The sequence below is a fragment of the Hymenobacter sedentarius genome, from assembly GCF_001507645.1.
Lineage (GTDB): Bacteria > Bacteroidota > Bacteroidia > Cytophagales > Hymenobacteraceae > Hymenobacter > Hymenobacter sedentarius.
This window is the reverse complement of the sequence record NZ_CP013909.1, coordinates 571396-629066: the sequence shown is the minus strand read 5'-3', so window position 1 is coordinate 629066 and position 57671 is coordinate 571396. Positions and strand designations below refer to the sequence as shown.

The 57671-nt window shown below is 62.1% G+C and carries 44 protein-coding genes and 2 tRNA genes (2 of these 46 only partly in view); 18 read left to right on the top strand and 28 right to left on the bottom strand.

Annotated elements, in window-relative coordinates; all coding sequences use genetic code 11:
• The 6 genes from AUC43_RS20775 to msrA form a co-directional block, all read right to left on the bottom strand.
• Positions 1 to 249, bottom strand: the 5' end (the start) of a protein-coding gene (locus AUC43_RS20775) for a hypothetical protein (protein WP_157780897.1). Its footprint begins 324 nt before the window's first position; 249 of the gene's 573 nt are visible here — the first part of the coding sequence; it begins with the start codon at positions 247 to 249; its stop codon lies beyond the left edge, outside the window.
• A gap of 133 nt (positions 250 to 382) precedes the next feature.
• Positions 383 to 1168: an amidohydrolase gene (locus tag AUC43_RS02650; protein WP_068189600.1), complete on the bottom strand. Its 786-nt coding sequence runs from the start codon at positions 1166 to 1168 to the stop codon at positions 383 to 385.
• 33 nt (positions 1169 to 1201) lie between these two features.
• Entirely contained in the window at positions 1202 to 2359 is a 1158-nt protein-coding gene (locus AUC43_RS02645; protein ID WP_233254091.1) for a methionine aminotransferase, read from the bottom strand.
• Between the two features lie 241 nt (positions 2360 to 2600).
• Complete coding sequence (locus AUC43_RS02640; protein ID WP_068189593.1) at positions 2601 to 6245, bottom strand: PAS domain-containing protein; 3645 nt, start codon at positions 6243 to 6245, stop codon at positions 2601 to 2603.
• Entirely contained in the window at positions 6149 to 7285 is a 1137-nt protein-coding gene (locus AUC43_RS21400) for a PAS domain-containing protein (RefSeq protein ID WP_068189590.1), read from the bottom strand. Before AUC43_RS21400 ends, AUC43_RS02640 begins: the two co-directional genes overlap by 97 nt.
• Before the next feature lie 152 nt (positions 7286 to 7437).
• Positions 7438 to 8112, bottom strand: coding sequence for a peptide-methionine (S)-S-oxide reductase MsrA (msrA, locus tag AUC43_RS02630; RefSeq protein WP_068189587.1), 675 nt, complete (start codon positions 8110 to 8112; stop codon positions 7438 to 7440).
• A 361-nt stretch (positions 8113 to 8473) separates the two neighbouring features.
• On the opposite strand from msrA, the gene AUC43_RS02625 reads away from it, so the two are divergent.
• Entirely contained in the window at positions 8474 to 8872 is a 399-nt protein-coding gene (locus AUC43_RS02625; protein WP_068189585.1) for a hypothetical protein, read from the top strand.
• 99 nt (positions 8873 to 8971) lie between these two features.
• Complete coding sequence (locus tag AUC43_RS02620) at positions 8972 to 9976, top strand: fatty acid desaturase (protein ID WP_068198117.1); 1005 nt, start codon at positions 8972 to 8974, stop codon at positions 9974 to 9976.
• A gap of 162 nt (positions 9977 to 10138) precedes the next feature.
• On the opposite strand, the gene AUC43_RS02615 is transcribed toward AUC43_RS02620, so the two are convergent.
• Entirely contained in the window at positions 10139 to 10690 is a 552-nt protein-coding gene (locus AUC43_RS02615; RefSeq protein WP_068189580.1) for a YceI family protein, read from the bottom strand.
• A 112-nt stretch (positions 10691 to 10802) separates the two neighbouring features.
• Complete coding sequence (locus AUC43_RS02610; RefSeq protein WP_068189577.1) at positions 10803 to 12140, bottom strand: Gfo/Idh/MocA family protein; 1338 nt, start codon at positions 12138 to 12140, stop codon at positions 10803 to 10805.
• Between the two features lie 353 nt (positions 12141 to 12493).
• Here AUC43_RS02610 and AUC43_RS02605 point away from each other — a divergent pair, with 353 nt between their 5' ends.
• A complete protein-coding gene (locus AUC43_RS02605) occupies positions 12494 to 15364 on the top strand; it encodes a TolB family protein (protein ID WP_068189573.1) in 2871 nt (956 codons plus the stop codon).
• Between the two features lie 77 nt (positions 15365 to 15441).
• Here AUC43_RS02605 and AUC43_RS02600 read toward each other — a convergent pair whose 3' ends face one another.
• Both AUC43_RS02600 and AUC43_RS02595 read right to left on the bottom strand, forming a co-directional pair.
• Entirely contained in the window at positions 15442 to 15822 is a 381-nt protein-coding gene (locus AUC43_RS02600) for a hypothetical protein (RefSeq protein WP_068189565.1), read from the bottom strand.
• A gap of 240 nt (positions 15823 to 16062) precedes the next feature.
• Entirely contained in the window at positions 16063 to 17394 is a 1332-nt protein-coding gene (locus tag AUC43_RS02595) for an NAD(P)/FAD-dependent oxidoreductase (protein ID WP_068189562.1), read from the bottom strand.
• 351 nt (positions 17395 to 17745) lie between these two features.
• Here AUC43_RS02595 and AUC43_RS02590 point away from each other — a divergent pair, with 351 nt between their 5' ends.
• On the top strand, positions 17746 to 18183 hold the full coding sequence (locus AUC43_RS02590) for a DUF2141 domain-containing protein (RefSeq protein ID WP_068189559.1): 438 nt from the start codon (positions 17746 to 17748) through the stop codon (positions 18181 to 18183).
• A gap of 48 nt (positions 18184 to 18231) precedes the next feature.
• On the opposite strand, the gene AUC43_RS02585 is transcribed toward AUC43_RS02590, so the two are convergent.
• The 4 genes from AUC43_RS02585 to AUC43_RS02570 all read right to left on the bottom strand — a co-directional run bounded on the left by AUC43_RS02585 (position 18232) and on the right by AUC43_RS02570 (position 22183).
• The gene (locus AUC43_RS02585) at positions 18232 to 18717 is read right to left on the bottom strand and encodes a YdeI/OmpD-associated family protein (RefSeq protein ID WP_068189555.1); all 486 of its coding nucleotides are present in this window, start codon (positions 18715 to 18717) and stop codon (positions 18232 to 18234) included.
• Positions 18718 to 18719: 2 nt separating this feature from the next.
• Positions 18720 to 19970, bottom strand: a complete 1251-nt coding sequence (locus AUC43_RS02580) for a glutamate-5-semialdehyde dehydrogenase (protein ID WP_068189551.1) — start codon at positions 19968 to 19970, stop codon at positions 18720 to 18722.
• A 2-nt stretch (positions 19971 to 19972) separates the two neighbouring features.
• Complete coding sequence (gene proB / locus AUC43_RS02575) at positions 19973 to 21064, bottom strand: glutamate 5-kinase (RefSeq protein ID WP_068189542.1); 1092 nt, start codon at positions 21062 to 21064, stop codon at positions 19973 to 19975.
• A 126-nt stretch (positions 21065 to 21190) separates the two neighbouring features.
• The gene (locus AUC43_RS02570; RefSeq protein ID WP_068189540.1) at positions 21191 to 22183 is read right to left on the bottom strand and encodes an aldo/keto reductase; all 993 of its coding nucleotides are present in this window, start codon (positions 22181 to 22183) and stop codon (positions 21191 to 21193) included.
• A 405-nt stretch (positions 22184 to 22588) separates the two neighbouring features.
• On the opposite strand from AUC43_RS02570, the gene AUC43_RS02565 reads away from it, so the two are divergent.
• A complete protein-coding gene (locus AUC43_RS02565; protein WP_157780895.1) occupies positions 22589 to 23086 on the top strand; it encodes a YciE/YciF ferroxidase family protein in 498 nt (165 codons plus the stop codon).
• A 101-nt stretch (positions 23087 to 23187) separates the two neighbouring features.
• Positions 23188 to 23892, top strand: a complete 705-nt coding sequence (locus AUC43_RS02560) for a DsbA family oxidoreductase (protein WP_068189535.1) — start codon at positions 23188 to 23190, stop codon at positions 23890 to 23892.
• A 172-nt stretch (positions 23893 to 24064) separates the two neighbouring features.
• Here AUC43_RS02560 and AUC43_RS02555 read toward each other — a convergent pair whose 3' ends face one another.
• The 4 genes from AUC43_RS02555 to mfd all read right to left on the bottom strand — a co-directional run bounded on the left by AUC43_RS02555 (position 24065) and on the right by mfd (position 29154).
• On the bottom strand, positions 24065 to 24514 hold the full coding sequence (locus AUC43_RS02555) for a GNAT family N-acetyltransferase (protein WP_068189532.1): 450 nt from the start codon (positions 24512 to 24514) through the stop codon (positions 24065 to 24067).
• Between the two features lie 8 nt (positions 24515 to 24522).
• A complete protein-coding gene (locus AUC43_RS02550; protein WP_068189529.1) occupies positions 24523 to 25209 on the bottom strand; it encodes a DUF6624 domain-containing protein in 687 nt (228 codons plus the stop codon).
• A gap of 100 nt (positions 25210 to 25309) precedes the next feature.
• Positions 25310 to 25651, bottom strand: coding sequence for a hypothetical protein (locus AUC43_RS02545; RefSeq protein ID WP_068189526.1), 342 nt, complete (start codon positions 25649 to 25651; stop codon positions 25310 to 25312).
• An 89-nt stretch (positions 25652 to 25740) separates the two neighbouring features.
• On the bottom strand, positions 25741 to 29154 hold the full coding sequence (gene mfd / locus AUC43_RS02540) for a transcription-repair coupling factor (RefSeq protein ID WP_068189523.1): 3414 nt from the start codon (positions 29152 to 29154) through the stop codon (positions 25741 to 25743).
• Positions 29155 to 29399: 245 nt separating this feature from the next.
• On the opposite strand from mfd, the gene AUC43_RS02535 reads away from it, so the two are divergent.
• The gene (locus AUC43_RS02535; protein ID WP_068189516.1) at positions 29400 to 30140 is read left to right on the top strand and encodes a metal-dependent hydrolase; all 741 of its coding nucleotides are present in this window, start codon (positions 29400 to 29402) and stop codon (positions 30138 to 30140) included.
• 388 nt (positions 30141 to 30528) lie between these two features.
• Positions 30529 to 31530 carry an NYN domain-containing protein gene (locus AUC43_RS02530; RefSeq protein WP_317206792.1) on the top strand — a complete coding sequence of 334 codons (1002 nt, stop codon included), beginning with the start codon at positions 30529 to 30531 and terminating at the stop codon, positions 31528 to 31530.
• 289 nt (positions 31531 to 31819) lie between these two features.
• Here the strand turns inward: AUC43_RS02530 and AUC43_RS02525 are convergent, their stop codons facing one another.
• A complete protein-coding gene (locus tag AUC43_RS02525) occupies positions 31820 to 32308 on the bottom strand; it encodes a PaaI family thioesterase (protein WP_233254090.1) in 489 nt (162 codons plus the stop codon).
• Between the two features lie 131 nt (positions 32309 to 32439).
• Here AUC43_RS02525 and AUC43_RS02520 point away from each other — a divergent pair, with 131 nt between their 5' ends.
• Positions 32440 to 32682, top strand: a complete 243-nt coding sequence (locus AUC43_RS02520) for an Mpo1-like protein (protein WP_071885799.1) — start codon at positions 32440 to 32442, stop codon at positions 32680 to 32682.
• A gap of 59 nt (positions 32683 to 32741) precedes the next feature.
• On the opposite strand, the gene AUC43_RS02515 is transcribed toward AUC43_RS02520, so the two are convergent.
• Positions 32742 to 33203 carry a GNAT family N-acetyltransferase gene (locus tag AUC43_RS02515; protein ID WP_068189503.1) on the bottom strand — a complete coding sequence of 154 codons (462 nt, stop codon included), beginning with the start codon at positions 33201 to 33203 and terminating at the stop codon, positions 32742 to 32744.
• A gap of 105 nt (positions 33204 to 33308) precedes the next feature.
• On the opposite strand from AUC43_RS02515, the gene AUC43_RS02510 reads away from it, so the two are divergent.
• Both AUC43_RS02510 and AUC43_RS02505 read left to right on the top strand, forming a co-directional pair.
• The gene (locus tag AUC43_RS02510; RefSeq protein WP_068189500.1) at positions 33309 to 33800 is read left to right on the top strand and encodes a YajQ family cyclic di-GMP-binding protein; all 492 of its coding nucleotides are present in this window, start codon (positions 33309 to 33311) and stop codon (positions 33798 to 33800) included.
• 111 nt (positions 33801 to 33911) lie between these two features.
• On the top strand, positions 33912 to 34682 hold the full coding sequence (locus tag AUC43_RS02505; protein ID WP_227786014.1) for a TerC family protein: 771 nt from the start codon (positions 33912 to 33914) through the stop codon (positions 34680 to 34682).
• On the opposite strand, the gene AUC43_RS19940 is transcribed toward AUC43_RS02505, so the two are convergent.
• Genes AUC43_RS19940 through AUC43_RS02490 form a run of 3 tightly spaced genes read right to left on the bottom strand, consistent with a single transcriptional unit; the run spans position 34679 to position 36502 of the window.
• Positions 34679 to 35455, bottom strand: a complete 777-nt coding sequence (locus AUC43_RS19940; RefSeq protein ID WP_071885798.1) for a J domain-containing protein — start codon at positions 35453 to 35455, stop codon at positions 34679 to 34681. The genes AUC43_RS02505 and AUC43_RS19940 overlap by 4 nt on opposite strands.
• Before the next feature lie 14 nt (positions 35456 to 35469).
• Entirely contained in the window at positions 35470 to 35919 is a 450-nt protein-coding gene (locus AUC43_RS02495) for a hypothetical protein (protein ID WP_068189490.1), read from the bottom strand.
• A gap of 49 nt (positions 35920 to 35968) precedes the next feature.
• A complete protein-coding gene (locus AUC43_RS02490) occupies positions 35969 to 36502 on the bottom strand; it encodes an RNA methyltransferase (protein WP_068189487.1) in 534 nt (177 codons plus the stop codon).
• A gap of 279 nt (positions 36503 to 36781) precedes the next feature.
• On the opposite strand from AUC43_RS02490, the gene mutS reads away from it, so the two are divergent.
• The 4 genes from mutS (at position 36782) to AUC43_RS02470 (ending at position 42798) form a co-directional block, all read left to right on the top strand.
• The gene (mutS, locus tag AUC43_RS02485) at positions 36782 to 39496 is read left to right on the top strand and encodes a DNA mismatch repair protein MutS (protein WP_068198104.1); all 2715 of its coding nucleotides are present in this window, start codon (positions 36782 to 36784) and stop codon (positions 39494 to 39496) included.
• A gap of 131 nt (positions 39497 to 39627) precedes the next feature.
• Positions 39628 to 39703, top strand: a tRNA-Gly gene (locus AUC43_RS02480).
• Positions 39704 to 39770: 67 nt separating this feature from the next.
• Positions 39771 to 39853 (top strand) — tRNA-Leu (locus tag AUC43_RS02475).
• Positions 39854 to 40464: 611 nt separating this feature from the next.
• Positions 40465 to 42798 (top strand): M20/M25/M40 family metallo-hydrolase, encoded by a 2334-nt coding sequence (locus AUC43_RS02470; RefSeq protein WP_099092867.1) that lies wholly within the window; start codon positions 40465 to 40467, stop codon positions 42796 to 42798.
• A gap of 131 nt (positions 42799 to 42929) precedes the next feature.
• On the opposite strand, the gene AUC43_RS02465 is transcribed toward AUC43_RS02470, so the two are convergent.
• The gene (locus AUC43_RS02465; protein ID WP_068189481.1) at positions 42930 to 44606 is read right to left on the bottom strand and encodes an N-acyl-D-amino-acid deacylase family protein; all 1677 of its coding nucleotides are present in this window, start codon (positions 44604 to 44606) and stop codon (positions 42930 to 42932) included.
• 637 nt (positions 44607 to 45243) lie between these two features.
• On the opposite strand from AUC43_RS02465, the gene AUC43_RS02460 reads away from it, so the two are divergent.
• From AUC43_RS02460 to AUC43_RS02450, 3 genes are all read left to right on the top strand, one after another.
• Positions 45244 to 47610 carry a tetratricopeptide repeat-containing sensor histidine kinase gene (locus AUC43_RS02460; RefSeq protein ID WP_233254089.1) on the top strand — a complete coding sequence of 789 codons (2367 nt, stop codon included), beginning with the start codon at positions 45244 to 45246 and terminating at the stop codon, positions 47608 to 47610.
• Between the two features lie 217 nt (positions 47611 to 47827).
• Entirely contained in the window at positions 47828 to 50158 is a 2331-nt protein-coding gene (locus AUC43_RS20300; protein ID WP_233254088.1) for an ATP-binding protein, read from the top strand.
• A gap of 332 nt (positions 50159 to 50490) precedes the next feature.
• Positions 50491 to 51729, top strand: coding sequence for an alpha/beta hydrolase-fold protein (locus AUC43_RS02450; RefSeq protein WP_071886012.1), 1239 nt, complete (start codon positions 50491 to 50493; stop codon positions 51727 to 51729).
• Between the two features lie 242 nt (positions 51730 to 51971).
• Here AUC43_RS02450 and AUC43_RS02445 read toward each other — a convergent pair whose 3' ends face one another.
• From AUC43_RS02445 to AUC43_RS02430, 4 genes are all read right to left on the bottom strand, one after another.
• The gene (locus AUC43_RS02445) at positions 51972 to 52997 is read right to left on the bottom strand and encodes an alpha/beta fold hydrolase (protein ID WP_068189469.1); all 1026 of its coding nucleotides are present in this window, start codon (positions 52995 to 52997) and stop codon (positions 51972 to 51974) included.
• Between the two features lie 307 nt (positions 52998 to 53304).
• The gene (locus AUC43_RS02440) at positions 53305 to 53871 is read right to left on the bottom strand and encodes a hypothetical protein (RefSeq protein ID WP_068189466.1); all 567 of its coding nucleotides are present in this window, start codon (positions 53869 to 53871) and stop codon (positions 53305 to 53307) included.
• A 137-nt stretch (positions 53872 to 54008) separates the two neighbouring features.
• On the bottom strand, positions 54009 to 55217 hold the full coding sequence (locus AUC43_RS02435; RefSeq protein WP_082684856.1) for an aminopeptidase: 1209 nt from the start codon (positions 55215 to 55217) through the stop codon (positions 54009 to 54011).
• Positions 55218 to 55415: 198 nt separating this feature from the next.
• On the bottom strand, positions 55416 to 57671 hold the 3' portion of the coding sequence (locus tag AUC43_RS02430; RefSeq protein WP_157780894.1) for an FG-GAP-like repeat-containing protein. The gene runs 3303 nt beyond the window's last position; only the last 2256 of its 5559 coding nucleotides appear in the window; the start codon falls outside the window, past its right edge; the stop codon is at positions 55416 to 55418.

The following is a 57671-nucleotide window of genomic DNA, read 5'->3' as shown; positions in this document are numbered from 1 at the left end:
TCTGAACCCGAGACGAGACAAGTTCAAGCTCGGCACACCCTGTGGCGATGCGCCTTCTACACTGAATACATAGCGGACTGGGGTGTAAGCATAAGAGTCGACCACAGAGGTGTACGGAGAACTTTTAGGGTCTGCCTCCCAATTCTGTCCGTTGATTTGAGCCGCCAACACGAGCGGGGGAGCCGACTCATCTTTCTTGCAACCAGCTAAACCTGATAACAGCAGCGCGCTGAGTAGTAAACGTTTCATAGGACTGCAAAACTACCGGGTGGGAGTTTATTTGAACGGTGATTTACGTAAGATTGCAAACCACTTTACATGCTACAACGACGACCGTTTAAACGTGTGAGAAGCCATTTGCCCCTCTGGCGGGTTGAGTACGCTACCTGCCGCGCAGCTCAAAAGCATCGCCGTCATTCAAAGCGGCGAACTTGGTGCGGAAATCTTCCAACTCGTTGCGGCGTAGCGTGTGGGTGAAAACGCCGGCCTGCTCGTTGGCTTCCACCAGGTAATTGCCGCGCGCATCGATTAGGGCCGAATCGCCGGCGTACTCGTGGTTCAGGCCATCGTGCCCAATGCGGTTCACGCCCAGCGCGCAGGCCACGTTCTCGATGGCGCGGGCCCGGAGCAGGGTCATCCAGGCCATGCGGCGCACGGCCGGCCAGTTGGCCACGTACAGCAGCAGGTCGTAGGGCTCGGTGGGCTGGTTGCGGCTCCACACGGGAAAGCGCAGGTCGTAGCACACCAGCGGGCAGATGCGCCAGCCGCGCCATTCCTCCACCAGGCGGGTGCGGCCGGGGGTGTACACGTGCTGCTCGCCGGCCAGCGTAAACAGGTGGCGCTTGTCGTAGGTGCTCAGGCTGCCGTCGGGCCGCACCCAGAGCAAGCGGTTAAAGTAGGCGCCGTCTTCCTGGATGATGACGCTGCCGGTGACCACCGCGTTGTGGGCGGCGGCGTGGGCGCGCATCCACGCCACGGTGGGGCCGTCCATGGGCTCGGCCAGGTCCGGGGCCTCCATGCTGAAGCCGGTGGTGAACATCTCGGGCAGCACGATGAGGTCGGTGGGGGTGGCCAGCCGGGCCAGGGCAATGTCCAGCGTGGCGCGGTTGGCGATGGCATCGTGCCAGTGCAGCTTCGTTTGGACGAAGGAAACGGTGAGGTCGGACATGGCAGGCAATTAACAAGTAACCGAGTGGGGGCGCTAGTCGCGCTGCAGGCGCGTGGCGGCGGCATCCAGCGTGTTTCGCTCTTTGGCAAAGCAAAATCGAATCAGCCCGTCGTCAAAGCCGTCGTGGTAAAAGGTGGACACTGGCACCACGGCCACGCCTTTGTCGCGGGCCAGGTGCTGCGCAAAAGCCAGGTCATTATCCGAGGAGAACGCCCCGTAGCGGGCCAGCTGGAAGTAGCCGCCGGGCACGGGTAGCAAGTCCCAGCCGGCGCCCACCAGCAGGGCGCGGAACTCGTCGCGCTTCTGCTGGTAAAAATGGGCCAGGCCGCGGGCGTGCGCATCCGTGGTATCGGCGGCCAGCACATCGGCCAGGGCATGCTGGGTGGGCGTGTTCACGGCAAACGTGACGAACTGGTGCACCCGGCGCACCTCGGCGGTGAGGGCGGGCGGGGCAATGCAGTAGCCCACTTTCCAGCCGGTGGCGTGGTAGGTCTTGCCAAAGGACGAGAGTACAAAGCTGCGCTCGCGCAGCTCTGGGTGCTGGCGGGCGCTCATACGCGGGGCCCCGTCGAACACGAGGTGCTCGTACACTTCGTCGCTCAGCACGAGGGCATCGGTGCCGGCCAGCAGGCGGGCGAGCTCGTGCCAATCCTCGGCCGTGAAAATGGCGCCGCTGGGGTTGTGGGGCGTGTTTACCATCACCAGCCGGGTGCGGGGCGACACCACCCGGCGCACGGCCTCCCAGTCGGGGCGGAAGTGCGGGGCGGGCAGGCGCACGTAGCGCGGCACCCCGCCCTGCAGCCGGATGGCCGGCCCGTAGAGGTCGTAGGCCGGCTCAAATACCAGCACCTCATCGCCAGGCCGCACCACGGCGGCCAGCACTGCATACAGAGCCTCGGTGGCGCCGGCCGTGACGGTGATTTCCGTGGCCGGGTCGGGCTCCGGGGCATCGGCCTGCAGGCGGGCCACCTGGGCGGCAATGGCGTCGCGCAGCCGGGGCAGGCCGGGCATGGGGGCGTACTGGTGGTGGCCCGGCGTGCGGGCGTGGCGCGCCAGGGCTTCCATGAGCTCCCGGGGCGGGTCGTAGTCCGGAAAGCCCTGGGCAAGGTTGATGGCACCGGTTTCCTGGGCCAGCAGGGTCATCTGGGTGAAAATGCTGACGCCAACGTCCGGAAGTTTGGATTGGAGCACGGGGAGGGGTGGTATGAGGAGTCCAAAGAACGGAAAACTCCCCTCCTTAGAAAGGAGGGGACGCTGGCGCGACGCGCCAGCTGGGGTGGTTGAATCGTTGCACGATACCCGAACGATTCCAGTACGAGTCGTTCTTTAATCGTTCAACGAATCCAACCACCCCAGCTCAACTTGGCAGTTGAGCATCCCCTCCTTATCCAAGGAGGGGAGTTTATTGTTCGTGTCTGATTATTGAGCTGAATTACAAATAAATATGGAACGTCGTGCCTTCGTCCACGGCGCTGGTGACTTCCAGCCGGCCGCCGTGGTTTTGCACGATGCGATTGACCAGGTACAGGCCCATGCCGGTGCCTTCGATATGGGTGTGAAACCGGCGGAAAAGCTGAAAGAGCTGCGGTCCAAAACGCTCCATGTCAATGCCAATGCCGTTGTCCTGCACCGTGAGGATGGGGCGGCCGGTCACGGCATCGGGGGTGCTGCTGAGGCGGATGAGGGGCGGGCGGCCGGGCGCGGAGTACTTGAGCGAGTTGCTGATGAGGTTGAAGAGCAGGCTTTGCAAGTTGGGCCGCACGAAGGTGACCACCGGGAAGGTGGCAAAATCGAGGGCAAACGTGGCGCCGGTCTGCCGCACCAGGTCTTGCAGGCTGCCAATGACTTCATCGACCAGCGGCGCCAGCACCACCGGTTCGGGGGGCAGTTCCTGCTGCTGGCGCTGGCCCCGCACAATGGCGCTTAGGTCGTCGATGGTGCCAAAAATCTGAGCCAGGGCCCGCTCAAAATAGGCGATGAGCTTGATGGAATCGGGGTCGCGGAAATACGCTGTGCGGGTCAGCTCCTCAAAGATGCCCGCCATGTTGTTGATGGGCTGCTTGAGGTCGTGCGAGGCGGTGTACACGAAGTTGTCCAGGTCCTCGTTGGTGCGCACCAGGCGCGCATTCTGGGCTTCGAGCTGCTGCTGCACCTGCTTCTGGTCGTCGATGTCGGTGCAGGTGCCAAACCACTTGATGATGTGGCCATCGGCGCTGCGCTGGGCCCGGCCCTGGCCCAAAAACCAGCGATAAACGCCGTCGTGGCGCCGGAAGCGGTACTCTATCTCGAAGAACTCGCCGGTTTCCACGCAGTGCTTCCAGCGCTGGTTGGTCGGGTTCAGGTCGTCGGGGTGAATCACGGCGGGCCAGTCGGCGCGGTCGCCGGTGGTTTGGCTCGGCACCAATCCGGTGTAGTCGTACCAACGCTGGTTGATGTAGTCGTTGCCGCCCACGCCGGTGCTGGTCCACACAATCTGGGGCACGCTTTCGGCCAGGAAGCGGAACTGCTCTTCGCGCCGCACCAGCTCTTCCTGCAGCACGCGCTGCTGGTGCACGTCGGTGTTGGTGCCGTACCATTTCAGCACTTGGCCGCCGGGGGCGCGGCGGGCCTGGGCCTGGCCCAGGAACCAGCGGTACTGACCATCGTAGCGGCGCAGGCGGAACTCGGCTTCGAAGTAGCGCTGGCTGGCAATGGCTTGGTCCCAGCGGCTCTGCATGGGGCCGCGGTCGTCGGGGTGCACAAAGTTGAGCCAGTGGGCGGCCCCGCAGCGCTCCATCGACTCGCCCACGTAAGCGGCCGTGCGGTGGTTGAAAAAATCCACGGTGCCGTCGGGCTGGGCCGTCCACACCTGCTGTGGAATGCTCTCGGCCTGAATGCGCAGTTCCTCTTCGCTGTCGCTGAGCTGGTCCTGGAGCTGGCGCAGCTCCGTCACGTCGGTGTTGGTGCCAAACCAGCGCACCACCTCCCCGGTGGCGGGGTCCCGGATGGGCCGGGCCCGGCTCAGGAACCAGCGCTGCTCGCCGTCGTGGCGGCGCAGCGGGAACGTGTCTTCCCACGGCTTACCGGCCTGAATGCACGCGACGTAGCGGTCCCGAATGCCGTCTGCCAGCGCCGGGTCGTGCACCTGTTGCCAGCCCCAGCCCTGCATGCTGTCGAAGGTGGTGCCGGTGTAGTCGTACCACTGCTGGTTGTACCAGAAAATGGCGCCCTGCGCATCGGCCATCCAAGCCAGCTGGGCAATGTTGTCGGCCAGGGCCGCAAAATCGGCGCGGCTGCGGGCCAGCTCCTCGGTGCGCTCGTGCAGCTCGTGGATTTTGATGATGGCGGCGCTGAACCCCGCCACCTGGCCGTTGGCGTCGGTGTAGGGCTGGGCCTTGGCCTGAAACCAGCGCAGCTCGCCATCCTGCCGCCGGCACCGGAAGGTGGCCTGCCAGGGCTCGCCCGCGGCCATGGCCGTTTGGGCCAGGGCTCTCACGGTGGCCCGGTCGTCGGGGGGCAGCACCCCCCATATCTCGTCCGACGAAGCGCTGGGGTCCAGGCCCGTGTATTCGAAGAAGTAAGGGTTGGTGTACGTGATTTGCCCGTTGGGGCTGAAGTTGAAAATAAACACCGGCACCGACGCCGTGATGGTGCGCACCTGCTCGTCGCGGCGGTTTATCTCGGCGGCCAGCTCCTCGGCCTGCTGGCGGCTGCGCACCCGTTCGGTTACGTCCAGCGCAAAGGCCAAAATGCCGGTGATATGGCCTTGCCCGTCGCGCAGGGCCACGTAGCTGAAGTCAAAGTATTGCGTGAGCTCAGCGGGCGTGGCCGCCGCCCCGAGCCGAGTCGGCATTTCCTTGCCCACGAAGGTTTCGCCGGTGCGGTACACGCGGTCGAGCAGCTCCACAAAGCCCTGCGCCGCCAGCTCCGGCATGAGCTCGGCCACCGGCCGCCCCAGCTGGATGCGGTGGCCCAGCAGCTGGCCGTAGGTGGAGTTGAAAAAGGTGAAGCGGTGCTCGGGGCCTTCCATGGTGGCCAGCATGGCGGGCGCCTGGTCCAGAATCTGGCTCAACTGCCGGTCTTTTTCTTCTAGGCGGCGCTGGGTGTCGCGCAGCTCGTGCACGTCCAGCAGGTAGCCGTAGCGCTGCCGGAGGCGGCCGGCGGCGTCCAGCTCCGGCACGGCCTCCGTCATAAACCAGCGGTACTGGCCGTTGGCCCCGCGCAGGCGCACTTCGATGCGGCCCAGCCGGGCAAAATTGATGCTTTGCCGAATCTCAAACCGGGTTTTTTCCTGGTCGTCGGGGTGCAGGCGCTCGGCCCACACCATGTCCACCTCGTCCCAGTCGCCGCCGGGCTTCTGGCCCGTGAAGGCGTACCACTGCGGGCTCATGTAGGTGGTGCGGCCGGTGGCGTCGGTGGTGAAGGTGATGATGGGCAGTACTTCGGCCTGGCGGCGCAGGTGGCGGTCGGCGGCGCGCAGGTCGGCCTGCAGCCGCTCGGCCTCCTGGCGGGCCAGCACCTGCTCGGTCACGTCGACCCCAAAGGCCAGGATGCCGGTGGCCGCGCCGTGCCCGTCGCGCAGCAGCTGGTACGTGAAGTCGAGGTACACCTGCCGGAGCTCGCCGCTGGCTGCGTCCAGCACCTGCAGGGGCATGGCCCGGCCCTCAAACGTTTTGCCGGACTCGTACACCGTGTCGAGCAGCTTCACAAAGCCCTGTTCGGCCACTTCGGGCAGGCACTGGGCGGCGGGCGCGCACACGCGCGGCCGGTGCCCCATCAGCGCATCGTAGGCGGCGTTGGTAAAGGTGAAGCGGTGGTCGGGGCCGGCCACGGTCGCAATCATGGCCGGGCTTTGGCTCAGAATCTGGCTGAGCTGTTGGTCTTTGGCCTGGAGCTGGAGCTGGGTTTCGTGCAGGTCGTGAATGTCGAGGTCCGAGCCGAACCACTGCCGCGAGCGGCCGGCGGCTTGCGCCTCTTCCAGTGGCTCGGGCACGCCCTGGCTCATAAACCAGCGGTACTCGCCGTCGTGCCGGCGCAGGCGCAGCTTGTAGCGCCAGGGCGTGCCGGCGGCCAAGGCGGCCTCGTACTTCTCCAGCACATTGGGGATGTCGTCGGGGTGCAGCCGCGCCATCCACTCCCGGTCGAGGTCCTCGGGGCGGTGCCGGTGTAGGCAAACCACTGGGGGCTCACGTAGAGTACCTGCCGGTCCTGGTTGGTGATGAAGGTGATGGTGGGCAGGCTCTCGGTCACGCGGCGCAGGCGCTGGTCGGCGGCCCGGGCATCGGCCATCAGGGCCTCGTTGCGCTGGCGGGCCTGTACTTGCTCGGTCACGTCGAGGCCATAGGCCAGCACCCCCGTGCCCCGCTCGCCGTGTAAGGGCAGGTAGCCAAAGTTGTGGTAGTACTCCTGCAGCTGGCCGGTGGCCGGGTCCAGCAGCTCGGTGCGCTCTTCGTGGCCGAACAACGGCTGACCGCTGTCGCGCACCTGCTGGAGCATCTGCAGGTAGCCTTGGGCCGTTATTTCGGGCATGCTCTCGGCCACGGTGCGGCCCAGGGCCGCGCGCGCGCCCATGGTGGCCCGGGCCTGGGCCGAAAGAAACGTAAACGCCAGGTCGGGCCCCTCCATCGTGCTGATGGTGAGGGGAATCTGGTCCAGGATGCGCTGGATGCGCAGCCGCTGGTCTTGCAGCTGCGCCTGACTGTGGGCCGTGCGCAGCTGCGTCGTGACGTCCAGCAGGCGCAGCAGGAGGTAGCGCAACTCGCCCAGGGCCTGGCCGTCGGCCGCTGGGGCGTGCACCGGCTGCAGGGTGGCTTCCCAGTACGAGGGGGCGGCCGCTGCGGCTTTCGATGGTATTTCGCCCGCCCATTCCGGCGTGAGGACTTGGGCGGCGCCCGAGGCCTGGGCCGCCCGCAGGCCCGCGTCCCAGGCCTCGGGCGGCATTAGGATGCTGCCGGTGGCCTGCAGCGCCGCGGGCAAGGCGGCCAAGGGCTGGCCCACCAGGTCCGCTGCGCCGAGCAGGGCGGCCAGGGCCGTATTCTGCGCCAGAATGGTGCCGTCGGGTGCCAGCGCCGCAAACGGGGTGGGCAGCGCGGCAAACAGCAGCTCAAAGTCTAGGGCACGGGGCGCGGAAGGGGACATACGGGGCGAGGGCAGCGAAACGCCGCAAGCGGTGAGCGGCTTCTGTTTTCAAAGATACTCGCCGGCTTGGGTGCGTGGGGGATTAGCCCAAAAAAGCCCCGGCCAGGGCGGCCGGGGCTTTCGGATTCTGGGCTGCACGGGCAGGCTGGCGCTTACAGCGGGTTCTTCAAATCTTTGGGGAAGGCCTTCTGCACGTGCTCGACTTTGGGAGCCGATACGTGGGCGATGTAGGGGTTTTCGGGGTGCAGGCGGTAGTAGCCCTGGTGGTAGGCCTCGGCCGGCCAGAACTTCTGGAACGGCACCACCTGGGTCACTATTTTGCCGCTGTATTCTTTCGATGCATTGACCCGGGCAATGGTGGCCTCCAGAATTTGCTTTTCTTCCGGCGTGCGGTAAAACGCCACGGAGCGGTACTCGGGACCCGCGTCGGGGCCCTGGCGGTTGAGCTGCGTGGGGTCGTGCGAGGCCGTGAAGAAGATGTCAGCCAGCTTTTGGTAGCTCACCAGTTTGGGGTCGTAGTAAATCTGCACGGTTTCGGTGTGGCCGGTGGTTTTGTCGGCTACTTCCTCGTAGGTGGGGTTGGCTTTGGTGCCGCCGGCGTAGCCGCTCACCACCTGCTTCACGCCCTTTATCTGCTCAAAAGCCTCCTCCTGGGCCCAAAAGCACCCCCCGGCAAAGGTGGCTATGGCCAAGCCTTTCAGGTTGGCCGGGGCAAAGCCGGCGGTGGAGCGCGGCGGGTTCTGAGCATCGGCTGGCTGCTGCGAGCCGCACGCAACGGTGAGCGCCAGCAGGCATGCGCTGGCCAAGGATTTCAATCGATTTTTCATGGAAAAGAGAAGACAGAAATAGTGCCGAAACCGGCGGTTTTGCGGAGGTAGACGCCCGCCGGAAGTAAACCTTTCACCGCAGCCAGCGCCTCAGTAATTCTATACGAAGTAGGCCGCTGTCTGGCTTGCGTTACAGGTAGCGACACAAAAAAGTAGCCGTTAATAATGTTCAGCTTTAGGAGGCCCTAACCTGTTTATTTGGATAGCTTTTTGGGTTATGCTTTTTGCTTTGTACGTATAAATGCGTATCGAAAACTGCCTTTGTAAGTATTGAGTGGTATATTAGGCAAGTATCTCGGGCTTTTCTGTATCCTTTGCTACGTATTAGCCGTAGCAGGCCGCACTGCCCTAATCCGATGCTATGTCTTTGCAAACGCTACACGAATCCCCTCATCTCACCATTGCCTACGACCACCTGAATGAATGGCTGCATGCCGACTGGACGGGCGACCAGAACCTGATGAGCGTGCAGGACGGATGCCAGGAAATGCTGCAGTTTATGGTGGAGCATCGGAGCAGCAAAGTGCTAAACGACAACACGCGCGTGACCAGCATGTGGAGCGATGCCTCGGAGTGGGGCGGGCGCGAGTGGTTTCCGGCCATGACGGCCGCCGGGCTTAAGTACTTTGCCTGGGTATACTCGCCCAATGTTTACAGCCGCCTCAGCACCGACCTCATGCTGCAGTTCACGGCCGAAGGGCCGGTGGTGGCCACGTTCGACGACATGGAGACCGCCCAGGAGTGGCTGAAGCAGATGTAGGTAACCATCCCTCCCGGGCCTGAACCTATTTGCTGTATTTTTGTCTGAAAGCCTACCTGCGTGCGGCTGCTCTCTGCCGCGCCCGTTTTTCAGCACTTTATGGCCCCAGCTCCTACCGCTTTCACCGTTGCCACGGCCCCCGAGCCCCACCGCGGGCGCACCCGCCAAATCATCCGGGCCCACCCCGAGGTGAAGCAGCTCATGGCGCGCAACCCCGCTACCTTTCTCATTGGGTTGGGCTGCGTGGCCGCCCAGGTGGCCTTGGCCTACCTGCTCCGCCACCAGGCCTGGTACTGGACCATCCCGGTGGCTTATTTGGTGGGGGCATTTTTCTCGCACACGCTCTTCGTGGTCATACACGAAGCGGCCCACAACTTGGTGTTCAAAAGGCTGTGGCAAAACGTGGCTACTGGTATTGTGGCCAATTTCCCGTCGATTTTCCCGACGGCCATCAGCTTCAAGAATTTCCACATCAAGCACCACGTCTTTCAGGGCGTGCACGAACTTGACGCCGACCTGCCCGACTGGTATGAGGCCAAGCTGATTCACAACTACAGCATCGGCAAGGCCATCTGGCTGTTTTTCTTCCCGTTGTTTCAGGTCATTCGCACGGCGCGCTGCCGCGAGGTGGCCACCATCGACCGGTACGTGGCCGCCAATATTGTAGCCCAACTGGCCTTCGACGTGGCCGTGGTATACTTCTTGGGCTGGACGGCGCTGCTCTACCTGTTCCTGAGCTTCTGGTTTTCGGTGGGGCTGCACCCGCTCGGGGCCCGCTGGATTCAGGAGCACTACCTTACCCTCAGCCCCGAGCAGGAAACCTATTCGTACTACGGCCGGCTCAACGGCATCAACCTCAACGTGGGCTACCACAACGAGCACCACGACATGCCCAGCATTCCGTGGAACAACCTGCCCAAGCTCAAGCGCGTGGCCCCCGAGTTCTACGAGCCGCTGCTGGCCCACACCAGCTACACCAAGCTGTTTTTCATGTTCTTGTTCGACCAGGAAATCAGCCTTTACTCCCGCATCATGCGCAAGGAGCGCGGCACGGCCACACTCAAGGACCAGAGCGTGCCGGACCAGGAGCTGCTGTCGGCATAGCCAGAGTTACCAGTAACAAAAAAGCGGCTGCCCGAATGGAGCAGCCGCTTTTTTGTTTTGTAATGCTGACGAAGGAAGCATCTTCTCACGTCCGGACGAATCGTTCAGCGGGGATAAGATGCTTCCTTCGTCAGCATGACAGACGTTAGCTAAAAGCTATAATTACGCCTGCTTCACGAACTGTACGTTGATAATCAGCTTCACGTCGTCGCCGAGCACGATGGAGCCGGCTTCGGTCACGGCGCCCCAGGTCAGGCCGAACTCTTTGCGGTTGAGTTTGCCGGTTACCTCGAAGCCGGCCTTGTGGTTGCCGTAGAAATCGACGGCTTCGCCGCCAAATTCGGCCTCAAGGGTCACGGGCTTGGTCACGTCTTTCATCGTGAGGTTGCCGTTGAGCTTGTAGGTGTCGCCGCTTTCTTTTACGAACGAAGTCGACTCGAACTTGATGTGCGGGAACTTGGTGGCGTCGAAGAATTCATCGCTCTTCAGGTGGGCATCGCGCTGCTCCTGGTTGGTGTCGACGCTGGCCACGTCGAGCGTGAACTCAATTTTGGCGTTTTCAAACGAGTCGCCTTCGGTCTGCATCGAGCCCTGGAAGGTTTTAAACGAACCCGTAACGGTGGAAATAACCAAGTGCTTGATTTTGAACTGCACTTCGGAATGGGTGGGGTCAAGTACCCATTTGGTGGCGGTGGTGGTTGCGGTCTCGGACATGGGGTGAAGCTTGAAAAGGTGAATGTTGGGTGCAAAGATAACAAATGTTGCTACATAAAATGTTGGTACATCAATTATCGTTGCTGCGTAAACGCCGCCCGTCTCAGAAAGTTCAAACGCCCCGCGTGCCCGAGGGTTTTAAGGTAGTTAAGTCGCCGATTTTTATGGGTTTGCCGCTGTCGATGCTGTGGCGGGCGCCGATGCCGATGAGGCAGGCCATGGCCCCATCGCGGGTGCCGGCGGCCTGGCGGTAGGGGTCGTGGCCATCGGGGGCGAAGATTTGCTTGCGCAGGCGCACGTCGCCGCCGCCGTGGCCTTCCTCGTTGTTGGGAATGCGAATCAGCTCGCGCTTGCCGAAGCTGGTGGTGAGCTGAATTTCGTCGAAGGGCTCTTCCTCCCACGGCTGCTTTTCCTTAATCCAGGCTTCGAGGCGGCCCTTGGTGCCGTTGAAGGCAATGCGGTAGCCCTCGTAGGGCGAGTAGGTGGTGAGCGAGTAGCTCACTTGCACCTGGTTGGCATACTTGATTTGCACGGCCATCTTGTCGAAAATGTCGATGTCTTCGCGCCACACGCAGCCGTCGCGGTGGTAGCCGTCGTACTGCTCGTTGTCGGCGTAAATGGCCATCAGGCGCTTGTCCTTGGTCATGTCGAAATAGAAGGCACACTTGTCTTTGTGGGGGCAGGGGCGGCAGTGGGTGTGCCGGAAGGCGTTGTTCTTGCCGTAGAAATTGAGCTGGCCGTAGGCGAATACCTCCTCCGGGTCCGATTCGAGCCACCAGTTCAGCAGGTCGAAGTGGTGGGTGGCTTTGTGCACCAGCAATGAGCCGCTGTTTTGGCGCAGGCGGTGCCAGCGGCGGAAGTAGTCGGCGCCGTGGTGCACGTCGAGGTACCAGTGGAAATCGGCCGATTCAATCTTGCCAATCACGCCCGAGCGCAACAACTCGTAGAGCTTCTGGCGGTGCGGCGAGTAGCGGTAGTTGAAGGTCACTTTCACCTTCTTGCCGGTGCGCTTTTCGGCGTCGAGAATCTGCTGGCACTTCTTCTCGTCGGTGGTCATCGGCTTCTCGGTCACGATGTCGGCCCCGTACTCCATACCCTTCACAATGAATTCGTTGTGGGTGGCATCTACGGTGGTTACGATGAGGACATCGGGCTTGGTTTCCCGCATCATCTTGTCGAAGTCGGTATAGGTGGGGCAGCTCACGCCCAGCATCTTTTTGCCGGTGGCCACGCGGCCGGGGTTGATGTCGCAGAGGCCCACAAACTCCATGCTGTGGCCGTGTTCGGCCAGTACGGGCGTGCCCCACATGCCCAGGCCGCGGTGGCCGGTGCCCACCATGGCCACCCGTTTCTTTTTGGCCGGGGCCAGCGCCGAGGCCAGCGCGTGGTTGGTGAGCAGCGAGCCGGCCAGCGCCGTGCCGGTAAGCTGCGTAAATAAGCGGCGTTCCATAGGATGGGAATTGGGATGGTTTCGGCCCGTAAGTTGGTCGCATCCTGGGAGAAAATTGGCAGGTTGGGCTGACTATAATTGCGCAATCGATGCCGGAACCTGGGGTAGGAGAGGGAAAAGCAGAACCTTATGCTCCTGCGCCGCTAGTCGTGTTCCCACTCGTCTGTCATGCTTCACGCCGGTTGTCATGCAGAGCGCAGCGAAGCATCCTATCCCCGCTGAACGAATTGTTCGAACGTGATAAGATGCTTCGCTGCGCTCTGCATGACAGACGTCGGGATTAGTTGCAAGGTAGAGATGCTTCGACAAGCTCAACATGACGTTCTTTAGGGCGTGATATTCTTGTAGCTGTTATGGGTCGTTTGTTGCTAGGCGGGCTGCTAGGCCTGTCGGGGTTGAGCCAGATTCAAGCCCAAAGCCTTCCTGTATTGAGTCAAAATCCGCCTTCCCTGCGCTGGCAGGAGGTGCGCACGCCCCACTTCCGAGTGCTGTATGCGGGCGGTATCGACACGGCGGCCCAACGCACGGCCGCGCGGCTCGAGCAGTTGCACGGCCCCGACGTGGCCACGCTCGGGGTGAGCCCGCGGCCAATCAGCGTGGTGCTGCAAAACCAGACCACGGTCAGCAACGGCTTTGTGACGTTTTTGCCCCGGCATGCGGAGTTTTTCACCACGCCGCAGCAGGGCCTGGACCTGGGCACCCTGGACTGGCTCGACGGCCTGGCCGTGCACGAATACCGGCACGTGGGCCAGTTTGAGAAAGCCCGGCAGGGGATAGGCCGGGTGCTGGGCCCGCTGCTGGGCGATGGCGCGCTGGGCGTGGCGGCCGTGGGCGTGCCGCAGTGGTTTTTTGAAGGCGACGCCGTGGGCACCGAAACGGCCCTCACGCGCAGCGGGCGCGGCCGCATCCCCAGCTTCGACGTGGGGCTGCGGGCCAACCTGCTGGCCGGCCGCCGCTACTCCTACCAGAAGGCCGTGAATGGCTCCCTGCGCGACAACGTGCCCAACTGGTACGTGCTGGGCTATTTTATGACGTCGTACCTGAAAACGCATTACGGCCCGGCCGTGTGGTCCTCGGTGCTCGACCGCTACTACCGGTTTCCGTTTTATCCGTTCTCGTTTTCCGATGGCATCCGGCACAGCACCGGCCTGCGGGTCGAGCAGCTCTACGACCGCACCATGGCGGAAATTGACTCGACCTGGCGGGCGCAGCAGGCAGCCCAACCCGTCCGCACGCCGGTGCGGGCGCTGGTTGCTAATTCGTCCGAGAAAGTATTCACGCGCTACCAGTACCCGCAGTACGTGACTGACAGCACCGTGCTGGCCCTGAAGTCGGGCCTCGACGATGTGCCGCAACTGGTGGTGCTGAGCCGGCACGCGGCCGAGCGGCGCGTGTTTGTGCCGGGCCAGCTCAACATTCCCGAAATGCTGTCGGTGAACGGGGGCAAGGTGGTATGGCCCGAATTTCAGCAGGACGCCCGCTGGGGCCAGCGCATCGCCTCGGAGCTGAAGGTGCTGAACCTGGCCACCGGGCAGCTTACCCGCCTGGGCAAAGGCGCGCGCTACACCGCTGCCGCCCTCTCGCCCGATGGCCGACGCCTGGTGGCCACGCGCACCGATGCCGGCTACCACCACGCCCTGGTTGTCCTCGACGCCCAAACCGGCGCCGAAATTCAAACCCTGCCCAACCCCACCAACGACTTCTACCAGCAGCCCCGCTGGCACCCCGACGGCCGCCACGTGGTGGCCGTGACGCTGAGTGCCGCCGGCAAAACCATCGTGGTGCTCGACCCCGCGACTGGCACCACGAAGGCACTACTGCCCGTAGCCAATGTGAACCTGGCCAACCCCCAGCCCTGGCGCGATTTCGTGCTGTATAATTCCTCGCAGTCGGGCATCGACAACCTGTATGCCGTGAGCGCGCGCACCGGCCAGACCTACCGGGTGACGTCCCGGCCGCTGGGGGCCTATCACGCGGCGGTGTCGCCCGATGGCCGCTCGCTGGCTTTTCACGACTATCAGGCCACGGGGGTGCGGGTGGTCGAAATGCCGCTCGATTCCACAGCCTGGGTGCCAGTGCCTACCGCCAAGGCCGATAAAGTCGGCCCCTACGCCGAGGCCCTCACGGCCCAGGAGCCGGCCGGCCAACTCGTGCCGCGCCTGCTGAGCCAGCCCAATTCGGAGGCGCCGCACTACGGCGTGCAGCGGTATTCGCCGCTGCGGCATGCGTTCAACCTGTTCAGCTACGGGGTGGTGCAAAGCCCCACGGGCAACGCCGTGAGCCTGGGCGTCCGGTCGCAGGATTTGCTCAACACCACCCAGGTCTTTGCCGGCGTGGGCTACGACCAGGTAGAGCGCACCGCCAGCGTGGTGGGGGCCGTGAGCTACCAGGCCCTCTACCCCGTGGTGGACGTGGACGTGACCTACGGCGGGCGCGATGCCGCCGTGCTCTACCGGGGCAGCACCGTCCGCGACCAATGGCGCTATACCCGGCTCACGGCGGGCCTGCGCCTGCCGCTCAACCTCACGCATTCTAAGTTTTTCCAGGCGCTGTCGGTGGGCACCTACTTCCTGCACGAGCAGGTGTACGACTACGACCTGCCCACCCGCAAATACTACGAAACCGGCCCCAATCAGCCCCTGAACGCCATCCAGACCACCGTGAGCTATGTCAATCAGCTCAAGCGCAGCGCCCGCGACGTGGCCCCCCGGCGGGGTGGCACCTTCCTGGGCACGTGGCGCACCACGCCCTTCGGTACCGGGCTGCAGGCCCGGCAGTGGGCGGCGCAGGGCAGCGTGTTTTTGCCGGGCCTGGCCAAGCACCACGCCCTGCGGCTGCGGGCCGGCTACCAGTGGCAGGACCAAGCGCAGTACCAGTTTGTGCCCGCCGTGTCGTTTCCGCGCGGCGAGGGCTACACCAGCTTCAACCACCTGCGCGTAGCCAGCGCCGACTACAGCCTGCCGCTGGCCTTCACGCACTGGGAATTGGGCCGCCTGCTCTACGTGCAGCGCCTACGGGCCACTTTCTTTGGCGACGTGGCGCGCGGCAATGACATCCGCGGCACCATCGGCCAGCAGAATTACCGCAATGTGGGCGTCGATGCGCTGGTGCTGTTCAACGTGCTGCGCCTGCGCACGCCCATCGAGGCCGGCGTGCGGGTGGTGTACAGCTCCACGCTGCGCCAAATGGTAGTGGAGCCGCTGGCATTTGATATCCGCCTCTGATGTGGCGGACTAGCCACTTACGAAAACGCCCGGCCAACTTGGTCGGGCGTTGTGGTTTACAGGGAGATGCAGCAAGGTTAGTGCGTAGCGCCGTCCTTACAGCTGGTAACCGAGAGGTTGCTCAGTACGAAATGGGGCACCGGCAGCGGGGCACTGTTGGCGGTGCAGAAGCGGGAGACCGTCTGCTGGCTGGGGTCGTTGCGGTACGTGAAGTAAACGCGCTGGCCCACTTTGCTCAGGCTGCTCAGGTCAGCAAAATTGACGGCGGCAATGACGTTGGTGTAGTTGCCGGTAGGTTTGCCAATGGCCGAGGCCGCGTCAACGTCAATCAAAATGCCATCCATGCAGGCATCGCCCACCACCACGCCGGAGTAGCAGGGCACCGCCGAGTCGCTGTGCTTGCAGCTGAAAACGGTGAGGGAAAGCAAGGCGAAACCCAGGGCTGGCAGGATGCGCATAAACTGGAAATTGGATAGATAATGATAGTGTGAAGCCGTATTCAAGTTCTTTGACCGGCGCCCGAAAGCGAAGGTTGCGTACGCCCCAACAGATTCCTTGAGACACGGTAACGCTCCCTACTTGTTCAGATTGCGCCAACATTGTTCCGGCCAAGGTCAAGGCCGCTAACCCGTTTGGCGCAGTGGAGTTGACCTGAGCCGAGCCCCGGCCGTAAGCAGCTGGCTTGAGCTAAAACCTGCCTACACAATCGCCTTTTCCACCACTTCCTGCTCCACCAGGGGCTTTCTGGTCTTGCCAAGGATGTAGCGCAGGCCCTTATCCTGCGTGACGTAGTTCCAGCCCCAGGTGAAAAATACCGAAAGGCGGTTGCGAAAGCCCACCAGGGAAATGATGTGGATAAAGCTCCAGGCCAGCCAGGCCATGAAGCCCCCCCAGTGGTATTCTTTGCCGAAGAGTATCACGTCGGCCACCGCGTGGTTGCGGCCGATGGTGGCCATGGCACCTTTGTCGTCGTACGTGAACGGGAGGGGCGCTTTGCCCACCAGCAACCGGGCAATGTTCTGCCCCAGCAGCCGGCCCTGCTGCAGCGCGGGCTGCGCCACCATGGGATGGCCTTCGGGGTAGGCCGGGCTGCGCATGGCGGCAATGTCGCCGATGGCAAAGACGTGGTCGTGGCCCAGAATGCGGCTGTATTCGTCCACGCAGTAGCGGTTGCCGGGCAGCAGGCACTCCGGGGGCAGGCCCGCGAGCGGCGCCCCCGTGACCCCCGCCGCCCAGATGAGCGTGCGCGTGATGAGCTGCTTGCCGGTGCTTAGCGTGACCGTGAAGCCATCGTAGGATTTCACCCGCGCCTCCAGCCACACCTGCACCCCAAATTTCTGCAGCGACTCCAGCGCCTCCTGCGAGGCCTGAGCCGACATGCCCTTGAGCAGCACCGGCCCGCTCTGCACTAGGTGAATGTCCATTTCCTTAAAGTCCAACTCGCGGTAGTCTTTGGGAAAGACGTGCTTGCGCAGCTCGCTCAGGGCGCCGGCCAGCTCCACGCCGGTGGGGCCGCCGCCCACTATCACAAAATCGAGCAGGCTGTTGATTTGCTCCATGTCGCCGAGCTGCAGCGCCTGCTCGAAATTCGACAGCACGGTGTTGCGCAGCTCAATGGCATCTTCCACGCTTTTCAAGGCAATGGAATGCTTGGCCATTTGCGCATCGCCAAAATAATTGGGCTCGGCCCCGGTGGCAATTACCAGGTAGTCGTAACGCACCCGCCCAATGCTGGTTTCCACTACCTTGGCGGCCGTGTCCACGGCCTGCACTTCGGCCAGCCGGAAGTAAAAGTTCTCCTGCTCGCTCAGAATTTTGCGAAACGGCGAGACAATGGAATCGGCATCGAGCCCGGCCGTAGCTACCTGATACAGCAGCGGCTGAAACGTGTGGTAGTTCTGCTTGTCGATAAGCACTACCTGCACCGGGGCCGTGGCCAGCGCCTTGGCCAGCTCCAGCCCCGCAAACCCGCCGCCCACAATCACCACGCGCGGCTTGCCGAGGTCGTCTATTTTGGTTAACCCTTCCATTTGGTAAATATGTGCGAATAGTGGAGATGAGCCATGAGAAATGGCAAGAACGACCAACTCCCCTCCTTACCAAGGAGGGGACGCTCAACTGCCAAGTTGAGCTGGGGTGGTTGTGGGCGTTGCACGATGGAAGCACAATAGCAGAACGACTTGGGCTGGAGTCGTTCGGGTGTCGTGCAACGGCTCAACCACCCCCGCTCTCGCCCTTGGCTCGAACATCCCCTCCTTGCTAAGGAGGGGAGTTGGTCGTTCTCAAGGTTATGGTGCAGCTGCTCGGTTCGAACTCTTTTCGGCGCGCTGGGCGTTTGGCCCGTACTTATAATATTACTTCTCACCTTACGCCTCCCGCTTATGAAAGTGCTGTCGCTTTGCTCCTTGTTGATTGGTAGCAGCCTTTTGGGCGCCGCTACGCCTCCCGTCGAAACCGAGCCCGTAACGGTGGTCGTATCGTCGCTGGTGTCCAGCACCTCCACCGTAAAGCTGTATTTCTACAACACCCCCGAGGGGTTTCTGAAAAGCGGGAAATGGGCGTTTTCCAAGACCGTGAAGCCGGAGGGCAAGCGGGAGTTTACGTTGCCGGTTGAGCTACCCAAAGGAGAATGGGCCGTGGCCATCACGCAGGACCTCAACAACAACGACAAAATCGACAAGAACTTCATCGGCATCCCCACCGAGCCCTACGCGTTTTCGAACAACGTACGCCCCACCGTGGCCGCGCCCAATTTCAACGAGTGCAAATTCACGGTAGAAGGTCCAGGGAAAGTTGTGAGCATCGTGCTCAAGGATTAAAGCTCAGCATGACGGGCTTTTTTACAGAATGATTTTTAACTAGTCTACTCAATCTCCTCGAAACGGGTGCAGCCCCCGGCCCAGACGCTCGACCAATTGCACGGCGCGGCGCACGCGGGTCTCGCGTTGCTTGGCCTCGTCTACCAGCCGGACCATGGCGCGGCGGTGCGAGCCGCTATAGTTATTGAAGGCCGTTTCGGCCTCGGGCCAGGCGGCGAGGGCTTCGGCCAACTCGTCGGGCAGGTCCACGTGGTCGGGGTTCGGGTCCGGCTCAATGGCAACCACCAATTCCTGGCCCAATGCTATGCCCACGACGCGGCACACGTCCTTATTCAGCATGAGGTAGCGCCCGCCGCCTTCCAACGGCAATAGGCCCAGCCGCAGCGCCTGCCCGCGCACGGTGCAAATCACCCGCTTGGCTGCCTTGCCGCCCAGCTTCTCCAGTACCTCGGCCGGCACCACGATGGTTTGCGTGGGCATGAAGCTGGGGCCGCCCGGCTCCAGCGTAGCCCGGAAAGTAATGGAAGTACTCATGCTTAGGAGGTTCTGATGTGGCCATCGCCGCGCACCAGCCACTTGTAGCTGGTTAGCTCCTGCAGCCCCATGGGGCCGCGGGCGTGCAGCTTTTGGGTGCTAATGCCGATTTCGGCCCCCAGCCCAAACTGGGCACCGTCGGTGAAGGCGGTGGAGGCGTTGGCATACACGGCGGCGGCATCCACGGTGCGCAGGAACGTGTCGATGTGCGCCGCATCTTTCGACACAATGGCTTCGCTGTGGCGCGAGCCGTGTTGGGCAATGTGGTCCATGGCCTCATCGAGCGAGCCCACGGTCTTTACGGCCATTTTCAGCGACAAGAATTCCGTACCGTAATGCTCTTCCGAAGCAAGGCTGAGCAGGGCAGCCGGGTAGTGGGCCGCCAGCGAGGCGAGGGCCGGCGCATCGGCAAACAGCTCCACCCCGGCTGCGGCCAGCGGGGCGAGCAGCTCGGGCAAATCCGCGAGCCGGCTGGCGTGCAGGAGCAAGCAGTCGAGCGAGTTGCACACGCTTACGCGACGGGTTTTGGCGTTGTGGATGATGGCCTGGCCCTTATTTAAGTCGCCGGTTTCGTCGAAGTAAGTGTGCACGATGCCCGCCCCGGTTTCAATCACGGGCACGCGCGCATTTTCCCGCACGTAGTTGATGAGCTGCTGGCTGCCGCGCGGAATCAGCACATCAACGTAGCCCACGGCCGCGAGCAGGGCGGCCGTGGCGGAGCGGTCGAGCGGCAGGAGCGTGGCCACGGCGGCAGGCAGGCCGTGGCGCTTTAGCACGGGCCGGGCCACTTCCAGCAGAGCCGCATTAGAAAAGGCCGCGTCTGAGCCGCCCTTTAGCAGGCAGGCGTTGCCGGTTTTCAGGCACAGCGCCAGGCTATCGAAGGTTACGTTGGGCCGGGCTTCGTAGATGATGCCGACCACGCCGAGCGGCACGCGCACCTTGGTCAGGTGCAGGCCGTTGGGCCGGTCGGTTTCGGAGATAACCTGGCCCAGCGGCGTGGGCAGGCCGGCCACGTTGCGCAGGTCGTCGGCCATGCCGCGCAGGCGCTCGGCGGTGAGGCGCAGGCGGTCGTGGCGCGGGTCAGTGGCAGGCATCTGGGCCAGGTCCCGGGCGTTTTCGGCCAGCAGAAACGGCGTTTGGGCTTCGGTGGCGTCGGCCAGGTCGCGCAGTAGGGCATCAGTAGCAGCCGGCGCGAAGGCCGCCAGCGCATGGCTGGCCTGGCGGGTGGCTTCAAAGATTGGGCGCAGCTCCACGGTCAGGCAAGGTTAGGGGTGAGAAACAAATAGTCGTAGTGCACCAGCGGGCGCTGGTGCTGCTGGCCCAGGCGCTCCAGCGCTTTGTCGGAGCCGTATTCGGCAATGCCCAGGCCCAGCAGGTGGCCCTTTTCGTCGGTGAGGCGGATGATGTCGCCCTTGCGAAAGGCGCCTTCGATGGCCAGCACGCCCACCGGTAGCAGGCTGCTGGCCTTGCCCGCGGCGGTGAGGGCCGCCACCGCCCCGGCATTTACGCGCACGGCGGCCTTGGCCGAGTCCTGGGAGTTGGCTAGCCACTTCTTCTTGCCCGAGGCGGTCTTGCTGGGCCGGAACCAGGTGTGCGCCGCTGTCTCGGCCAGCACGGCGGGCAGGATGTCGGCCGTTTTGCCGTTGGCAATGTGCACGCTGATGCCCAATTTGGCCACCTTGTGCGCCATGTGGCACTTGGTGAGCATGCCGCCGCGCCCAAACTGCGAGCGTTGGGCCGTCACGAAATTGGCAAAGCCGGTGGCCGTGGGCGCAATCTCGCGCAGGAGCTGGGACGTGGGCAAGCGCGGGTCGCCGTCGAAAATCCCGTCCACATTGGTTAGGATTACTAGGGCGTCGGCGTCGAGTTGCGCGGCAATCAGCCCGGCCAGCTCGTCGTTGTCGGTAAACATCAGCTCCGTCACGGCGATCACGTCGTTCTCGTTCACAATTGGGATGACCTCGCGCTGCAGCAGCTCCTGGAAGCAGTTGCGCATGTTCAGATAATGCTGCCGGTCGCGGAAGTCCTCCTTGGTTACCAGCACCTGGGCGCACAGCAAGCCGTGGCGGCCAAACAGCTCGGCGTAGGTGCTCAGCAACTTTACCTGGCCCACGGCAGCCAGCAGCTGGCGCCCGCGCACGGCATCAGTCTTGGCAGGCAGCGTAATCAGGCTGCGCCCGGCCGCCACCGCCCCCGACGATACCATGATAACCTCCATCCCCTGCGCCTTCAGCCCGGCCACCTGGGCCACCAGCTGCTCCATGCGGGCCAGGTCAGGCAGGCCATTGTCTTGGGTCAGGACGTTGGAACCGATTTTGACGACGAGGCGGCGGTAGGCGAGGGGCATGGCCCAAAGATAAACCCCACCCCCCGGCCCTCGCCGCTTGATGCGCGGAATCCGGTGGGGAGGGGTGCCAGACGACAGTTAATCCAGAACTTACCCCTCCCCGCCGAGGAAGGGCCGGGGGTGGGGTTAAGCCGGCTGCAGCGCCGCCAGTTGCTTATTAATAAAATCAAGCTCCTCAAACGACAATTGCAGGTCAATGGCTCGGGCGTTCTGCACGGCCTGCTCGGGGTTGCGGGCGCCCACCAGCGCCACCGTGATGCCGGGCTGCGCCAGCGTCCAGCGCAGCACGAGCTGGCCCAGGGTGACGTTTTTGGTTTCGGCCAGCGGCCGGATTTTGTTGAGCATGGCGTTTACGCGGGTCACACTTTCGGGGGTGAAGAGGCGGTGTCCCCGGCGCAAGTCGCCGTCGCCGAACTCCTGGCCGGGCTTCATCTTGCCGGTGAGCAGGCCCAATTGCAGCGGGCTGTACACCAGAATGGCCTTGTTGTGCTCCATGCAGAAGGGCACCAAGTCTTGCTCAATATCGCGGCGCACCATGCTGTACGGCACCTGGTTGGAGGCGATGTTCAGGGTTTTCTCGGCTTCCTGCATCTGGGCCACCGAGTAGTTGCTCACGCCGGCGGCACGCACCTTGCCCTGCTCGATGAGGCGCATCACGGCCTCCATCGTTTCGTCGATGGGAGTGGTCACGTCGGGCCAGTGCTGCTGGTAGAGGTCGATGTAGTCGGTGCCGAGGCGGCGCAGGCTGTCTTCGCACTCCTTGATGATGCTGTCGCGACCCGCGTACTTGTACACGTCGAGGTCGTGGCCGTTGTTGTCCTTGGTTTTCATGGCGAAGTCGCCCTTGGCCAAGTCCCAGCGCATGCCGAATTTGGTGAGGATTTGGACCTTGTCGCGCGGCAGGCTTTTGATGGCTTCGCCCACGATTTGCTCGCTGAAGCCCATGCCGTAGACCGGCGCCGTGTCGATGCTGGTTACGCCCAGGTCGTAGCTGGCGTGAATGGCGCCCACGGCGTCGTTTTGCTCGGTGCCGCCCCACATCCAGCCGCCGGCGGCCCAGCTGCCGAACGTGATGCGCGAAACGGCGACGCCGGAGGTGCCCAATTCTTGATATTCCATGAGGGAAAGTGAGGTCGAGTGAAGGAAGCTGGCCGCTCCGGAAGGGGAGCGGACAGGGCAGCTAACTGCCGTTTCGGGCCGAATGTTGCGCCCCGCGGGCAGCCTCGGCCGTGGCCGGCCCCAAGCTGTACGGCAGGCAGAAAATAAATCTGACGCCCAAAGCCTAAGAAAAAAGCCTTCAACCCGTGAGTTGAGCTGTCGTAGGTAAATGAATCATCATCATAATTAACAGGCAATTATCACGATTAAAAATTGACGGCTTTCGCGATTTGCAGCCCAACGAAGCAGACGCCGTGGGCGCCTCAGCCCTGGCGAACCGCCCGGCCAAATAGAACGGGCGCTGCCTTGGTGGTCGGCCGCAAATCGGAAGCTCTTTTTCATTTCCCACCCTTAATGCTCTATGCCATGAATCAATTGCGAACCATGCGCGACCTGCTCGTGCACGACATTCAGATGATGTACAGCGCCGAGCAGCTGGGCCTCGAAGGCCTAGCCACGCTCGTGGAAAACACCAGCGAACCCAGGCTGAAGGCGGCCTTCGAAAAGCACGGCGTCGAAACCCGGCGGCAAGTCGCCCGCCTGGAGCAAATCATGGACCTGATGGAGGTCAAGCCCAGCCGCGAGGTCTGTTCGGCCATGAAAGGCCTGCTCACCGATGCTGAGAAGCTGATGCGCAAAGAATCCACGCCCCAGGTGCTGGACGCCATGCTCCTGGCGGCCGCTCAAAAAATGGAGCACTACGAAATTGCCTGCTACGGCACGGCCGTGCGCATGACCGAAGACATGGGCATGACCCAGGCCGCCGAACTGCTGCGCCAGACGCTGGAAGAGGAAAAGAAAACCGACGAAATTCTCAATGAGATTGCCAAGCTTCGCGTGAATGTGAAAGCCGAGATGATGTAGGTGCAGAGATTGAGCCGGTTGGGCTGATGCCAGGCTAACGAATAAACTTTTTCCAGGGCTTGGATTGTTGTACCTACATCAATCCACTTGGTTACCCTACTATGAAAGTTGAAATCTGGTCCGACATCGTTTGTCCCTTCTGCTACATCGGCAAGCGCCGCTTCGAGCAGGCCCTCGAAAAATTCCCGCACGCCGACAACGTAGAAGTGGTGTGGCGCAGCTTCGAACTCACCCCCGACTACCGGCCTATCCCCGGCCGCAACGTGTACGAGTCGTTGGCCGAGAAGAAAGGCATTCCCGTGGCGAAGGCCAAGGAAATGAGCGACTATATGGCCGACATGGCCAAGGAAGTGGGGCTGAAGTACGACTTCGATAACGCCGTGCCCACCAATACTTTCCTGGGCCACCAGCTCATCCACCTGGCGGCCAAACACGGCAAGCAGGGCGAAGCCAAAGAGCGCCTGATGGCCGGCTACTACCTCCAGGGCCAGGACCTGAACGACGTTGACACGCTGGTGAAGCTGGCCACCGAAATCGGCCTCGACGCCGAAGAAGCCCGCGCAGCCCTCCTCAATGGCACCTATGCCGAAGAGGTCCGGCACGATGAGTACCAGGCCCAGCAAATCAACGTGCGCGGCGTGCCCTTCTTCGTGTTCGAAGACAAGTACGCCGTCTCGGGTGCTCAGCCCACCGAGCTTTTCAGCGAAGTGCTGGAAAAAGTGTGGGACGAATTCCAGCCCACCAAACCAGCTCCGATAATGGTAGCCGACGGCCCCGCCTGCGGGCCCGACGGCTGCGAGATTTAAGCGACTAGCTTACACCTGAGTCAAGCTTAAAAAGAACGTCATGCTGAGCGCAGTCGAAGCATCTCTACCGCAATGCTAAAATCAATTAGTTGCGCGGTAGAGATGCTTCGACTGCGCTCAGCATGACGTTCTTTTTATTGATTTTTGCGCTGGTTTAGGTAGACCAAATATTTTACGCCCGCACCATGGGGATATGCGGAATGCCGTCTTCCAGATACCCCTCGCCGTGCTGCACAAACCCGAAGGCCTGATAAAAGCGCTCGAGGTACTGCTGCGCGCCAATTTTGATGGGCTGCGGCCCGTACAGCACTTCGCAGTAGGCAATGGCTTGGCGCATAAGTTCCTGGCCTAGCCCGTGGCGGCGGTGGGCCGGCGACACGGCTACCCGCCCAATGGCCACCTCCTCGTAGCTCAGGCCCGCGTCGAAGAGGCGCGCATACGCCGCGAGCTCATTGTCCTCGGTGTAGCCCAGCAGGTGGTAGGCTTGGTCGTCTTGCCGGTCGAGGTCCTGAAACGGGCAGTTTTGCTCTACGACAAAAACTTCCACGCGGAGCCGAAGCAGCTCGTAAAGCTCGGTGAGGGTGAGTTCGTCGTAGGGTTTAATGGTCCAGCTGAGGGTCATGGGAGTTGTTATTTGGGCATGCGGGCTACGTCTTTCAGCGTGAGTACACGGTAGGGAATGCCGAGCGTGGCCGCATTCTGCTCCACGGTGGTGCTGAAGCCGGCTTTCTGACGGCGGGCATTCACGCCGGCCGCATTCTTGATGGGCCACACAAACGGCGGCTGGCTTTTGCGCTGGCCAGTGGCGGGGTTAAGGGGGCTATAGCCCATGGCCTGCGTGCCGTACAGCTGCTCCTTGCCCTCGCGCATCAGCTGGCGGTCGAGCATCTGGGCATACAGCCGGAAGGGCAGCTCGCCGCGCTGGGCTGCTTTCTTCACCAAGGGCAAGTAGTGCTTGATGTCGTCAGAATGTTGGAGGACGTACCAAGCGGCCTCGTTGGTGGGCTCGCCCACCAGCGACTTGCCGGGGTAGCCGTACTGCTTGAGAATGGCCCGCACGCGAATAATATTGGCCGAATCGGTTTGCTGCATGCGCCGCCCGATGTACTGGCCCAGGCGTTCCTTGGCCACCCCCAGGGCCGCGGCCAGCGAGTCGGGCCGGCGGCTGATGCGCCGGTCAAACAGCAGGCTGCGCCACTTCTGGTCGACGGCGTAAAGGCTGTCCAACTCGCGTTTAAGCACCGGGTTGAATCGCGTTTGGGCCGCGGCCGACCCGGCCGCGGAAAGCAGCAGCAACACCAGAACAAGGACTTTCATACGCGGCGGCTTCGGGAAAGGGGCCCGCGGTTGGGCCGGCCAAAAATAAGCCCGGCCCGCTGCGCGAGCAGCAGACCGGGCCAAGCAGCGCAGCAGTGCGCTATTTCTTTACGCCGGGCGTGGCTTTGCTGTTTTTCGACGTCGTCTCGCTGTTGCCGCTGCCCGTGGCGCCGCCTTGCCGGGCGGCTTTGGTGGTGGAGCTGGACCGCGAGGCGCGCGTGGCGCCCGTGGCCGGCGCGGTGTTGATTTTCTTGCCGCTCCGCTGCCCGGTGGGCGTCGAATAATTGGGGGTTACGGTAGTGGAGCTGGCCGCTGGGCTGGCTGAGGTACGGCTGCCGGCTCGGTCGGCCGCCGAATGGGACCCGGCGCGGGACTGCGGCGTTTGGGCCGAAGCAGTAGCAATACTAGCAGCCAGAAGGGCTAGAACAAGGAGCTTTTTCATAAAACGGATAGAGGTTGAAATGCGAAAAGGATTACTGAACCTTACGGCATTCCAGCTCCCAGCGTTGGTAGAAAAAGCTACTTTTCAGCTTATACCGCCACCGCCTCCTCGCTACCCAATTCACTCAGCACACGCTTGGCCTGCTGAATGGAGCGCACTTCCTCAAACGTCACAATCAGCTGTTCCTTTTTCTCCTTGAGGTTGGCCGTGCGCGAGTGGGTCTGCACGTAGTTCAGGATGGTGCCGAACTGCTCGCCCTGGAAGTAGGCTTTGTGGTCGTCATCGGCGGGCAGAAAGCCTTTCAGGGTGTCGCGCTTGAGCGTGATTTTGGTAAAGCCCACCTTGCACGCCTGCCAGCGCAGCCGCACGATGTCGGCCAGTTGCTCCACTTCGGGCGGCAGCGGGCCAAACCGGTCCGTCATGCTGGTGAGCAGCTTTTGCAGCTCCTCCGGCTTCTGCGCGCGGTCTAGCTTGGCGTAGAGCTGCAAGCGCTCCGACACGTTGCTCACGTACTTTTCCGGGATGAGCACCTGCTGGTCGGTCTCCACGTTGCATTCCTGAATGCGGCCCGCACCGGCGGCCTGCTGTAGCCGCTGGTTGGAGTCGCCCAGGAACAGGTCGCGGAACTCGGTTTCCTTGAGCTCCTGCACCGCCTCGTCCAGGATTTGGTGGTAGGTCTCGTAGCCCAAGTCGTTGATGAAGCCCGACTGCTCGCCGCCCAGCAGGTTGCCCGCCCCGCGAATGTCGAGGTCGCGCATGGCCACGTTGAAGCCTGCGCCCAGGTCCGAAAACTCCTCCAGCGTGCTCAAGCGCTTGCGGGCGTCGGCCGGCAGGTTGGCCACCGGCGGCGTGAGCAGGTAGCAGTAGGCCTTGCGGTTGGAGCGGCCCACGCGGCCGCGCATCTGGTGCAGGTCGGAGAGGCCGGCCAGGTGGGCGCGGTTGATGATGATTGTGTTGGCGTTGGGAATGTCGAGCCCGCTTTCGATGATGTTGGTGCTCACCAGCACGTCGTACTCGCCCTCCACGAACTTCATCATGCGCTTCTCGAGCATCTCGCCGTCCATCTGCCCGTGGGCGTAGGTGATTTTCGCATCCGGCACGAGGCGCAAAATGGTGTTGGCCATTTCTTCGATGTCCTTCACGCGGTTGTGCACAAAAAACACCTGCCCCCCACGCTTCAACTCCCGCGACACCGCGTCGCGAATCAGGATTTCGTCGAACACGTGCAGCTCCGTTTGCACCGGTTGGCGGTTGGGCGGCGGTGTGGCAATCACGCTCAAATCGCGGGCGCCCATCAGCGAGAAATGCAGCGTGCGCGGAATGGGCGTGGCCGAAAGCGTGAGCGTGTCCACGTTCACCTTCAGCTCCTTGAGCTTGTCCTTGGTTTTTACCCCAAACTTCTGCTCTTCGTCGATAATGAGCAAGCCCAGGTCCTTAAACTTGATGTCCTTGTTCGTGAGCCGGTGCGTGCCGATGAGAATGTCGGTTTTGCCCTCGGCCACGCGCTGCAGGGTTTCCTTAATCTGCTTGGTCGACTTAAAGCGGTTGATGTATTCCACCGTCACGGGCAGCGTGGCCAGCCGGTCGCGGAAGGTCTTGTAGTGCTGCATGGCCAGGATGGTGGTGGGCACGAGCACGGCCGCCTGCTTGCCATCGGCCACGGCCTTGAAAGCCGCCCGGATGGCAATTTCCGTCTTGCCAAAGCCCACGTCGCCGCACACCAGCCGGTCCATGGGGTGGGGCTGCTGCATGTCCTGCTTCACGTCCTCGGTGGCCTTGGCCTGGTCGGGCGTATCCTCGTAAATGAAGCTCGATTCCAGCTCCGCCTGCATAAATCCATCGGGCGAGAAAGCGAAGCCCGGTGCGGTCTTGCGCTTGGCGTACAGCCGGATGAGGTCGGCCGCAATGTCCTTGACCTTCTTCTTAACCGACTTCTTCTTGTTCTCCCACTCCGGCGAGCCCAATTTGCTCATGGTGGGCGGCGCGCCCTCGGCCCCGCTGTACTTGGCAATCTTGTGTAGCGAGTGAATGCTGACCGTCAGCAGGTCATCATCACGGTACACCAGCCGGATGGCCTCCTGAATCTGCCCGTTGATTTCCACCTGCGTGAGGCCCGCGAAGCGCGCGATGCCGTAGTCCTGGTGGGTCACGTAGTCGCCGGGCTGCAGCGTTTTCAGCTCCCGCAGCGTCAGCGCCTTCTTCTTCGAGAATTTGCGGGTTTCCTGCGCCCGGTAGTAGCGCTCAAACAGCTGGTGGTCGGTATACACGGCCAGCTCAAGCTGCTCATCAATAAAGCCTTCGCGCAAGGCCAGCAGCAGGTGCTGGAATTGCACGTTGTTGTCCAGCTCATCGAAGATGGTGCGCAGCCGGTCAGCCTGCCGCACGGTGTCGGCCGTGATGATGGTGGTGAAGCCGCGAAGCTGGTTCTCCTTCAGGTTCTTCACCATCCGCTCAAATTCCTTGTTGAAACTGGGCTGCGGCTTGGCGCTGAACTGAAACGTTTCGGCATTCTTGAAATGAAAGCGCTTGCCGAATTCCACTACCGCGAATTCGTCGAGCAGCTTCTTGAAATTCTTGCCCGACTCGAACAAATCGCTGGGCTTGCTCACGATTTGCATGCCGCCCGCCTCGCTCAGCATCTGCTGGAAGTTAGCCTCGGCTTTCTCGTACAGTTCTGTCACCACATCTAGCGTCTGGCGCACGTCTTTCATCCAAATGCAGGCCGTGCGGGGCAGAAATTCGAAGAACGCCTCTCGAGTTTCCGTCAGCATCTTGGTCTGCACGTTGGGGATGATGCTGATGCTCGGCCGCGGCTCCACCGAGAGCTGCGTCTCGGGATTGAACGTGCGGATGCTCTCGATTTCATCGCCAAATAGCTCAAGTCGGAACGGCAGCTCATTGGCGTAGCTGAACACGTCCACGATGCCGCCGCGCACGGCGTACTGGCCCGCTTCGTACACAAAATCCGTCTTCTCGAAGTCGTACTCGCCCAGCAACTCGCCCAGGAAATTCACGTCCAGCTTGTCGCCCACCTTGGCGTTGAAGGTGTTTTTTACCAAGCTCTGCCGGTTGATTACTTTCTCCGTCAGCGCTTCGGGGTAAGTCACGATGAATACGCTGTTGCCGGTGGTGGCCGCGCGGGTCGTGTTGAGCCGGTTTAGGGCTTCGGCGCGCATCAGCACGTTGGCGTTTTCGGTCTCGTCGAACTGGTACGGGCGCTTGTAGGAGCTGGGAAACAGCAGCGCCTCGGGCCCCTCCGGCAGCAAGTGCTGCAAATCCGATAGGAAATACGCCGCCTCGTCCTTGTCGTGCAGCACGAACACGTGCGGGTGCTGGGCGTGGGCCACCGCAGCGGCCACCACCGCATCCTGGCTGCCCACGAGGCCGCGCAGGTGCAGGCGCACGCTGCTGGGGTCAGGCTTAGCGGCCGCGCGCAGGCGTGAAGCCAGGGTTTGCAACTCGGGCGAAAGGCGGTAGAGGCGAAGAAAATCAGCTACTTGCACAGGATGTCTTGACTGGCGCGGGATAAATAGAGTAGCCCGGCCGGAGCAATTCCGGTCGGGCGGTGGGGTAAATACAGCAGAGCCGCAGCGAAGGTTTCCCGGCCGTAGCGTTCACTCCCAGCAAAGCTAATAATATGAGAACCCCGGCCGCTACTAGCCCCGCGTTGGGCTGGCTTTTGCCGTTGCGGTGGGCACCGAAGGGCAGGCAGTAGCTTCGCGGCAGTAATTATAACCTCAGCTATTCTATGCGCGGCTCTTCTCACCTGGCCATTGGCCTTATCACCGGCGTGGCCATTGCGGGGCTGGTGCCCGGCATCCCGTTTTCCCTGCCGGGTATTGCCCTGGCCGGTTTTTCCAGCCTCGCCCCCGACCTGGACCATCCCGACAGCCGCTTGAGCAAGCGCCTGGGCTTTAGTCAGAATTACGTGCGCTGGGCCTTCGCGGCCGGGGCATTGGCGCTGGGGGCCTATGCCTACCTGCGGCTGGTACCGGGCGCCGAGCAGCGGCTGTACTACACGGCGGCGCTGGCGTTTGGGCTCATCGGCGTGGGCATGCAGGGCGGTTCGGCGCGGCGGCTGGCGCTGCTGTTTACCGGCCTGGGCACGGTGGTGGCGGGCCTGTACACCGAACAATTGTGGCTTAGTTTACTGGGAACGTTTGTGGCGCTGGCCCCCTTCACGTCGCACCGCTCCTGGACGCACACCATCTGGGCCACGGCGCTCTGGACCTACATCGGCTACCTGGCCGACCAGCACCTCGGCTGGCACGGCGTGGCGCTGTTTGCCGGCAGCGGCTACTTGTCTCACATTGTAGCCGATACCCTTACCAAGGCCGGGGTTAGATGGTTTTTGCCTATATCCGAATTCTCCTTTAAAATTCCGCTTATCAGCACCGGGTCAGCCACCGGCAACATGCTGGAAATTGCCATTTGCGCGGGCTACGCTATGCTGGTTTTGGGCCTGGTGGTGGGCCACATGGGTTTTTAACCGCCGGCCGCCGTCCCGGCCAGTTAGCGAGCCGGGCAATAAGGGGCTCGCGGGGCGGCAGATACTGTTGCATAAGTCAGCCAATACCATTAGCTTCGCAGCAGATATGCCAGTTTATTAAGGCCGTGATTGTATTGGTTCGTGTTACTATCCATCGTTTTCAATCAACCCGGCCAGTAGGCATTCTATAAAGTCACTATTAAAGCAACCACTTTCGGGCCCGCCTCGCATTACCCGCGGCTACCGTTTTAGATAGACCTATACCGATTGTCAGGGACTTGCCGGGGGCGCATTAGCCTCCGGACCGCCCGACGATTCTACCCAATCCACACTCTTTGTCCCACCTAAACACTTTTCTAACTTTACTAAAACCATTACCATGAACCAGATGAACAGCCCCTTAATTCGGGTTGGTGTCTTTTATGACGGCAACTATTTTCTAAAAATCAGCGATTATTATTATTTCCAGCACGAACGCAAGGCACGCATCAGCCTGGAAGGATTACATGAATATATCCGTCATCAAGTAGCCGAGGAAGAAGACGTCGACGTGCGCCTGGCGCAGATTACCGATGCTCACTTTTTCCGCGGCCGTCTCTCCGCTACCGAAGCCCGCGACAAGGACCGCCTGTTCCACGACCGCCTGCTCGACGACATTCTGATGAACCTGGGCGTGCAAACGCACTACATGGCCCTGAAAACCCGTGACGGCCGCCTGCAGGAAAAAGGCATCGACGTGTGGCTCTCCCTCGAAGCCCTCGAGCTGGCCCTGCACAAAACCCTGGACGTGGTGGTGCTCATCGCCGGCGACAGCGACTACGTGCCCCTCATCCGCAAGCTCAACACCGTGGGCACCCGCGTGATGCTGCTCAACTGGGATTTCAAGTACGAAGACTTCAAAGGCGAAACCCGCGTAACGCGCGCCTCGCAGCAGCTGCTCGAGCAGGTAACCTATCCGGTGGCCATGCACGACGTCATCGACCGCGGCCTGCAGGCCCAGGACGAAGTAGTGGAAGCCCTCTTCGTCAATCAGTCCGAACCCGCCGCTTTCGCGCCCAGCACGCCTTCGGCGCCCAAGCTGGTGCGGCCCGCCGGCCCCACCGCCGCCGGCCCCGTGGGTACCTTGGGCATGAGCACCATCAAGAACCTGAAAAACGGTTTTGGCTTTGTGGTGATGCCCCCTAACAACCTGTTCTTCAGCTACGCTGACCTCACCGAAGGCGACTTCAACGACTTGCGCGAAGGTGACTGGGTGGAGTTCACGGTGGGCCGCAACCACCGCGACGAAGACTGTGCCCGCAACGTGCGCAAAGTAGCCGCCCCGCAGCTCAGCGACATGGAAGATGAATACGAGCCCGTGCCCGTGCACGCCGCCACCGCCGAGCTGTAAGCACTGGTACAAGCAAAACGATTGATTATAAAAAGCCCCGACTCTACTAGAGTCGGGGCTTTTTGCGCTCAGTGAGTAACCATAAGGCCGTCATGCAGAGCGCAGCGCAGCATCTTTACCGCGTAGCCAATCAAATCGCCTGCTATTAATCGTGTGTCATGCAGAGCGCAGCGAAGCATCTTGTCTCGCCTGAGTCGTCCAGCGGTGATAAGATGCTTCGCTGCGCTCTGCATGACACCTTTCGTAGCTTAAGGCTACCTAAGCGCCGTTATTATTGCATCTTCCGGCCTTACTGCATCAACAGCTTCGCAAAGTCGCGTTTGCTGGCTGGGTAGCGGTTAAAGGTGCCCAGGCCGCGGGCTACGGCGACATCCTGCTTGCCGTCGGCCACGCGGTAAATCACGCAGCTGCTCACAATGAGTTTTTTGCCCGTGTGGTCCACCGTGCCTTTAGCTACCAATACATCGTGCAGGTGCACGGCGTGCAGGTAGTTCATCTTGAACTCGACGGTGGACACAAATTCGAGACTGGTGAAGGCCAGCGACAGGGCCGAGGCGCCCAGGGCGGCGTCCATCAGACCGGCGAGCACGCCGCCGTGGCAGGTATTAGGGGAGGAGAGGTGCTCCTCTTGGATGGTCATGCGGTACTCGGCCTGGCCGGGGGCCGGCACGGTCAGGGCCATGCCGTTGGCGCGGCCGTAGTGGTTCATGTGGTTGTAAGCAGCCACCATGGCGGCAAGCTCGGGGGTAGGGCGAGTGGGCAGCTGGGTATCAGACACGGATTTGGCGCGAAACAGAAGGAAAGCGTTTGGGCTGGCAAGTTGAGTAAAAATTGACGTCATTTCCCGAACTTACGTCCGGCTGCGGCCGGGCCGCTCGTCATTTCCTGCCTCCATTACTGATTCCTGCCATGTCTGCTTTGCCGCTCACCTTTGCCGAGTTTTACCCGCGCTACTTGCGGGAGCACAGCCGGCGCGGCACCCGGGTGCTGCACTTTGTGGGCACCACGCTGTTTCTGGGCTGTGTGGTAATGCTGGGCATTACGGGTCAGTGGGGCTGGCTACCAGCGGGCATAGTGGCGGCCTACGGCTTTGCCTGGGTCGGCCATTTCTTCGTGGAGCACAACCGGCCGGCCACCTTCCAGCACCCGTAGTTTTCGCTGCTCGGCGACTTCCGCCTCTACGCCGACCTATGGCGCGGCCGCGAGAAATTTTAGAGCAGCTTGCGCATGAGAAAATGGGGTATTACCCCAAACAGCGTGTGCGACGGCTCCACCACCGCGTAGCCTAGCCGCTGGTAGAAGCCCACGGCTGCTTCGCGGGAGTGCAGCACAATTTCGGTGAGGCCCGCCGCCTGGGCCTGCGTTTCCAGCGCGGTCATTATCTGGCGGCCCAAGCCGGTGCCGGCCGCCTGCGGCGCCACGGCCATAAACCGCACCTGCCCCTGGTGGGCCGCGGTGGGCTGCAGCATGCCCACGGCCAGGGCCACCAGGGGCTCGGCTGCCTCATCGGCCAGCAGCAGGGCGTGGATGGTACCGGGTTCGTCGTCGGCCGGCACGCGCTCCGAGCCGGGCGGCTGCTGCCAGGGCTGGCGCAGCACGGCGTAGCGCAGCTGGTAATAGGCGTCCCACTCGGCGGGGGTGCGGGGCGGATGAACGGCGGTGGGCTGGAACATAAACGACGGGATGGGGTGCGGACGCAACTACGGTCGGTGCGGGCCGTTACCTTTACGCCCCGGCCTCGGCCGCTTTCTCATCTCAAAACTACGTCCTACCCCGCTATGGCTTCCTTCGACATCGTGAGCAAAGTAGACCCGCAAACCTTGGAAAATGCGGTGAACACGGCCCAAAAAGAACTGCAAACCCGCTACGACCTCCGCGATACCAAAGGCGGGATTGAGCTAAATAAAAAGGAAAACACCATCCTGCTGTCGTCGGAGAATTCCATGCGCCTGAAGGCCCTGGAAGACATTCTGCTGGGCCGCGTGGTGAAGCAGGGCATCGACGGCACCAGCCTCGACTTCTCGGCCGACGAGCAGGCCAGCGGGGCGCTGGTGAAGAAAACCATCAAGGTGCGCGCTGGCGTCGACAAGGAGTTTGGCCGCAAAATCATCAAGGCCATCAAAGACGCTAAGGTGAAGGTAGAAGCCCAGATGCAGGACGACCAGGTGCGCGTTTCGGCCAAGAAAATCGACGATTTGCAAGCCGCCATCGCCGTGCTGCGCAAAACGGATATTGGGCTGCCGCTGCAGTTCGTGAACATGAAGTCCTAGCGGACAATGAGGAATGAGGAATTAAGAATGAAGAATTAGCCCAACGACCAATTCTTCATTCTTAATTCCTCATTCTTCATTCAATAATTCCTCATTCTTCATTCAAAATAAGTGTACGATTTCGGAGCCTTTGCCCACGCCGCCACCTGGGTTAGCTTGCTTACCCTCACGTTTATGGAAATCGTGCTGGGGATTGACAACATCATCTTCATCTCCATTGTGGTGAACCGCCTGCCCGAGAGCGAGCATGCGCGGGCGCGCACCATCGGGCTGCTGCTGGCGCTGATATTTCGCATTGGCCTGCTGCTCAGCATTTCCTGGATTGTGGGGCTGCGGGCGCCCTTGTTCGACTTGCCGTTTCCGTGGCTGGACCAGCCGTTCGGCGTCACGGGGCGCGACATTATTCTGATGGCGGGCGGCCTGTTTCTGATGTACAAGAGCACCACCGAAATCCACACCAAGCTGCAGGGCGAGGAAGACGAGGACGGCTTGGGCGGTGGCAAAAAAGCCACGATGATGAGCATCATCCTGCAAATCATCGTCATCGACATCGTCTTTAGCTTCGACTCGATTCTAACCGCCGTTGGCCTGGTCGACAACGTACTGGTGATGATTGCGGCCGTAATTTTCGCCATGGCCATCATGCTCAGCTTCAGCGGTGCCGTGGCCAACTTCGTGAACAAGAACCCCACCATCAAGATGCTGGCGCTGTCGTTCCTCATCATGATTGGCTTCATGCTGGTGATGGAAGCCGCCCACAAAGAGGTGGAAAAAGGCTACCTGTACTTTGCCATGGCTTTCTCCATGATTGTTGAGCTGCTCAACATGCGGCTGCGCAAAAAGACCAAGCCCGTGCACTTGCGCGACTCGAAGTACGACTAGGAGGTAGCCAGTAGCCAGAAGACTAATACGGCGAGAAGGCCCGCTGTCATAGCGCAATCCACTTGGCGTCTGCCAGCAGGTCCGGGCCACGCGCCAACCAGAGCGGTTACGAACATGATGACAGGAAATAATGCGCCCCCTGTGGTGTAGAGGAAACTGATATCCCAGTAGTCCTCAATAGGCGTCTCCTTATTTTCTGTGGTAGGGCTTAACGAAATAACTTGGCCAAACAACGCCGTTCGTCGCAGTGCCAATAGTTCTCCAACTCTAAAGCAAGGCCCTCCACGGAAGGTGGCATTTTCCGTTTCCTTTACACAATAGGAGCCTTTTTTGCTACTAAACTGTGTGGATTTTATGACCCGTTCGTGCGGAAAATTGGTAATCCACAATCTGTCAATGGTGAGCAACAGGCTGAAAATCAAGAGGGCTTTACAGACTGCTTTTCCTAGCGGAGCATACTGTAAGTAATTGGCTGTGTCAGAAGCCGACTTTGTTCGGGCTGAATAGTTATTTCCCGGGCGTGGTTGAGCCCTTTGCGTTTGACTAGAAGTAGCGGATAACGGCGCCTGATAATGCAAAGCATTATCGTAAGCTTGCCGACGGTTCGAGTTACTCAGCACCTCATAGGCCGCGTTGATGGCCAGGTAGCGGGCATGTGCCGCTGGGTCGGGTGTGCGGTCGGGGTGGGTGAGGAGCACCAAGCGGCGGTATGCTCGCCGGATGTCAGCTGCCGTGGCATGTTCGGGCAGCTCCAAAGCCTGGTAGTGCGTCATTCCCCGCGAAGAAACTAGCTGGCCGGCACTTCCGCCGTTAGCGCCACCACCCGGCTGGTCTGGTCGAGCACGCGCCGTTGGGCTAGTTCCAGCAGCCGGCGGTTTAGTTCGGCGCGGTGCTGGCGGTAGAAGGCGTATTCCTCGTCGGTGAAGCAGCCAGTTATCAGCCCAATTACCGTGTAGCGCAGTTTGGTGTTGCGGGTCAGCAGTTCGGCGAGTTGCCGCTCTTGGTCGGTTGGGCTGGCTTTGGCCAGGGCCATGTGATGGTCGAGGACAAAGTCGGTCACTACGGCCAGGAGCAGGTTGTTCTGCAGCTTGAGCACCGGCCGCAGCGTGGCGTGCAGGAAGTCGCCCACAGTAGCGGCAGGGCCATCACTGAGCTGAACGGCAGCTATAGCGGGGCGCAGGGCCAGCAGCGCGGCATCGGGACGTACGGAGGCGAGAGGGGAGGAATCAGCGTTCATGGCCCTATAACAGCTAACCGACCAAATGGCCCGAACGGCCAGCTCAATTTTATACCACGCCCAGCTTCACCAGCGCATCCCAGAGCACCACGCCGGCCGCCACGCCCACGTTGAGCGAGTGCTTGGTGCCGAACTGTGGGATTTCCACGGCCAGGTCGCAGAGGGCCAGCACGGCATCATCCACGCCAAAAACCTCGTTGCCGAGCACCAGTGCCAGTGGCCGGCCCGGTTCGGGTTGGAAGTTGGGCAGCGTGACGCTGCCCGTGGTTTGCTCAACGGCCACTACCTGGTAGCCGGCCTCCTTCAGCCCGGCCACGGCGGCCATGGTTTCCGGGGCGTATTCCCAGGCCATGGACTCCTCGCTGCCCAGCGCCGTCTTGGTGATTTCGCGGTGCGGCGGGCGCGGCGTGATGCCGCAGAGCCATATTCTCTCCAGGGCGAAGGCGTCGGCGGTGCGGAAAATGGCACCCACGTTGTGCATGCTCCGCACGTTGTCCAGCACCAATACCACCGGGCTTTTGGGCGTACTTTTGAAGTCAGCTACCGCCACCCGGTTTAGCTCGGCCATCGTGAGTTTTCTCATGCCCAAAGGTACTTCGGTGCCGCGCCAACTACCCATCGGAACGCGTCCGGGCGCGTTGGGTGTTGGCAACAGCAGCCCGGGATGACGCCGCTGGCTCAATATTTTTTACTGAAAGGCTGCTGCCCTGTGGCGTAGCCATTCTCCCACGATTGGACGCGCCGCGGCGCGTTCCTATAGGTTTTCGCTTTGTCTGCACCCACCGCACCCAAGAAAGAGTTCGTTATCAAGTCCGTTGGGCCCGACCACATTACGCCGGGCTCGCCGGTCGATACGCCCCTGATGAAGCAGTACTACCTGCTCAAGCAGCAGCACCCCGGCGCGGTGCTCTTGTTTCGGGTGGGCGACTTCTACGAAACCTTCGGCGAGGACGCCGTCACGGCCGCTCGCATTCTCGACATCACGCTCACCAAGCGCGGCGGTGGCACCCCCAACGAAATTGCCCTGGCCGGCTTCCCGCACCACGCCCTCGACAACTACCTGCCCAAGCTGGTGCGCGCCGGCCAGCGCGTGGCCATCTGCGATCAGCTCGAAGACCCGAAGTTGGCCAAGGGCCTCGTAAAGCGCGGCATCACGGAGCTGGTGACGCCCGGCGTGAGCATGCACGACAACGTGCTCGAGCGCCGCGCCAACAACTACCTCGCCGCCATCCATTTCGGTAAAGCCGAAGCCGGCATTTCCTTCCTGGACATCAGCACCGGCGAATTCTTGGTGGCCCAGGGCACGCTCGATTACCTAGGCAAGCTGCTCCAGAACTTCAGCCCCGCTGAGGTGCTGTTTTGCAAGAAAAGCCGCAGCGAGTTTGAGCAGCATTTTGGCCCCGATTTCTGCACGTACGCGCTGGATGAGTGGGTGTTCGGCAATGACTACGCCCACGACACCCTCACCCGCCACTTCAAAACCACGTCGCTGAAAGGCTTCGGGGTCGATACCTTGAAGGAAGGCATCGTAGCCGCCGGCTGCATCCTGCACTACCTCGCCGAAACCAAGCACTCCGACCTGGGCCACGTGGCCAGCCTGGGCCGCCTGGAAGAAGACAAGTACGTGTGGCTCGACCGCTTCACGGTGCGCAACCTCGAGTTGGTGCACGCCCAGCACCCCGGCGGCGTACCCCTCATCGACGTGCTCGACCAGACGTTGACGCCCATGGGTGCGCGCCTGCTGCGCAAGTGGATAGTGTTGCCTCTCAAAGAGGTAAGCCAGATTCAGCGCCGCCTCGATACTGTGGCTGCCCTCGTCGCCGACGAAGAATTGCTGGGCGACCTCACCCAGCACCTGCGCCAGATTAGCGACCTCGAGCGCCTCATCAGCAAAGTCGCTGTGCGCCGCGTGAACCCACGTGAGCTGCTGCAGTTGGCGCGCGCCCTGGAAGCCATTGCGCCCATGCGTGAGCGGCTGGCCGCCTCCGGCGTGAAGGCCCTCGTGAAGCTGGCCGACCAGCTCAATCCCTGCGCCAACCTGCGCCAGGAAATCCTGGCCAAAATCAAGCCCGACGCGCCTCTGCTCACCAACCAGGGCGGTGTGCTGAATCCCGGCATCGACCCCGAGTTGGACGAACTGCGGGCACTGGCTTTCTCGGGCAAAGACTACCTGCTGCAGCTGCAGCTGCGCGAGCAGCGCAACACGGGGATTTCGTCGCTGAAAGTGGCCTATAACAAGGTGTTCGGCTATTACCTGGAAGTCACCAACGCCCACAAAGACAAGGTGCCCGCATCCTGGATTCGCAAGCAAACGCTGGTGAACGCCGAGCGCTACGTGACCGAGGAGCTGAAAACCTACGAGGAGAAAATCCTTAACGCCGAGGAGCAGCTCTTCGCCATTGAGCAGCGCATCTACACTGACTTGGTGCTGGCCGCGCTCGACTTCGTGCCCCACATCCAGCAGAATGCCCGGGCCATTGGCGTGATGGACTGCCTGGCCTCGTTTGCCCTCACGGCGCGGCAGCAGCGCTACGTGCAGCCAGTGGTGAACGACGGCACCGTGCTCGACATTCGCGCCGGCCGTCACCCCGTGATTGAGCGCCAGCTGCCGCCCGGCGAAAGCTACATCCCCAACGACATCTGTCTGAACCAGGACGAGCAGCAGATTGTGGTGATTACCGGGCCCAACATGGCCGGCAAATCGGCCCTGCTGCGCCAGACCGCCCTTATCGTGCTGCTGGCCCAAATCGGTTCCTTCGTGCCCGCCGATGCGGCCACCGTGGGCATTATCGATAAGATTTTTACCCGCGTGGGCGCCTCCGACAACCTGAGCAAGGGCGAAAGCACCTTCATGGTGGAGATGACCGAAACGGCCAGCATCCTCAATAACCTCTCGGACCGCAGCCTCGTGCTGATGGACGAAATCGGGCGCGGTACCAGTACCTACGACGGTATCAGCATTGCCTGGGCCATTGTGGAGCACCTGCACAATAATCCTAAAGCCAAGGCCAAAACCCTGTTTGCCACCCACTACCACGAGCTCAACCAGCTGGCCGACGAGTGCCCGCGGGTGCGCAACTACAACGTGGCCGTGAAGGAGGCCGACGGCCGCATCCTGTTCCTGCGCAAGCTGCAGGCCGGCGGCTCCGAGCACAGCTTCGGTATTCACGTGGCCCGGCTGGCCGGCATGCCCCACTCGGTGGTGCTGCGCGCCAACGAAATCATGCACCACCTCGAAGTGGAGCGCACCAACGCCGGCGCCGAAGACGCCACCCCAACCGAGTTTGACGACCTGCTCGACGACTTGAGCAACGGCACCCGCAGCGCCAAAAGCCGCGTGGCGGTGCCCGCCGCCGGTCCCGAGCCCGAAGCCGAGGCGGCGATTCCGCGCCCGCGGGCGACTTTGGCCGTGGCCACGGCACCCCGGCCCACCGTGCAGCTCAGCATGTTTGAGCCCTCGGACCCTGCCTTGGAACGCATTCGGGAGCTGCTCCAGCACCTCGACATTAATACCCTGACCCCAATCGAAGCGCTGATGAAGCTGAACGAATTAAAGCTAACCTTGGGCAAGCCGTAAATTTTAGGAGCTGAAAATGAACGGAAAAGGCCCGTGGAGTAAAAATTTCCACCCTTAGCACTTGCGTCGCCAAAAAATCACCTTACCTTTGTCGCACCATTCAGCGCTATGAAAGTAGCAATGAACCTCCCGCGAGAGTAGCTCAGTTGGTAGAGCGCGACCTTGCCAAGGTCGAGGTCGCGAGTTCGAACCTCGTCTCCCGCTCCAAAAGTTGAAAAAAAGACGTTGCTTTACCGCAACGTCTTTTTTGTTTGACCCCACATCGGGGGCAAACGCCAGAGTGGTGTAATGGTAGCCACGAGGGACTTAAAATCCCTTGTCTTCACGGACGTACGGGTTCGAGTCCCGTCTCTGGTACAACTAACGCCCTTGGTGATATCACCAAGGGCGTTTTGAGTTTAACGGGGTACACTCAGGGGGACAAAGAGCTTTTTTCTTTGAGTAAAGCTTGAACTCGCGGTTCACTGCAAGCTTCATGGCGTTAGGTGCAGGGCTTGAAGGTAAACAGTCCAGTAAACTTTCTGTGAAAGCGCCGTTTGTTCGCACATCGGCCGAAAAAACCGGCCGGAAAAATGCTCCAATGCTTGAACCACCGTTTTCTTAAACTCGATTTTCATTCTTTTTTTGTCATTACTTCCAGTCAATTCTGATGGGGCTGGGTGGCTTGTCATAATGCAATCGCTCCGTCCAATTCAAGGCATCAGCAGCGGTACGCTCAACCAACCACAGGGGAATGCCTCGCTGATAGGATTTGCGCCGCCTCTGCTGTGCCGCGACGGCGGGTACCCATGCCACCGCAAGCCCTGTCAAGTAGCGCGCCGAGCGCAGGTGCGGTTGTCACCGGCCAGCCAGGCATGGTACCATTTACTGCCGCCACCGTAACAACATATCTATTTATGAATTAGTAAAATAAACTATAACGGTTTTGGAGTTCCTTTGCTCCTTTCCCATGACCGTTATTTTTAAGAATGACCCTACTCCGCGTGTCTCGCTGGTTGCCTCTCGCCGGGGTGTTGCTCTTGGTGGCTTTGTCGCTGTATTTGGCTAATCCGCCACGGCCAGTGCCCGCCACGGCGCCCGCCGTGGTATTTTCGGCAGAACGGGCGCTGCGGGAGGTGGCGGTCATCGCGCGCCGGCCCCACAGCATTGGCACGCTCGACCACGACCGGGTTCGGGACTACCTGGTGCAGCGCTGCCGGGCCCTGGGCCTGCGCGTCACCGTGCAGGACACGACCGTGGTCAGCGGTTTCCGCGGCATCGTGACGGGCGCCCGCGTCCAGAACGTGGTGGCGTACTTGCCCGGCCGCACCCCGGGCGGACCGGGGGTGCTGGTGGTGAGCCACTACGACTCGCAGCCGCACACCCCGGGGGCCGGCGACGACGGCTCGGGCGTGGCCACCGCCCTCGAAACGATGCGCGCCCTGCGCGCGGGACCGCCCCTGGCGCACGACGTGCGCTGGGTCTTCACCGACGGGGAAGAAATTGGCCTGATGGGCGCCCGCGCCTACGCCGCCGACACGGCCCGCCTGCGCCGGGAGGTAGGCGTGGTGCTCAACTTCGAAGGCAGTGGCAACGAGGGCCCCACGCTCCTGTTCGAGGTCAGCCCGGGCAACGGGTGGGTGGTCGGCGAGTTCGCGAAGGCGGTACCGGGGGCCTTTGGCTCGTCGCTCTTCTACGAAGTCTACCGCAACCTGCCCAACGACACCGACTTTACGGCCTTTCGGGCCACGGGCCTGCCGGGCCTCAATTTTGCCTTTAACGGCGGCCACTCGTATTATCACAGCCCGGTCGATACGCCCGGCCGCCTCCATCCGGGAACCGTGCAACAGCAAGGCGATTACATGCTGCCGGCGGTGCGACACTTTGCCAGCATCCCGTTGGTCCGGACGCCGGCCCCCGACAGCACCTTTTTCAACCCCTTGGGCTCGTGGCTGGTGCAGTACGACGCGCGCTGGGACTACTTGCTCACCCTCGTGGCCGGGCTCCTGCTGGCGGCGGCGGCGGTGCGGGCCCGACGGCAGGGCCGCCTGCGGCTGCGGGGGTGGCTGGGCGGGGCCCTGGCTTGGGTGGGCGGCCTGCTGCTGCTCGGGGCCACGGCCTGGGGGCTGACGCGGCTGGTGGCGGGGGCGTATTTGCAGTACGCCCTGTTCTACGACCACACCTTTTACAACGTCCGCGCGTACCACTTGGCCTTTGTGGCGCTGGGCACGGCGGTGTTTGCCGCCTACTACGCCGGCCTGCTCCGGTGGCTGCGGCCCGATTCGTTGACGGGCGGCGCCTTGCTGGTGCTGGCCGTTCTGCAAGTGCTGGTGCTGGTGAAGGCGCCCACCTCGGGCTTTTTGCTGGGCTTCCCCCTGCTGTTTGGGGCGGCGGGGTGGGCGCTGCGTGGGTCCCAACCCGCAGGCGAGCGGGTGGTGCCCTCGCAACGCGCGTGGGCGTGGGTGTGGGTGCTCCCCGCCGTGGCGCTGCTGGCTCCTGGGCTCTCGATTCTGCTGACGACCGCCGGGTTAGGGACCTTGCTGCTAGGCGCTGCGTTTTTTCTGGCGGTCTTGTTGGGCATGCTCCTGCCGGTGCTGCTGCCCGCACTTCGGCGGGCCGATGCGTCGGGCGCGCGGGTGCACTGGGCGGTGCCGGGCCTGAGCGGCCTGGTCGCCATCGGCGCCCTGGTGGCCGCCCACGCCCGCAGCACCCCCACGGCCGACCTCCCGCAGCAAACCCAGGTGCTGTACATCCTGGACGCTGACGAACGGCAGGCCTATTGGGTGAGCAGCCTCCCGCACGCGGATGCGTGGACGCGCCAGTTTTTCTCCGCGCCGACGTTTCGGACCATGCCGACGCTCTTCCCCGGCGGCCTGCTGCCCATATTGCACCAAACAGCCCCGTCCCTGGCCCTGGCCGCCCCCACCGTGGAACTAGTCGCCGATAGTGCCCTGCCAACGGGACGCCGCCTGCGCCTGCTGGTGCGTGCCAGCCGTCCGGGTGTGGTGAACCTGCGCCTGCAGTGGCCCCGGAGCGCACGCCTGGTGCGCGTTGCCGGCCAGGTGGTCCCACCACCACCCGCGGATGCGAAGAGCCCCGCGCCTACCGGCGCTTACGCGACGCTGCTCTACTACGCTCCCGGTGCCGCGGGCGTGCAGCTGGAAATAGAAACGGCCGGGCCTGGCGCATTCGAATTGGTGGCCGTGGACCGCAGCCTGGGCCTGCCCCCTGTTCCCGGAATCCAGCCCCTGCCCGCGACCATGATACCAGCGCCTGGCTCCGGCAGCTTCACGACGCAGGTGAAAAAAGGGTTTAATCTATAAATCCTTGTTTTGATTTTCCGACCGTATTCGTAAACTGAGCGAGGCAAACCTCAGAAGGGGAGGTGGTGAACCACGGCGAAGCAACGGCAACACAGCACCCGCTACCCGCCGACAGCTCCCATGATTTTCCGTTACTTCCTCCTATAGCCCGGCCCTTTCACAAAGCGTCCCGGCTTTGCGCCGGTGTGCTCGCCGTTTTTCAGCACTTGAATGCCATTCACGAACACGTGGGTCATTCCGGTGGCATATTGGTGGGGCGCGGCAAACGTGGCGTGGTCCACAACCTTGGCAGGGTCAAAGACCAGGACATCCGCAAAGTTTCCCACTTTCAATTCGCCTCGTTTCTGCAGCTTCAGATTCGTCGCCGGCAGGTTGGCCAGTTTGCGAATGGCCTCCTGCAACGGCATCACGTTTTCATCCCGCGCGTACTTGCCCAGTACGCGGGCAAAGTTGCCGTAAGCCCGGGGGTGCTGGCTCGATTTTAGAAATACCCCTTCCGGTGCCATGGAACCGGCGTCTGAGCCAAAGCTCATCCACGGCAAAGCGACTTGTTTTTTTACGTTTTGCTCGTTCATCATGAAATAACCCGTGACCACTCGCGTGCTGTCTTGCACCACTAGGTTCATGGCCGTTTCTTCCGGAGAGGTGCCGCGGATTTTAGCCACGGCGGCCAGCGTTTTGCCGCTGTATTTTTTTAACGAGTCTTGCTTGAAGGCCAGCAACAAAATGTTATCTGGGTTGCCAACGCCGTAGTAGAAATTCTCCCAATCCTGGGCATCGGTATGCATCGCCTTCACGGTCGCGGCCCGAACCGTGGGGTCCTGGAGTCGTTTCCGCAGGGCGCCAAAGCCGCCGTCCTGCAGCGCGGGGGGAAAGCAAGCCGTCAAGCCGGTGGCGCCGGCCGTGTACGTGTACATATTCGCTGTAATGTGCAGGCCGGCGGCCCGGGCTTTTTCGATTCGCCGGATGACCCCGTCCATTTTCCCCCAATTGCGCATGCCCCCTGCTTTCAGGTGGTAAATTTCCGCGGGAATATGGGCCTCTTTGGCAATGGTCATGAGCTCCTCGACCGATTCCTCCAGCTTATTGCCTTCGCTGCGCAGGTGGCTGATGTACATGCCGTGGTACTTGGCGGCTTCCTGGCACAAGGCAATCAGCTCATCCGTTTTAGCGAAGAAGGCCGGCGCGTAGATGAGGGAGGTGCTCACGCCCATGGCCCCTTCCTGCATGGCCTGGCGCACGAGCAAGCGCATGCGGTCCAGCTCCCCCGCCGTCGGCGCCCGGTCGTCTTCGCCCACTACGTTCAGGCGCACGGTCGTGGCCCCGACAAAGGACGCCACGTTGCACGAGACCCCTTTCTTCTCCAGGTACGTCAGGTATTCCCCCAGCGAAGTCCACGCGATGGGGTATTTGATGTCGGCCTGCCCCCGCTCCAGTTGCTTTTTCGTTCGGGCATTCAGCGGGCCCATGCTCGAGCCTTCGCCCATCACTTCCAGGGTGACGCCTTGCCGGAGATCACTTTGCGAGCGACCATCTACCAGGAGCTCTTCGTCAGTTTGACTCAGCATGTTGATGAAGCCCGGACAGACCGCCATGCCCCGCGCGTCCACCACGACGTCGGCCGAGGCATTGGCCAGGTTGCCCATTGCGGCAATCGTATCGGCATTTAAGGCAATATCCCCTTTGAATGGGGCGCCTCCCCGGCCATCGTAGAGCAGGCCGTTGCGAATGATGGTGGCGTATTGGCTCTTATGCCCACAGGTACAAAGGACCGGTAGCAGAAGCAGGAATAGTAGCTGCTTTTTCATGTTTTTGAGTAAGATGGGCGGAGGCCATTGTAAGCAAAGCAAGGGCAAGGTAGACCCGTAATGTCGAGCAAGGCACGCAGCGGTACATAATTCAAGGGCATTGAGATTCTGTGCCTTACCCAACGTTCGCCTGCTGGTGCGCGATGGAGGGACAAACGGCGCACTTGTTCTCACTGAACAGGCCCAAACGGGGCGTGCTTAACCCCTCCTTTTAGTGATCTACCAGGGGTTAAAACCACGTGTGGATTTGGTTAAAACCATGTTAAAAACAGGGTCTACATGGTTTTAACCGTGGTTTTAACCGTATTTGAACCAGGTTAAAACCACGGTTAAAACCAGCAGGAGTGAAAAGGCCCCGCCAGTGAAGGCCTTGCGAAGCCGCGTTTGCGCCGGAAACCGGTAGGAAGTAGCCAATTCTTTCGCACAACCCCCTGTGTTGCCCTTTTTCTGGGGTGGCTGTTTCGACCGTTTCCTTGAACTCCCTCGCCAACCGGTGCTATAAACTCGGAGTCCTTGGAAGTCAACCGGCTCACCTGTGGCAAGCGACCAATCGGGTTGTAGCTTGCCTGCCCGTAGCCCAACTTCCTCTTTAATTAATTTCACTGCCGCGCGGGGCTGGCGGCGTGGCCCTGTTTCCATGCGATACCTTCTTTTGCTGGCCTTGCTGTGGCTGGCGGCCGCACCCGCGGTGCGGGCCCAGACCACGCCCGCCCACCGCTACTGGGAAGCCGACGGCGACTCGCTGCGCCGCGTGCTCGACACGCAGCGGCAAGACACGGCTCGCCTGCGCACGCTGCTGCACATGTTCGATGTGGGGGGCTACCGGTCAGCAGGCGACTTTGACTCCTTGGCTCAGGAACGCATCCAGCTGTTGCGCCGCCTGAAGCGGCCCGAGGCCCACGCCTTCCAACTCTATTATGTCGACTACCAGCTATTTAAGACCAAAGCCGACCTCGCCACGCGGCTAAGGGCGGTGCAAGCCTCCGTAGAGGCGTTTGACAGTGTGGGCCGACCGGCGCCGGGACTTTTGGGGGAAGTCGGGGCCATGTTCAGAGCACTCAATCAGCCGGAGAAGCGAATCGCTTATTTTCAAGCCAAAGTGGCTCAGTATAAAACCCGCGGGGCGCGGGAAAATCTGGCCGCTTGCCACCATCTGCTGGGCGCGCCTTTAGTGCAGCGGGGCGACTACAACCAAGCCATCGGCCACTACCTGCGCTCGGCCGACCTCTACCGCACCTTCCAACGGACTTCGCAGGTAAACGAGTTGAAAGTAGTCGGGGCGCAGTACGCGGAGTGGGGCAACCCGGCCAAGGCCCTGGCCTACATGCAGCAGTCGCTGGCCGTGGGCGCGACCCTGCCCCCGCGCACGGGTGCTGCCTTTGACCCGTACACGTACCGCAACATGGCCCAAGCCTACCGTCACCTGGGCAACGACGCGGCCGCCCTGCGCTACGCCAATAAGTCGCTGACGCGCGGCGGGCCGACCGACACCATCCGCGCCTATGCGTTCCAGTTTCTCATTGACCGGGCTTACGGGCTGGTGTCCAAGAGCGCGGTGCTGCTCGACCTGCGCCGCGTAGCCGAGGCCGGGCCCCTGCTGGTGCGGGCGCAGCAATTGGCGGATTCCTTAAAAATCCCTTTTGACACCCCCAACGGCTACTTGGAGCTGGACGCGACCCGGGCCCGCTACTATGCCGCCCAAGGCCAGCCCGCTCGCGCGGAACAAGCCTGGCTCACGGCCTACCGCAAGGCCCGCGAGCTAAAGATTGTCCCGCTCCGTTTGGCCTACCTACGCGCATTGGCTGATTTTTACGCCCAGCGGGGGCAACCGGACCCCGCCGGCCGTTATGCCCGCCTCGGCTTGGCCCTTGCCGATTCGCTCCGCACCCAGCAGGGCGCCTTCCAGGTGGCCAGCTACGAGGCCGAGCGCGCCGAGCAGGTCCAGCAGCAGCGCATCGCGGCCCTGCGCCTGGCCCAAGTGCAGGACGCGGCCCGCGCCCGCCGCCAGCGCCTGCTGTTCTTTTCCACCTTGGCCGTGCTGGCCGTGCTGGCTGGCCTGGGTTTCGTGCTCTGGCGCGCTAACCGTCAAAAGCAGCGGGCCAACGAGCAGCTCAGCCAGCTCAATGAGGCCGTCACGCGCCAGAAGCACGACCTCCAAAGCCAGCGCGACCAACTCGGCACTTCCCTGACCGAGTTGCGCGCGACCCAAGCCCAGCTGGTTCAGAAGGAAAAGATGGCCAGCCTGGGCGAGCTGACCGCCGGCATCGCCCACGAGATTCAGAACCCTTTGAACTTCGTCAACAACTTCTCGGAAGTCAGCACCGAGCTGGTAGAAGAGCTCCAACAGGCACTGGCCGCCAGTGATACCGCTGAGGCGGCCGAGTTGGCGGGCGACGTGGCCCAGAACCTGGGCAAAATCACGCAGCACGGCAAGCGGGCGGCGGCCATCGTTAAGGGCATGCTCGAGCACAGCCGCGCCAGCACCGGCGAGCGCACCCCGACGGACCTCAACCAGCTCTGCGACGAGTATCTGCGCCTAGCCTACCAGGGCCTGCGCGCCAAAGACAAGACCTTCAATGCAGCGCTGAAAACGCATTTTGCGGCGGGCCTGCCACTGGTGGAGGCCGTGAGCGGCGACGTGGGCCGGGTCTTGCTCAACTTGTTTAGCAACGCTTTTTATGCCGTGCAGCAGCGCCAGCAAACCGGCGAAAGCAGTTATAAACCAACCGTATCGGTCAGCACGAAACAGCTGGATGGGCACGTAGAAATTCGGGTGCGCGACAACGGCACGGGCATGAGCGAACCGGTGCAGGCCAAGATCTTCCAGCCCTTCTTCACCACCAAGCCCACCGGCGAGGGCACGGGCTTGGGCCTCTCCTTGAGCCACGACATCATTGCCCAGGGCCACGGCGGGTCGCTCAGCGCGGAGAGCCAAGTAGGCCATGGTACTACCTTCTCCATAGCATTGCCTCTGAACGGGACCGCGCACGTGGCGGCAACCTGAACCCTCCTATTTCTGAACGAAGCGCTTTTAAGCCACCACCGTTTTCGTAAACTAACAGCCCGGTTCACTGCTGCCATTCCGCCCGCTTTGATTGTCCCCAAGTGGCCGATGGAAAGCGACCCATTGGGTCGTAGCTTGCCGCGAAAAGTTCTACGGTCCCTGTCGTTACTTCCCCTTCCGCGCAGGGCTGGCGGCGTGATCCCTAAATTGTATGCGCGTGTTTCTTTTGCTTGCCCTGCTGTGGCTCTCAGCCGTTCCGGCGGTGCGGGCCCAGACGCCCCTCCACCCTACGCCCAGCCGCCGCTACTGGGAAGCCAACCCCGACTCGCTGCGCCGGGTGCTCGACACGCAGCACGCCGACACGGCCCGCCTGCGCACCCTGCTGCACCTGCACGAAATGCGCGGCTACCGGTCGGATGCTGAACTCGACAAGCTGGACCAGGAACTGCTGCCGCTGCTGCGCCGGCTGCGGCGCCCCGAAGCCGCCGCTTTTCGCCTGGAGCGCGCGGGCTACCAACTCGCGAAAGCCGGCAACGCGCCCGTCCGCGCGCTCGACAGCCTGCGCGCTGCCGTGGCGGTGTTTGACCGGCTGGGCTGGGCGTGTCCACTCACCTTGTCGCGTGTTGCCGTGCAGCTTAGGAAACTTAATCGTCCGGCAGCGCAACGGGCTTACTTACAAGCCAAGCTGGCCCAGTACCAGTCACGCGGCGCGCCGGTGAACATGGCCCATTGCCACCGGTTGCTGGGGTACTATTTCTTGAACCAGGGCGACTACAACCACGGCATCGGTCATTACCTGCGCTCAGCCGACGTATACCGCCCGTTCAATCGTTATAACCAGGCAAGCGAGTTGGAAACAGCGGGGGAAGCGTACGCCGCGTGGGGCAACCCCGCCAAGGCCCTGCACTACCTGCGCCAGGGGCAGGCCGTGGAGGCCACCTTGCCCCAGCGACCCGGCTACGACGCCAACGCTGGCATTTACTGGGGCATGGTCCAGGCCTACCGCCGGCTGGGCAACTACCCCGCCGCCCTGCGCCACGCGGACCTGGCCCTGGCGGGCAACCCCGCCGATACCACCCGAAGCTACGCGGCCGGGGTGCCCGTTATTCAAGCCTACGGACTAGCCCTCAAAAGCGCCGTGCTGCTCGACATGAAGCGTGTGGCCGAAGCCCGGCCCCTGCTGGCTCGTGCGCAGCACCTAGTCGACTCCTTGCACCTGGGGCTATTTTTTAGCAACCAGTTGGAACTGGACGCGACCTGGGCGCGCTACTACGCCGCCCGCCACGAGCCCGCCCGGGCCGAAGCCGCCTGGTTGGCGGCCTACCGCAAGGCCTGCGCGGGCAAGGGGGTGCCGCTGCGGCTGGCCTACCTGCGCGCGCTGGCCGACTTCTACGCCCGGCAAGGGCGAACAGAGCTGGCCGGGCGCTACGCCCGCCTCGGGTTGGCGCTCGCCGACTCGCTCAGCACCCAGCAAGGCGCCTTTCACGTGGCCGGCTACGAGGCCGAGCGCGCCGAGCGGGCCCAGCAGGCCCGCATCCAAAGCCTGCGCCTGGCCCAGGTGCAGCAGGCGTTCCGGGCCCGACGCCAGCGCCTGCTGCTGTGGGCTACCCTGGCCGGGCTCGCCGGGCTGGCGGGCCTGGGCTTGGTCCTGTGGCGCGCCAACCGGCAAAAGCAGCAAGCCAACGCCCTGCTGCACCAGCAAAAAGCTGAAATTCAGGCCCAGCGCGACCAAACTACCCGGGCGCTCACCGACCTGCGCGCCACGCAAGCCCAGTTGATTCAGAAAGAGAAGATGGCGAGCCTGGGGGAACTGACGGCCGGCATCGCCCACGAGATTCAAAATCCCCTGAACTTCGTCAACAACTTCTCCGAAGTCAGCAACGAATTGATGGGGGAGTTGGAAGAAGCGCAAGCGGCCGGCGACGGGGAGGAAGTGGCCGCCTTGGCCGCCGACGTCCGCCAGAACCTGGGCAAAATCACCCAGCACGGGCAGCGGGCGGCCGGCATCGTCAAAGGCATGCTCGAGCACAGCCGTACGAGCACCGGCGAGCGGGCGCCCACCGACCTCAACCGCTTGTGCGAGGAGTACCTGCACCTGGCCTACCAAGGGTTACGGGCCAAAGACAAGAGCTTCAACGCCGAGCTCCGGATCGACCTGGCGCCGGAGCTGCCCCAGGTGAGGGTGGTGAGCGGTGACGTGGGCCGGGTGCTGCTCAACTTGTTCAGCAACGCCTTCTACGCCGTGCAGCAGCGCCAGCGCACCGGCGAGGCCGGCTACCGGCCCACCGTGAGCCTGGCGACCGCGCGCGTGAATGGGCACGTCGAGATCCGGGTGCGCGACAACGGCCCGGGCATGAGCGCGGCCGTGCAAGCGAAAATCTTCCAGCCCTTCTTCACCACCAAGCCCACCGGGGAAGGCACGGGACTGGGCCTCTCGCTCAGCCACGACATCATTGCCCAAGGCCACGGCGGCTCTTTGACGGTCGACAGCCAAGAAGGCCAGGGCACCACCATCCACCTGGGCCTGCCCGTGAACGGACCCAGCTAACCGGGGCACCGCATGAGGCTTAGTTCGCCACGTGACGAGCGGTTGTCTGGTAGTATCTGTCTTGCTCTTTGGAAGGGCAAAGGGACCGAAGCCCCGACTACGAAAGGAGTTTACGAAACTCGTCTCACCTCCGAATTAAATGAACTTTGATTAGTGAACGAGTTTCTTGAACTCAATCTGAACCGTAGGGCCACTTTGCCGGCTCGGTAAGCACCGATGGGCAGAGGTTCACGCAAACGAGCGGTTAATTGATGGTCGGCTGGTACCGAGCGAATCATGCTTTTTCCTATATGCGCTTGTACATTTGGGCGCTTAAACTCACCTCCTTCTGCATGAAGCAACTTCTCTTCCTGTTATTGTTGGTCGGCCCCGCCCTGGCTCAGGCGCAAACCGTAAAGAATGGCGCTATCGTCATCGGCCAAGTCGACAGTCTTAGGTCTACGGTGCTCAACGAGCAGCGCAAGGTGTGGGTGTCTATGCCGGCCAGCGCCAGCTTCTCGACGCTTGCCAAGCAACGCTACCCGGTGGTGTACTTGCTCGACGGCGCCTCTCATTTTGCCTACACCGCGGACATCATTCAGCGCCTGAGCGCCGCGACGAGTAGCGTATTCCCGGAAATGATTGTGGTGGGCATCACCAACACCCAGCGTACGCGCGACCTGACGACCTCGCGCCCGACCAGTGTGGAGGACATGTCCGCCGAAGAGCTGAAAACAGCCGGCGGCGCCGAAAACTTCACCGCCTTTATAGAAAAAGAGTTAATTCCCTACATCGAAGCGCACTACCCGGCCTCGGCCCACCGCACCCTGATTGGCCACTCGTTTGGGGGGCTGCTGGTGATGAACACGCTGGTGCACCACGCCACCTTGTTTGAGAATTATGTGGCCCTGGACCCCAGCATGTGGTGGGACGGCGGAAAGCTCCTCCAGGAAGTCCACGAGGCGTTCGCCCAGCCTCGTTTTCAAGGACGCACGTTATTTGTTGCCTCGGCCAATACGACCGGCCTGGATTCGGTGCTCGCGGCTAAAGACCCGTCGGTAGACGGGCAGCATACCCGTGCGAAGTGGAAGCTGCGCCAGGATTTAGCCCGCAACAAAAGCAACGGATTACGGTCGGCTTACCGCTATTACCCCACCGACACGCACAGTTTGGTAACAGTGGATGCGACCTACGATGCGCTGAGATACATTTTTCAGTCCTACATGCTGTCGCCGGCGGAGTACAGTACCATCTTTGCGGACAAGCCAATCGAGGCCGCGGCCAAGCTGGTGGCGCATTATCAGCGGGTTTCGGCACGGGTAGGCTACCCGGTGCTGCCGCCCGAGCCACTCGTTACTAGAATGGGTTATAACCTTTTGCCTAAATCCGGGCAAGCCCCAAACGCGCTGGCGCTTTTTCAGCTAAACCTGCAAAATTATCCTGCCAGCCCCAGTGCGCACGCTGCCATGGGCTACTACTACGAAGCCCAAAAGCAGCCGGACTTGGCAATTGCTTCCTACACCAGGTCCTTGCAGCTGAAGGAAACCCCTGCTCTTCGCAAAAGGCTCGACCAGCTTCAGGCTAAAAAGTAGCGGCCCCCGTGAACGCTCCACCTCGGTGCAGGGCGGCTAGTTGGCCGTGCAATAGCCCCTAAACGCGTGTAACAGGGTGTTACCCCCGCTGCTATAACTGGGCCACCCTTAGCATTACGAAGCTCAGCGAGTTCAGCCAAACGGTCGAGCCCTAAACTCAGTCAGGTATACACCATATTCGGTCCGTACGGGGGGGATTCCCCTTGCGCCGCCCATCTGGATGGGAGCGGTCGTGGCCACGGTTATTTCGATTTGTTCTCGGCTGCTATTTGCACGAGCCGGCGGTGGAACAGGGCGGGTTCTTCCCAGTTGGGCGCGTGGCCGCTGTGCGCAAACTCAAACCACTGCTTTTTGGGGGCCTGGAGGCCCGCAAAGTAGTGGCGGGCGAGTTCCGGCTCGGTGTTGTGGTCGTATTTGCCGACAAAAAAGTACACCGGCAGTTCAAATACGGAGTTCTGCAATAGCTTCGTTTTTCCGCCATTTACGTACGGGAAGAGCGGGGGCAGGGTGCGCATCACCGGGGCCATCCACTGCGGCGCCGGATAATCGCCGTAGAGCTGCGTGGGGCTGGGCAATTCCGGTACGTTGGGGCTGGAGCGGTAGGGACCCGTCAGCGCCAGGAAGGTAAACAGGTCATGGGGGCCCCCGCTGAACCCCGTCGCTGCTGACAGGGGGATGCGAGCCAGCGCGTGCAAGGTGGCCGTGTCGTGGCGCAAAGCCGCCTGCTGTTGCACGTAGGTGCGGGTGAGCAGCGCCGACTGGCCGAAGTCGATTAATTGGCTCACCCCGATGTACGCGGCGTAATCCTGCGGATACCGTTGCACCAATTGCGCCCCCACAAAACTGCCCCAGCTGTGGCCGACGATGAAAATTTTCCGCTGATGAAACGCCTGCTGTAAAAAGCGCGTGACCTGATGCGCGTCTTCGACGTAGAGGTCCGGCGTCAAAGCCACCGTCGTGTCGGTTTGCGACTTGCCGCAATTGCGCTGGTCCCAGGAAACGAACACAAAGTCGTTGGCCAAGTCGCGGTTGTATTTGCGGTTCATCGGCGTCGCCGGCCAGCCCGGCCCCCCGTGAATGAAAAGCAGCACCGGTTTGGTTCGGGAGGCGCCCTTGATTTCCAGGTACTGCTTCACCCCGTTGACGGGCAATAAAAAAGCCGTGTCGACGGCTAACGGGTGGGCTTGGCGGGTCACGTTCTGTGCCCGCGCTTCCTGAGTAGGAGCAAGTGCGAAGCAGCAGAATAAGAGGAAAAGCAGGTAGCGCATAAAGGAATCGGGGCGGCGGGTGCTGGGCCGGTGAAGCAAGCTACACCCGTTTCGGACGAATAGCCCATCCTTCCAAAGCCAGCCCATTAGCATGGCTACCACCGCAGCCGCATTTCTTTGCCATCCACATCTGGTTCAAACCTCCGCTGTTCACGATAACGGTGGAAAAAGCAGAATGAGGCAACCCATTAGCCCATCGCACGCACCGGTGGGAACTACTGGCAGAAATGCCGGAAACCACAATAAAGGAAGGCCTGGCCGCAAGCAAGTGCTTGCGGCCAGGCTTCATTGCGAGCGCCCCGAAGGGCTATTTCCCTGTAGCGGCCGCCCCAGCAGCGGGTGGGACCAGCTTGTAGCCCAGGGCTTGGGATACGTATAAATTATCGTAGTAAATCCGGTCCACGTCAATCTTTCCGTTGGTGACGTGGGCGGTGTAATGGACGGGAAAGGTAGCGTTCTTGCCATTTTGGGTAAAAGCGTAATTTCCCCATAACGACACCCAGTTGCCTTTCAGGTTACCCGATTTCACGCGAAACGTGGCGGCGACGAAGGTGAATTTCCGGTTGGTTTGCGTGGCGTAACTCTGCTGCCACCGACGCAGCAGTTGCTCGGTCGTCGTGGAGTCGACGGCGGAGGGGCCGTACCCTTTGTAATTGCCGGCCAACCGCAGCTTTGCTTTCTCCGCGTTTCCGCCCACCAACGTGTTGACGTACTCGGTTACGACCTGGATGTCTGCATCCGCCGTGGGATTAGCCTCCACGGCGTCTTTATAGCGCAGCGGCGCGGCTGCTTTGGTTTGCGCCTGGGCGGAAGTTGCTGCCCCCGCGAGCGAGAGGACCGCAAAGCATCGCGTGGGCGTCATGATTTTTGTCATGGTTATGGGGTTCAGGGCTGGTTACTAAAAAATTATCTAGTATGGCGAGTTGGCATCGCCGACCGACCTTGAAGCGAGGCGGCTCGGCTCGCTCTATTCAGGCAAACGTTTGGTGGCCAGACGCAAATTGCCCTGCCTCATTTCCGATTTTTCTTGCTGACGGGGGCAGCTTTAGCCGTGGCTGGTGACACAAGTTGGCCATTGCGCACAATCACGGCGCCGTCTACTTCCACGGTCGCGTTGGCAATGGGGAAGTTTGCGCCGGTCGCGCCTTTGTTTTGGCCACCCTGAAGTTCATTGCCCCCAATCCCCACCAGTACCATGCCCGCGGCTGTACTCGGGGTATAGTCTTTTTGCCCCTTCATCGCTGGGTTCAGGCCGATGGAAAAGTAGCCGATTTTCATGGAGCTAGCATCACGCAACGCCAGCCACTTCTGAAAATCCTCATCTCCCATATCAGCTTTCGCGTTCGCCATCTGCCCACTCTTAAAGTCGGCCTTGAATCCTTTGAAAGGTTTGGCGTTCCACGTGCTGGGGGAGGCCGCTAGCCGGCCCATACCGGAGGTTTCCTCGCAGGTTACATATACCCGCCCTCCGGGCAGCGCCGCCGCGCGGCTCAAATACATTTTCTCCTGCTGGTCGGCGGCGGTCACCACGCCATCGTCGACAAACACGGGGCGAGCAGCGAGCTGAAAGGTCAGGTCGGTGCCCGTGGGGGAGGTGATGTGCACTTTTTTGCCCGTCGCCAGCCGCTGTTTCAGCTGCTGGGCCTGCGTAGAAATGGCGGTATAATCCGCGCCAATACCAGCCCAAATCATCTGTTCGTAGCTCGGGTAGTCCAGCTGCTCGTTCGCCGCGAAGCTTCTGCTGGGGTAGGCCACGGAGACGCCCCGCAGCTTGGTGGCGTCCACCTTTCTGTTGATGCCCCCGTCGGCCGCCACTTGCGCAAATTTCGCTTGGCGTTCCTCGGTGAAGCCCGCGGACACCGCCTTGGGGTCATCTATACTGGGCAGCGAGATGAGGACATCCGCTCCTAGCGTCCAGCTGTTGGATTTCGACGTTTGAATCGCGGACTCCGGTATTTCCACGGTGGTGGCATGCGCGACCTTATCGGTATTCACCAGCATACGCGGTTGCCCCCCCGCGCGGGCTACTTCCACGGCCACGGCTTCCATCAGCGGCAGGGTATGCTGGCCGCCCGTAATCATCACCAACTCTCCGGGCTTGACGCCGGCGGAGGTATTGACAATCTGCTTGGCGATCTGCTCGTAATTCTGGCCGAACACGGGGCTGGCCATTGAAAGCAGGCCTAATAGGCCACCGGTCAATAGGTATTGGTTCTTCATGTTGGTTGGGGGTTGGTGGGTAAGAATGGAAAACAAAAAGAGCTAGGGCAACTATAGCCGCCTGACGCGTGCCGTCGTGCTCAGCGGTGGCTGTCAAGCGAGTGGAGCCGCCAGCATCAAGCAGCCGGTGCGTTGTTTGCTGGCGTTACCCGGCCGCAACGCCACGTAGAGCGGTTGTTGCGACCGGGTAGTCCCAGCTTATTGCCGGACCAGGCGCAGCTGCTGCACCCCGTGCTTGGTAACCAAGCGCAGGCTGTACACGCCCGTGGCCGCGTTGCCCGGCGTCCAAGTGACCTGGACGAGCTGGCCCGCCGCCGCGTGGCCCGCTTGCAGGCGCTGCACTAGGCGGCCCGTCACGTCGTACACTTCCACCGCGTAGTCCTCGTCTTGGTCGAAAGCAAAGGCAGCGGTGGTTTGCTCGTGTACCGGGTTGGGGTAAGCGCCGAAGGTGGCGGCCGTCAGGGTTGCCGTTTCGGTCGCCTCAACAAGATTGGCGGGGGCGCTGCTTTTTGGGGTCTGGATGATGATGGCTCCGTAGCTGATGGCCGTCGTGGCCGGGTCATTCTCATCGGCCCCGGCTTGGTTGTCGTACACCACGGCGCTGGTGGCCGTGTTCCAGATTTTGATGCGGAACCGGTCCGGGCCCGTGCCGCCGTTGTAGTCGCCGTCGATGGCGGCCACCAGGAAGCCGTAGGTTCCGGCGCCGTTGATGGTGCCCACGCCCTTGTAATTGGCGCGTTCTCCGGCAATAACCAGGCGCGTCGCCGTCAGGGAGGTGCTTTCGAAGTCCAGGTTACCGGCTTTGAACTCAAACCCGGTGTTGCCATCGACCTGGGTGGTGGAACCTTTGGCGTACTTGGCCACAAAGCCGAACTTGGCCGTGCCGCCCACCTGCATGAAGGGCAGGGCCGGATTCATCGGCGAGGCAATGGCGCCGTGACCGGTGACGAAGCCGCCGTTGGGGTCGTACACCACCACGTATTCGTAGAACGTCGTGGCCGATAGGCCACAGGCGTCGCGCACGGTCAGGCCCACCTTGTACACGCCGGGCGTGGTGTAGGCGTGGCTGCCGCTCACGGTGGCGCCGCTCAGGGTGCCGGCGCTGGTGCCGCCGTCGTCCCAGGTCCAGGTGGCCGCCGTCAGGTTGTTGTCGATGAAGTTGGCCGAGAGCGAGACCGTGGCGGCCGCGATGCTCAGCGGAGCGCCGGGGCCGGCGATGTCGCCCAGCACGGGCGCGGCGTTGGTGATGGTCACCAGCTGCGTGGCCGTAGAGGTGCGGTTGCTGCCGTCGGTTACCGTCCAGGTCACGGTGGTGGTGCCCACTGGGAAGCTGGTCGGGGCATTGTTGGTCACCGTCACAGTGCCGCAGTTGTCGGCGGCGGCGGGCGTGCCCAGCGCTACGGTGGCCAGGGCGCGGGCGCAGGCTTTGGCGTCGTTGGCCAGCGAGAGGTTGGCCGGGGCCGTGATGGTCGGGGCCTGGTTGTCGACCACGGTCACCAGCTGGGTGGCGGTGGCCGTGTTGCCGGAAGCGTCGGTCACGGTCCAGGTAACCGTCGTGTTGCCCTTGCCAAAGGAAGCGGGGGCGTTATTGGTCACGCTCTGCACGGTGCAGTTATCCGCCGTGACCGGGGAGCCCAGGGCTATGCCAGTGGCCGAGCACTGGCCGGCGTCGGTTGATACCACTTTGGCCACGGGGGCCGTAATAGTTGGGTTCACGTTATCAGTCACCGTCACGGTGAAGGTGCGGGTGGCGATGCCGCCACAGCTGCTGGCCGTGGCTGTGATGGTGGAAATGCCCACCGGGAACACATAAGGCGAAGCAATGGCTGCGCCGCCGAGGGTGAAAGTTACGCTCGGGGCCGGCGTGCCGCTGGCCGAAGCCGAGAAGCTCACCGAGGCACCGCAGGCGTTAGCGCCCACGTTCACGCTTTGGTTGGCTATGGCGGCCAGCGCCGGAATCTGGCAGAGCGTGGTGAAGGAAACGGTCGTCGAAGCCGCAGTTTGGGTGCGGCTGCAGGTGCTGGTCACGGTCACGTCGTAGGCAGTGTTGGGCAGCAGGCCGGTCAAGGCCACCGGCGAGGTGGCGCTGGTCAGGGACTGGGCCGGCTGGCCCGCAGTGGCGTAGCGCACGGTGTAGCCGCCAGTGGCGGTGGCGGTGCCCAGGAAGCTCACGCTGGCCGTGCTCGTGCCGATGCCGCCTACGGCCAGGCTGGTGGGCGCAGCGCAGGGTGCAGGCGTCAGGGTCACCGTTAGGGTGGCGGTGCTGGCGAGGGTGGGGGTGCCGTTGTCGGTCACGCTTACCGTGAGGGCAAAGCTGGGCGTGGCGGCGTAGTCGAGGGCCGCCGAATTGGCGACTTGCAGCTGGTTGCCCACCAGGGCGAAGGCCCCGTTGGTGTTGCCGGCCGTGAGTGTGTAGGTCAGGGCCTGGCCCGCATCGGGGTCGGTGGCGAGCAC

Coding starts and splice junctions, on each gene's coding strand:
- AUC43_RS02650 (WP_068189600.1), bottom strand. CDS start 1,168: ATGTCCGACCTCACCGTTTCCTTCGTCCAAACGAAGCTGCACTGGCAC.
- AUC43_RS21400 (WP_068189590.1), bottom strand. CDS start 7,285: ATGTCCCCTTCCGCGCCCCGTGCCCTAGACTTTGAGCTGCTGTTTGCC.
- msrA (WP_068189587.1), bottom strand. CDS start 8,112: ATGAAAAATCGATTGAAATCCTTGGCCAGCGCATGCCTGCTGGCGCTC.
- AUC43_RS02625 (WP_068189585.1), top strand. CDS start 8,474: ATGTCTTTGCAAACGCTACACGAATCCCCTCATCTCACCATTGCCTAC.
- AUC43_RS02620 (WP_068198117.1), top strand. CDS start 8,972: ATGGCCCCAGCTCCTACCGCTTTCACCGTTGCCACGGCCCCCGAGCCC.
- AUC43_RS02615 (WP_068189580.1), bottom strand. CDS start 10,690: ATGTCCGAGACCGCAACCACCACCGCCACCAAATGGGTACTTGACCCC.
- AUC43_RS02610 (WP_068189577.1), bottom strand. CDS start 12,140: ATGGAACGCCGCTTATTTACGCAGCTTACCGGCACGGCGCTGGCCGGC.
- AUC43_RS02605 (WP_068189573.1), top strand. CDS start 12,494: ATGGGTCGTTTGTTGCTAGGCGGGCTGCTAGGCCTGTCGGGGTTGAGC.
- AUC43_RS02600 (WP_068189565.1), bottom strand. CDS start 15,822: ATGCGCATCCTGCCAGCCCTGGGTTTCGCCTTGCTTTCCCTCACCGTT.
- AUC43_RS02595 (WP_068189562.1), bottom strand. CDS start 17,394: ATGGAAGGGTTAACCAAAATAGACGACCTCGGCAAGCCGCGCGTGGTG.
- AUC43_RS02590 (WP_068189559.1), top strand. CDS start 17,746: ATGAAAGTGCTGTCGCTTTGCTCCTTGTTGATTGGTAGCAGCCTTTTG.
- AUC43_RS02585 (WP_068189555.1), bottom strand. CDS start 18,717: ATGAGTACTTCCATTACTTTCCGGGCTACGCTGGAGCCGGGCGGCCCC.
- proB (WP_068189542.1), bottom strand. CDS start 21,064: ATGCCCCTCGCCTACCGCCGCCTCGTCGTCAAAATCGGTTCCAACGTC.
- AUC43_RS02570 (WP_068189540.1), bottom strand. CDS start 22,183: ATGGAATATCAAGAATTGGGCACCTCCGGCGTCGCCGTTTCGCGCATC.
- AUC43_RS02565 (WP_157780895.1), top strand. CDS start 22,589: ATGAATCAATTGCGAACCATGCGCGACCTGCTCGTGCACGACATTCAG.
- AUC43_RS02560 (WP_068189535.1), top strand. CDS start 23,188: ATGAAAGTTGAAATCTGGTCCGACATCGTTTGTCCCTTCTGCTACATC.
- AUC43_RS02555 (WP_068189532.1), bottom strand. CDS start 24,514: ATGACCCTCAGCTGGACCATTAAACCCTACGACGAACTCACCCTCACC.
- AUC43_RS02550 (WP_068189529.1), bottom strand. CDS start 25,209: ATGAAAGTCCTTGTTCTGGTGTTGCTGCTGCTTTCCGCGGCCGGGTCG.
- AUC43_RS02545 (WP_068189526.1), bottom strand. CDS start 25,651: ATGAAAAAGCTCCTTGTTCTAGCCCTTCTGGCTGCTAGTATTGCTACT.
- AUC43_RS02535 (WP_068189516.1), top strand. CDS start 29,400: ATGCGCGGCTCTTCTCACCTGGCCATTGGCCTTATCACCGGCGTGGCC.
- AUC43_RS02530 (WP_317206792.1), top strand. CDS start 30,529: ATGAACAGCCCCTTAATTCGGGTTGGTGTCTTTTATGACGGCAACTAT.
- AUC43_RS02520 (WP_071885799.1), top strand. CDS start 32,440: ATGTCTGCTTTGCCGCTCACCTTTGCCGAGTTTTACCCGCGCTACTTG.
- AUC43_RS02515 (WP_068189503.1), bottom strand. CDS start 33,203: ATGTTCCAGCCCACCGCCGTTCATCCGCCCCGCACCCCCGCCGAGTGG.
- AUC43_RS02510 (WP_068189500.1), top strand. CDS start 33,309: ATGGCTTCCTTCGACATCGTGAGCAAAGTAGACCCGCAAACCTTGGAA.
- AUC43_RS19940 (WP_071885798.1), bottom strand. CDS start 35,455: ATGACGCACTACCAGGCTTTGGAGCTGCCCGAACATGCCACGGCAGCT.
- AUC43_RS02495 (WP_068189490.1), bottom strand. CDS start 35,919: ATGAACGCTGATTCCTCCCCTCTCGCCTCCGTACGTCCCGATGCCGCG.
- AUC43_RS02490 (WP_068189487.1), bottom strand. CDS start 36,502: ATGAGAAAACTCACGATGGCCGAGCTAAACCGGGTGGCGGTAGCTGAC.
- mutS (WP_068198104.1), top strand. CDS start 36,782: ATGAAGCAGTACTACCTGCTCAAGCAGCAGCACCCCGGCGCGGTGCTC.
- AUC43_RS02470 (WP_099092867.1), top strand. CDS start 40,465: ATGACCCTACTCCGCGTGTCTCGCTGGTTGCCTCTCGCCGGGGTGTTG.
- AUC43_RS02465 (WP_068189481.1), bottom strand. CDS start 44,606: ATGAAAAAGCAGCTACTATTCCTGCTTCTGCTACCGGTCCTTTGTACC.
- AUC43_RS02460 (WP_233254089.1), top strand. CDS start 45,244: ATGCGATACCTTCTTTTGCTGGCCTTGCTGTGGCTGGCGGCCGCACCC.
- AUC43_RS02450 (WP_071886012.1), top strand. CDS start 50,491: ATGAAGCAACTTCTCTTCCTGTTATTGTTGGTCGGCCCCGCCCTGGCT.
- AUC43_RS02445 (WP_068189469.1), bottom strand. CDS start 52,997: ATGCGCTACCTGCTTTTCCTCTTATTCTGCTGCTTCGCACTTGCTCCT.
- AUC43_RS02440 (WP_068189466.1), bottom strand. CDS start 53,871: ATGACAAAAATCATGACGCCCACGCGATGCTTTGCGGTCCTCTCGCTC.
- AUC43_RS02435 (WP_082684856.1), bottom strand. CDS start 55,217: ATGAAGAACCAATACCTATTGACCGGTGGCCTATTAGGCCTGCTTTCA.